At 36.7% G+C, this 57671-nt stretch carries 46 protein-coding genes and 1 pseudogene (1 of these 47 running past the window's edge); 25 read left to right on the top strand and 22 right to left on the bottom strand.

Going from position 1 to position 57671, the window contains the following annotated elements; genetic code table 11:
- Positions 1 to 85 precede the first annotated feature (85 nt).
- Together ACINWC743_RS21510 and ACINWC743_RS21515 are read right to left on the bottom strand one after the other, a co-directional pair.
- On the bottom strand, positions 86 to 1240 hold the full coding sequence (locus ACINWC743_RS21510) for a LysM peptidoglycan-binding domain-containing protein (RefSeq protein ID WP_009586973.1): 1155 nt from the start codon (positions 1238 to 1240) through the stop codon (positions 86 to 88).
- 2 nt (positions 1241 to 1242) lie between these two features.
- Positions 1243 to 4086, bottom strand: coding sequence for a type VI secretion system Vgr family protein (locus tag ACINWC743_RS21515; RefSeq protein WP_009586978.1), 2844 nt, complete (start codon positions 4084 to 4086; stop codon positions 1243 to 1245).
- 598 nt (positions 4087 to 4684) lie between these two features.
- On the opposite strand from ACINWC743_RS21515, the pseudogene ACINWC743_RS21520 reads away from it, so the two are divergent.
- Together ACINWC743_RS21520 and ACINWC743_RS21525 are read left to right on the top strand one after the other, a co-directional pair.
- A pseudogene (locus ACINWC743_RS21520) lies at positions 4685 to 5983 on the top strand (MFS transporter).
- Positions 5984 to 6082: 99 nt separating this feature from the next.
- Positions 6083 to 6418, top strand: coding sequence for a hypothetical protein (locus ACINWC743_RS21525; protein WP_009586996.1), 336 nt, complete (start codon positions 6083 to 6085; stop codon positions 6416 to 6418).
- Between the two features lie 355 nt (positions 6419 to 6773).
- On the opposite strand, the gene ACINWC743_RS21530 is transcribed toward ACINWC743_RS21525, so the two are convergent.
- Both ACINWC743_RS21530 and ACINWC743_RS21535 read right to left on the bottom strand, forming a co-directional pair.
- Positions 6774 to 8801 carry a DUF4034 domain-containing protein gene (locus ACINWC743_RS21530; protein WP_009587004.1) on the bottom strand — a complete coding sequence of 676 codons (2028 nt, stop codon included), beginning with the start codon at positions 8799 to 8801 and terminating at the stop codon, positions 6774 to 6776.
- Positions 8798 to 10783: a DUF1266 domain-containing protein gene (locus ACINWC743_RS21535; RefSeq protein ID WP_009586985.1), complete on the bottom strand. Its 1986-nt coding sequence runs from the start codon at positions 10781 to 10783 to the stop codon at positions 8798 to 8800. The genes ACINWC743_RS21530 and ACINWC743_RS21535 overlap by 4 nt, the downstream gene beginning before the upstream one ends.
- Before the next feature lie 175 nt (positions 10784 to 10958).
- On the opposite strand from ACINWC743_RS21535, the gene ACINWC743_RS21540 reads away from it, so the two are divergent.
- Positions 10959 to 11660 carry an SIR2 family NAD-dependent protein deacylase gene (locus tag ACINWC743_RS21540; protein WP_035301558.1) on the top strand — a complete coding sequence of 234 codons (702 nt, stop codon included), beginning with the start codon at positions 10959 to 10961 and terminating at the stop codon, positions 11658 to 11660.
- A 53-nt stretch (positions 11661 to 11713) separates the two neighbouring features.
- On the opposite strand, the gene ACINWC743_RS21545 is transcribed toward ACINWC743_RS21540, so the two are convergent.
- Together ACINWC743_RS21545 and aspA are read right to left on the bottom strand one after the other, a co-directional pair.
- A complete protein-coding gene (locus tag ACINWC743_RS21545; RefSeq protein WP_009587008.1) occupies positions 11714 to 12712 on the bottom strand; it encodes a DUF4349 domain-containing protein in 999 nt (332 codons plus the stop codon).
- A gap of 134 nt (positions 12713 to 12846) precedes the next feature.
- The gene (gene aspA / locus ACINWC743_RS21550; protein WP_009586990.1) at positions 12847 to 14304 is read right to left on the bottom strand and encodes an aspartate ammonia-lyase; all 1458 of its coding nucleotides are present in this window, start codon (positions 14302 to 14304) and stop codon (positions 12847 to 12849) included.
- A gap of 378 nt (positions 14305 to 14682) precedes the next feature.
- Between aspA and putP the strand changes: the two genes are divergently transcribed.
- Complete coding sequence (putP, locus tag ACINWC743_RS21555; protein WP_009587014.1) at positions 14683 to 16188, top strand: sodium/proline symporter PutP; 1506 nt, start codon at positions 14683 to 14685, stop codon at positions 16186 to 16188.
- A gap of 40 nt (positions 16189 to 16228) precedes the next feature.
- On the opposite strand, the gene ACINWC743_RS21560 is transcribed toward putP, so the two are convergent.
- Complete coding sequence (locus tag ACINWC743_RS21560) at positions 16229 to 16732, bottom strand: Lrp/AsnC ligand binding domain-containing protein (protein WP_009586999.1); 504 nt, start codon at positions 16730 to 16732, stop codon at positions 16229 to 16231.
- 120 nt (positions 16733 to 16852) lie between these two features.
- Between ACINWC743_RS21560 and putA the strand changes: the two genes are divergently transcribed.
- Complete coding sequence (putA, locus tag ACINWC743_RS21565; protein WP_009587019.1) at positions 16853 to 20605, top strand: trifunctional transcriptional regulator/proline dehydrogenase/L-glutamate gamma-semialdehyde dehydrogenase; 3753 nt, start codon at positions 16853 to 16855, stop codon at positions 20603 to 20605.
- A 441-nt stretch (positions 20606 to 21046) separates the two neighbouring features.
- On the opposite strand, the gene ACINWC743_RS21570 is transcribed toward putA, so the two are convergent.
- From ACINWC743_RS21570 to ACINWC743_RS21590, 5 genes are all read right to left on the bottom strand, one after another.
- Positions 21047 to 21643, bottom strand: a complete 597-nt coding sequence (locus ACINWC743_RS21570; protein WP_009587023.1) for a TetR/AcrR family transcriptional regulator — start codon at positions 21641 to 21643, stop codon at positions 21047 to 21049.
- Positions 21644 to 21664: 21 nt separating this feature from the next.
- A complete protein-coding gene (locus ACINWC743_RS21575; RefSeq protein WP_370469257.1) occupies positions 21665 to 21997 on the bottom strand; it encodes a DMT family transporter in 333 nt (110 codons plus the stop codon).
- A gap of 889 nt (positions 21998 to 22886) precedes the next feature.
- Entirely contained in the window at positions 22887 to 23111 is a 225-nt protein-coding gene (locus ACINWC743_RS21580) for a hypothetical protein (protein ID WP_004830522.1), read from the bottom strand.
- Between the two features lie 80 nt (positions 23112 to 23191).
- Positions 23192 to 24190 (bottom strand): alpha/beta hydrolase, encoded by a 999-nt coding sequence (locus ACINWC743_RS21585; protein ID WP_035301559.1) that lies wholly within the window; start codon positions 24188 to 24190, stop codon positions 23192 to 23194.
- Between the two features lie 124 nt (positions 24191 to 24314).
- Positions 24315 to 24530, bottom strand: coding sequence for a hypothetical protein (locus ACINWC743_RS21590; RefSeq protein WP_004830520.1), 216 nt, complete (start codon positions 24528 to 24530; stop codon positions 24315 to 24317).
- Between the two features lie 324 nt (positions 24531 to 24854).
- Between ACINWC743_RS21590 and ACINWC743_RS21595 the strand changes: the two genes are divergently transcribed.
- Positions 24855 to 25136: a hypothetical protein gene (locus tag ACINWC743_RS21595; protein WP_004830519.1), complete on the top strand. Its 282-nt coding sequence runs from the start codon at positions 24855 to 24857 to the stop codon at positions 25134 to 25136.
- A gap of 82 nt (positions 25137 to 25218) precedes the next feature.
- On the opposite strand, the gene pepN is transcribed toward ACINWC743_RS21595, so the two are convergent.
- Entirely contained in the window at positions 25219 to 27828 is a 2610-nt protein-coding gene (gene pepN / locus ACINWC743_RS21600; RefSeq protein ID WP_009587022.1) for an aminopeptidase N, read from the bottom strand.
- 476 nt (positions 27829 to 28304) lie between these two features.
- On the opposite strand from pepN, the gene ACINWC743_RS21605 reads away from it, so the two are divergent.
- The 4 genes from ACINWC743_RS21605 (at position 28305) to dsbG (ending at position 32530) form a co-directional block, all read left to right on the top strand.
- Positions 28305 to 28772 carry a hypothetical protein gene (locus tag ACINWC743_RS21605; protein WP_009586991.1) on the top strand — a complete coding sequence of 156 codons (468 nt, stop codon included), beginning with the start codon at positions 28305 to 28307 and terminating at the stop codon, positions 28770 to 28772.
- 90 nt (positions 28773 to 28862) lie between these two features.
- Entirely contained in the window at positions 28863 to 30881 is a 2019-nt protein-coding gene (dsbD, locus tag ACINWC743_RS21610; RefSeq protein ID WP_009586998.1) for a protein-disulfide reductase DsbD, read from the top strand.
- On the top strand, positions 30878 to 31714 hold the full coding sequence (locus ACINWC743_RS21615) for a TlpA disulfide reductase family protein (protein ID WP_009586997.1): 837 nt from the start codon (positions 30878 to 30880) through the stop codon (positions 31712 to 31714). The genes dsbD and ACINWC743_RS21615 overlap by 4 nt, the downstream gene beginning before the upstream one ends.
- Before the next feature lie 57 nt (positions 31715 to 31771).
- Entirely contained in the window at positions 31772 to 32530 is a 759-nt protein-coding gene (dsbG, locus tag ACINWC743_RS21620; protein WP_009587000.1) for a thiol:disulfide interchange protein DsbG, read from the top strand.
- Between the two features lie 445 nt (positions 32531 to 32975).
- On the opposite strand, the gene hpaR is transcribed toward dsbG, so the two are convergent.
- The 3 genes from hpaR to ACINWC743_RS21640 form a co-directional block, all read right to left on the bottom strand.
- Positions 32976 to 33407 carry a homoprotocatechuate degradation operon regulator HpaR gene (gene hpaR, locus ACINWC743_RS21630; protein WP_004830512.1) on the bottom strand — a complete coding sequence of 144 codons (432 nt, stop codon included), beginning with the start codon at positions 33405 to 33407 and terminating at the stop codon, positions 32976 to 32978.
- A 526-nt stretch (positions 33408 to 33933) separates the two neighbouring features.
- Positions 33934 to 34314 (bottom strand): hypothetical protein, encoded by a 381-nt coding sequence (locus tag ACINWC743_RS21635; protein WP_009586971.1) that lies wholly within the window; start codon positions 34312 to 34314, stop codon positions 33934 to 33936.
- Between the two features lie 16 nt (positions 34315 to 34330).
- Positions 34331 to 34669, bottom strand: coding sequence for a hypothetical protein (locus ACINWC743_RS21640; RefSeq protein WP_004830510.1), 339 nt, complete (start codon positions 34667 to 34669; stop codon positions 34331 to 34333).
- A gap of 166 nt (positions 34670 to 34835) precedes the next feature.
- Between ACINWC743_RS21640 and ACINWC743_RS21645 the strand changes: the two genes are divergently transcribed.
- The gene (locus ACINWC743_RS21645) at positions 34836 to 35375 is read left to right on the top strand and encodes a LexA family protein (protein ID WP_005031908.1); all 540 of its coding nucleotides are present in this window, start codon (positions 34836 to 34838) and stop codon (positions 35373 to 35375) included.
- Between the two features lie 83 nt (positions 35376 to 35458).
- The gene (locus tag ACINWC743_RS21650) at positions 35459 to 36661 is read left to right on the top strand and encodes a winged helix-turn-helix domain-containing protein (RefSeq protein WP_009587012.1); all 1203 of its coding nucleotides are present in this window, start codon (positions 35459 to 35461) and stop codon (positions 36659 to 36661) included.
- A 135-nt stretch (positions 36662 to 36796) separates the two neighbouring features.
- On the opposite strand, the gene ACINWC743_RS21655 is transcribed toward ACINWC743_RS21650, so the two are convergent.
- Positions 36797 to 36976, bottom strand: a complete 180-nt coding sequence (locus ACINWC743_RS21655; protein ID WP_174761299.1) for a hypothetical protein — start codon at positions 36974 to 36976, stop codon at positions 36797 to 36799.
- Between the two features lie 351 nt (positions 36977 to 37327).
- Here ACINWC743_RS21655 and ACINWC743_RS21660 point away from each other — a divergent pair, with 351 nt between their 5' ends.
- From ACINWC743_RS21660 to accC, 4 genes are all read left to right on the top strand, one after another.
- The gene (locus ACINWC743_RS21660) at positions 37328 to 38644 is read left to right on the top strand and encodes a Y-family DNA polymerase (protein WP_009587020.1); all 1317 of its coding nucleotides are present in this window, start codon (positions 37328 to 37330) and stop codon (positions 38642 to 38644) included.
- A gap of 235 nt (positions 38645 to 38879) precedes the next feature.
- Positions 38880 to 39335, top strand: coding sequence for a type II 3-dehydroquinate dehydratase (gene aroQ, locus ACINWC743_RS21665; RefSeq protein ID WP_004830504.1), 456 nt, complete (start codon positions 38880 to 38882; stop codon positions 39333 to 39335).
- Positions 39336 to 39352: 17 nt separating this feature from the next.
- Positions 39353 to 39772 carry an acetyl-CoA carboxylase biotin carboxyl carrier protein gene (accB, locus tag ACINWC743_RS21670; protein ID WP_004830503.1) on the top strand — a complete coding sequence of 140 codons (420 nt, stop codon included), beginning with the start codon at positions 39353 to 39355 and terminating at the stop codon, positions 39770 to 39772.
- Between the two features lie 16 nt (positions 39773 to 39788).
- The gene (gene accC, locus ACINWC743_RS21675; protein ID WP_004830502.1) at positions 39789 to 41153 is read left to right on the top strand and encodes an acetyl-CoA carboxylase biotin carboxylase subunit; all 1365 of its coding nucleotides are present in this window, start codon (positions 39789 to 39791) and stop codon (positions 41151 to 41153) included.
- Between the two features lie 135 nt (positions 41154 to 41288).
- On the opposite strand, the gene ACINWC743_RS21680 is transcribed toward accC, so the two are convergent.
- Positions 41289 to 41783: a hypothetical protein gene (locus ACINWC743_RS21680; protein WP_004830501.1), complete on the bottom strand. Its 495-nt coding sequence runs from the start codon at positions 41781 to 41783 to the stop codon at positions 41289 to 41291.
- A gap of 253 nt (positions 41784 to 42036) precedes the next feature.
- On the opposite strand from ACINWC743_RS21680, the gene ACINWC743_RS21685 reads away from it, so the two are divergent.
- From ACINWC743_RS21685 to ACINWC743_RS21705, 5 genes are all read left to right on the top strand, one after another.
- Positions 42037 to 43509, top strand: a complete 1473-nt coding sequence (locus tag ACINWC743_RS21685; protein ID WP_009586995.1) for a GGDEF domain-containing protein — start codon at positions 42037 to 42039, stop codon at positions 43507 to 43509.
- 22 nt (positions 43510 to 43531) lie between these two features.
- Positions 43532 to 45022, top strand: a complete 1491-nt coding sequence (locus ACINWC743_RS21690; RefSeq protein WP_009586972.1) for an amidase — start codon at positions 43532 to 43534, stop codon at positions 45020 to 45022.
- A 319-nt stretch (positions 45023 to 45341) separates the two neighbouring features.
- Positions 45342 to 46220, top strand: a complete 879-nt coding sequence (locus ACINWC743_RS21695; RefSeq protein WP_009587017.1) for a sulfite exporter TauE/SafE family protein — start codon at positions 45342 to 45344, stop codon at positions 46218 to 46220.
- A 142-nt stretch (positions 46221 to 46362) separates the two neighbouring features.
- Positions 46363 to 47454: a 3-deoxy-7-phosphoheptulonate synthase gene (locus tag ACINWC743_RS21700; protein ID WP_004830496.1), complete on the top strand. Its 1092-nt coding sequence runs from the start codon at positions 46363 to 46365 to the stop codon at positions 47452 to 47454.
- Positions 47455 to 47528: 74 nt separating this feature from the next.
- Positions 47529 to 48053: a protein tyrosine phosphatase family protein gene (locus tag ACINWC743_RS21705; RefSeq protein ID WP_035301565.1), complete on the top strand. Its 525-nt coding sequence runs from the start codon at positions 47529 to 47531 to the stop codon at positions 48051 to 48053.
- Between the two features lie 115 nt (positions 48054 to 48168).
- On the opposite strand, the gene ACINWC743_RS21710 is transcribed toward ACINWC743_RS21705, so the two are convergent.
- The 4 genes from ACINWC743_RS21710 to ACINWC743_RS21725 form a co-directional block, all read right to left on the bottom strand.
- Positions 48169 to 51207 carry a M66 family metalloprotease gene (locus ACINWC743_RS21710; RefSeq protein WP_009587015.1) on the bottom strand — a complete coding sequence of 1013 codons (3039 nt, stop codon included), beginning with the start codon at positions 51205 to 51207 and terminating at the stop codon, positions 48169 to 48171.
- 306 nt (positions 51208 to 51513) lie between these two features.
- Entirely contained in the window at positions 51514 to 52242 is a 729-nt protein-coding gene (locus ACINWC743_RS21715; RefSeq protein WP_009587013.1) for a histidine phosphatase family protein, read from the bottom strand.
- A gap of 104 nt (positions 52243 to 52346) precedes the next feature.
- Entirely contained in the window at positions 52347 to 53198 is an 852-nt protein-coding gene (locus ACINWC743_RS21720; protein ID WP_009587018.1) for a 3'(2'),5'-bisphosphate nucleotidase CysQ family protein, read from the bottom strand.
- A 501-nt stretch (positions 53199 to 53699) separates the two neighbouring features.
- Positions 53700 to 53957 (bottom strand): hypothetical protein, encoded by a 258-nt coding sequence (locus ACINWC743_RS21725; protein WP_009587003.1) that lies wholly within the window; start codon positions 53955 to 53957, stop codon positions 53700 to 53702.
- Positions 53958 to 54775: 818 nt separating this feature from the next.
- Here ACINWC743_RS21725 and ACINWC743_RS21730 point away from each other — a divergent pair.
- The 4 genes from ACINWC743_RS21730 to ACINWC743_RS21745 all read left to right on the top strand — a co-directional run.
- On the top strand, positions 54776 to 55471 hold the full coding sequence (locus ACINWC743_RS21730; RefSeq protein ID WP_009587002.1) for an HAD-IA family hydrolase: 696 nt from the start codon (positions 54776 to 54778) through the stop codon (positions 55469 to 55471).
- Entirely contained in the window at positions 55455 to 55895 is a 441-nt protein-coding gene (locus ACINWC743_RS21735) for an RNA-binding S4 domain-containing protein (RefSeq protein ID WP_009586986.1), read from the top strand. The genes ACINWC743_RS21730 and ACINWC743_RS21735 overlap by 17 nt, the downstream gene beginning before the upstream one ends.
- Before the next feature lie 159 nt (positions 55896 to 56054).
- Positions 56055 to 57098: a recombinase RecA gene (gene recA, locus ACINWC743_RS21740; protein WP_004830485.1), complete on the top strand. Its 1044-nt coding sequence runs from the start codon at positions 56055 to 56057 to the stop codon at positions 57096 to 57098.
- Between the two features lie 147 nt (positions 57099 to 57245).
- Positions 57246 to 57671: the 5' portion of an SDR family NAD(P)-dependent oxidoreductase gene (locus ACINWC743_RS21745; RefSeq protein ID WP_009586994.1), read on the top strand. It continues 423 nt past the right edge of the window; the window shows 426 of its 849 coding nt (coding positions 1-426); its start codon is at positions 57246 to 57248; the stop codon falls past the right edge of the window.

Raw genomic sequence — 57671 nt, forward strand, 5'->3', positions numbered from 1 at the left:
TGGATTTTAAAACGCCAAATCAAATAGCAGAGAACTTTTATCGGTTAGCTGCCTAGCATATCCCAAGTGAAAGTCTCCTGCTAATTCAGCACATATCAATTGGTCCAAGTTTCTTACTATCTTCTACAGATTGAGAATCACTAGTAAGATATGTAATTTTACCATCTCTTACAGATACTATATCTATAGCTAAACCATATTGATGATAGCTTTGCAATGGTCCTGCATTAGTCACCCCACCAGATAATTTACCTTGAGCAGCAGGACTTCTATAACCATCAGTAATAACCCACGTAATACCAAGTTGTTCGTAGGCCATATTAATTAATTTAACAACAACTGGTTGATAAACAGAGTGTAGTTCAGCTATTCGAGCTAGAGTTCTCTTATAATGCTTTTCTCCACCACATGCTTCAGGCAACAAACCATTTACATTAACGGACTCAGGCGACTCCACTGTCGCTACAGGCGTTGACTCCTTATTTTTTGACGCGTCTTGTTTTACTTTTGGCATTACAGGCTTTTTCTCTTCAGTTTTCTTCGTAGTAGCTGATTTTACTTGACGGTCATAAACTCTTAACTTTTGATTAGGGCTCAATTGATCATTACTTAGACCACTTAGTCTTTTAATTTCATCAACTGTATTTCCTGTGAGTTTGGCGATCAAAGCTAAAGTATCAGTCTGCTGAACAACAATAATCTTCGTTTTTTCTTGCTGACTTGGCTTTGCTTCTTGTGGTTTTGGTTTATTTTCTGGCGAAGACTTTAAATTTGTTTGTTTAATGGGAAGCTTTAATACTTGCCCGGGATGAATATCAGTATCACTTTTTAGACTGTTAATCCTGATTAATTCAACTATTGTGGTATTATTATCCACTGCTATTCGAGATAAATAGTCTCCTTCAGCAACAATATAGGTTGATCTTATATATGCCCCAGTAGCGACATCTTTTGCAGAAAGATTTAAACCTTTTAACAGTACTTTTGGGCTACGTACAATAAATGTAGTTTTTTCTCCAATTAACTGTATTTTTACTTTTGACTCATAATTTCCTGAAGTTATATTTCTTACTCGAATATCTATGATTGTACCTATTGGACGTTTGATCCACACTGATTCACCATTTGTAGTAGTGACAAAGTCTGATATAAGCAATGTGCCCACCCAAAGTTGATGAACTAAACCATTAATAGGTTGATCTAATGCATCTAAAAACCGAATATTTGCTAAACAATCCATAATTATATCTCTTGCTCATGTGAATCACAGTTACAGTGATACTCAAAATCATCATTTTCATTGCCATCATCAATAGATACAGTCCATGCATTATCTGTTCCTATGAGAATTTCATAGTCTTGATTTTCATCTGTATTTACACGTTGAGTACGACCATGCGCATCCAAAGTTCCTGAAATGTAGGTATTATTCTTCGTATTGATTAACTTATATTTAACTTCTGAAAATTTATTTTCATAAAATAAGTTATAAAAATCCCATTTATTCGTAAAAGATCTAATATTATTCATGATTGGGAGTAATGGAATTTCAGTTTTAACTTTAACCCCGCTTTGAAACATCTGTTGTCCAGATTTTACTTCGAACATTCGATCTGTTTCACATAAAATACCAGCACCGTTCAAAGTAATCCTTGAAGATTTGCCTGTAATCTGAACTTCTTTCGAGCTATTGATTTCAACACGGTTTTCTGTCGAAGATATTGTGATCCCAAGTTTGGCAAATATATCTAGAGCATTTGCCTGCGCATGAATATTAAATTTTCCCTGTGCTGCGATAATGTTGATGCCATTCATCACTGAAAATAAACTTATTTTATTCTTGGCATGCACGATCCAGTTCTTTTGCGTACTAAAGTTAATGCTGTCACCAGCAATTTGATTGATTTGGGCATCCGCAGATAAATGGATATTTTCAGGTGTGCTTAAAGCAATTCCATCTTGAGAACTGAGTAAAAGCACCGCTTGATTAAATTTGGCAATTTCTTGTTGGAGCTGTTGAGCAAATATTTTAAGTTGCTCAACTGATTCTATTTCATCGGTCTTTTGCTTCTTGGCGATATCACTGAGTACTTTACTTTTGTTTTGACTGCCTTCAAGTTGTTTCTTGGCAGGCGTTGCATCAAGATGATCGCCTTTGGCTTGGTCTTGAGTATAAGTGCTTAGCAATAAGCCTTTCCCTGCACGTACTGCGCCCCATTGGTCCGTTCTTAATTCAAAACCTTCTCCGCGCCCTTCACTGGTCTCGGTTTCTTTTGGATGGCTTAAATTCCCAAGATTCAGTTGGCTTGTCGCATGACTGCTGTGTAACTGAGTACTGATCTGGTTGGTGGTATCGTCAAAGCGCAGTTGATTAAACCCATCAGATTTATATTCCTTAGTTTTGATCCCTGAAAGTTTTTTAGTATCAGGGAGCTTTCCTTGGTCATCAAACTTGGTCGGATAGCGATACCCTTCATGAATTCGTCCCACTACAAAGGGTCTATCAATGTCACCATCACTGAACGAGATCATGACGATCTCTCCGACCCTCGGTAAGAATCGTACCCCATAGCCTTCTCCTGCCCACGGCGTTAATACATCCACCCAAGCCGAGTCAGTATCATTATCGTTCGCACCTGCACCACCATCATGTTGGTGATCTTCGTGACGGGTAAACAAGAAATTTACCTTAATCTGACCTCGTTCATTGACATAGATTTCCTCCCCACGCGGTCCGACTACTCTCGCTCGCATTGGATATGTAGTAGGTCGATGTTTCAGCGGATTATATTCAGGGACAACGGCTATATTGCGTCGTTGTAACAGCAACTGATTGGCTTGGCGTTGTTCGCTGTTGTTTGTGGTGATATGGGTGAGTTGCCATTGGCTTTGTTTCAATAACATTTCAAATTTATGAGACAAATCTTTCGGTAAATTATTTTGGTGATAAAAGGTTTTGGATATAATCAGAAATTGCCGATCGGCAACATCCTTTAGATCTAGGTTTGGATGTTGGTTAAGCTCAAAGTAATAGCCAACCTGCGCATCTCTTACTGTCGATATAGCGATAAATTGTTTAGTTTGTAACGCGTAGTAATCGCTGAGGTTTTGGTTAAAGCGCTCAACCTGATTGTTACCCGATGGCGTTACTCCTTCTTCTCCATTCAAGTCTTGGGTCCATGCAGGGCTAAACTGCCATACTTGTTCTAAACCTAAACTGGCATTGTCATAGTTTTCACTCTGCTGATACTTACTTAAAACATTGCCTGCGCCTTCTTCTATATCTAACATATCAGCTTGCCATCGTTGAATATGTACAGACGTCGGTTGAAGTGAACGTAAACCTGTCAATGCTGTGATGGTGTCTTGCTGTTCGACAGCCGAACTTCGATGAAAACGGATAATGCGACGTTCTAAACTTTTATATTGAGTATTGTCATCAATTAAACGAAGCTTTTGAGGTTGGATTTGTTCATTAAAATAAGACACTTTAAGCTGTGTCTCATCAATTAAACTGGTCACGCCTTCCGATGCTAGAAGCCTTTGAATAAGATCTATATCTCGTTCATTATTCTGCATAATGAAGGGTCGAATATCATAGTCTTTGGTTAGACCACTTTTATCCAAAGTCAAACTTGAAGCAAACAGTGGAGATCTTTCTCGCCATTCATTAAATATGACTTCTACTGCCTGTAAAGCAGACATATTCATAAATACTCGCGAGTTTCTTCGATACTTCCAAAGCGCAGTTGGGTCTTCTACAGAAAGGCGATAAATTGTCAACGCACCATCTGAGGAACCCAGCTCAGCTTTAGTCACAATTCCAGAAATTCGATTGAACTCAGATCGATCATTGACCATATCAACGGCTACACGACACCCAATAAAGCTTTTTAAGGCGATGTTGTTTCGTGTAGATAAACAAATAAGTTGTAAATTCGAGCCATCATTGATGGTATGTGTCCCATCGATACGTTGCAAGAATACATCGGCAGCCAAATTGGGATTGCTAAATTGAATATGTAAAGCCCGTTTTTGAGCAGAAAGTCCCATTTTTTCCAAAACAAAATTAATATTATTAAACATGATCTATTGTGTATTTTTTCTAAATTCACCATCACCATATAATAAAATATCATGATTTGTCTACCACAAAGTATTTTTCACATGAAAGCTAATTAATTGATTTACTGATAATTTTCACAGTATTTTATAAATTACAGGACATATTATGAAATTAAATTTATTCCATGATTGCCTATCAATTCTGTGAGTTATTATATAATTTATAGTTATTTTTATATAAACATGACAAATAAAAACTCAATTCACCATTCCCGTTAAAATTCTCATTTTATTCGATCAGTTTAAATATGTTTTTAACCAAGGAAATTTAAAAATTATAAAACTTGTAAGTACACTAAACATGTCTGATTATTAGTGTTATATATTTATTTTTATAACATGCTATTAATCTATAAATTCTCATATTACGCAAATAAAAACAATAGCATTCATGCATAATTTTATAGATTGACATGTAGTAAGCTGTGTATTTTTTGTTCCAATGTCGCTTTTCATTCATGATTTAAATCTAAAATCATCAAAAGAATTTGGAATTTAAAAAGTCTAATTTTCTCATTTTTAAACATAAATTATTGCAGCACAAAAATAAGGATGTTTTATGACTGAAACACATACCTACGCGCCTCACGAAAAACGTAATCGTGTCATGGCTATTGTCGGCGCTGCATCTGGTAACTTAGTGGAATGGTTTGACTTTTATATTTATGCCGCTTTTGCCACCTATTTTACCCATGCATTAACTGCACCCGATATGAATGACTCCACCAAAGCAATTTATGTGTGGGGTGTTTTTGCTGCCAGCTTTTTTATGCGCCCAATCGGCAGTTGGTTATTTGGATGGATTGGCGATACTTTTGGGCGTAAAAAGTCGATGATCATTTCCATTAGTTTAATGGCGGTCAGCTCATTTTTATTTGCAGCACTTCCAACCTATGAACAAGTCGGTATGGCTGCCCCATTTTTATTGTTAGCGGTCAGACTGTTGCAAGGGCTTTCAGTAGGTGGTGAATATGGGACAGTAGCCACTTATATGAGTGAGGTGGCTTTAAAAGGTCAACGTGGTTTTTACTCATCATTCCAGTATGTAACACTGTCTGGCGGACAGCTCTTGGCGAGTCTACTTGGCGTGATCATGTTGGCACTGATGTCAAAAGAACAGCTTATGGATGGTGGATGGCGTATTCCATTTATCATTGGTGGTGTGGTTGCGATTCTTTCGTTCTTTGCTCGTCGTCATTTGAAAGAAACACTTTCTGAAGATGATGGACGTAAAGAAGGTTCAGGAAGTCTAAAAGAGTTACTGACCAAGAATTGGAGCACCTTTTTACTGGTGGTTGGTTATACTTCGGCAGGCTCTTTGTGTTTTTATATCATCACGGTATATTCAAAAACCTATATCACCAGTTTAGGGTTCGCTGATAAAACAGTGGGTTATATGATGACCATTGCATTGTTTATCTTTATGTGCGCTCAACCATTGTTTGGAATGCTGGCAGACCGAATTGGTCGTCGATCGTCCATGATGCTGTTTAGTATCAGTTGTGCAATCTTTATTTATCCAGTCATGGTAATCGCTATGCCATATTTTAGTGGTTCAGCATTTATTGTGACCGCATTGTTGGTGTTCTTAATGATGTTACTGAGCTTTTATACGTCCATTAGTGGACTGGTAAAAGCTGAGATGTTCCCACCGCATATTCGCGCATTAGGCGTTGGTTTTGCTTATGCTGTCTGAAACGCAATTTTTGGCGGTTCAGCTCCCGCTGTCGCGCTTAAATTAAAAGATTTAGGACATGAAAACACGTTCTTCGTTTATGTGATTGTCATGCTGATAATTTGTTTATTCTGTAGTATGCAACTACCGAAACAACCCAAATATTTACATCACGATCACTAATCTCCTGCAATGATTTAAGGTCTGTTTATACAGACCTTAAAATTTTTCATGTAAAATATAGCATTAAATCATAAGACTATAGAATATCCTGAGGAAATAATGAAAAAACTCTCACTTATCTTGGTATCTTTCGCGATTAGTCTGAGTGCCTATGCCAAAACACAAAACTATATTTTGGTGGGTGGTGGTGGTGTAGATGACCTTTCATTAATGTTGAAAAATGTACAAGGTAAGACGATTCATGCCTACTGCGATCAGAAATGTGGCAAATGGTTTGATCTAGATGAAGAAATAGATGGACAAACACTTAAAAAGCAATACTTTGAAAAAAAAGTTCAAGCAGACATTAAATTAGAGAAAAATGCAGGACGTGTTGCAGGTCCAAGTGACGATGAATCATTTTATTTCATCAAACATATTAAATTATTAAAATAATCCCCTTCTACACTTCGCAATAACACCAGCGAATCTTGAATCTAGCTTTGTTTAAAAAATCAAAGTTTAGATATGGATGTCGCCATGTTGAGCCGAGCTATATAAGCAAAGATAAAGCGCTGCTTTGTTTGCAGCGCAAGAATGCGATTCAACAAAAAATTTACTTAGCAAAGTAAAGTATTGCCTACACAAAACAATTTAAACTTTGGATTCAAAGTGCGGCTACAAGCTTTATATGATCAAACGATAGATTTATCGTATTGATTTTATTGATCTAGAAATTATATTTAATGTCTATTTTTCAAAAGATTGACTATATAAATTTCTGATCAAAACCTTGACCATGAAACGCCATTTAAAACAATACGTCCTGTCGACCCGGCATATCTTCAACGGGGATTTTGTCGACTGTAAACTGATATTTTAAAATCTTTTTCATCGAATCTGTTTCAACCACAGCAATTGCATCAAGCACATCATCGTTTTCAGGTTCTTGTAAACGTGCTGCCTCACACCATTTAACTGCCATCGTATAGTCAAAGTAGTGCGGACGATTGGCTTGATCTGCGTAAAGCCTTGCTAATGCACTCATTGCCTTGATATGCCGATTCCAACCATGCGAAACCAATTGCGGAATAATAATATCACCCAGCTCAGGGTAATAACTGTAGTGATATAAGCGATCCGCATATAGGTCTATGATGTCATCTTCAAGTTCTTGATACTCATAAGTACCATCTGTGCGTGATTTTTCAAGTCCTATTCGTGCTTGTTCAAAATAATCCAAACTTTGTTTTAATAATGGAAATGGGTTGCTTTCATCATCTTTAATACCCCGATTAAGGTAATTTACCCCCATATTATACATGGCAATATAATGCCCTTGTTCAGCAGCTTTGTTTGAATACTTCTTAGCTATATCTACATCATATAAACTCGAATCTTCTCTTGAATGAATATAACCACTGGTAAAACTTGGGTTGACATAACCAAGCTCTGATGCGGCGTGTAACATATCAATCACATCAGGATAGCTTTCAAGTTCATCAAAACTTTTATAAACACGATAGAAGCAACAGTATTCACCTTCAGGAAAAGCTTTAGGTTTTTCTAAACTTTTAGCGAACTCAAACCAAGACTGAGCCACCAATGGATTTTTTTCTACACCAGACCAACCATGCTGAGTAAGTAATCCATAAAGAACCGCTGCGCTGGCTAGGGTTTTACGATTGGAAATAGCAATATGACCTAAAAAATCATGATCTTTTGCATATTTAAACCAATAATAAATAGCACGTTGCAAATCATATTCATCAAATACATCATACCCAATCGTATGCAAATAACAATCTAGAATTTTTGCATCAGACTCATTCAACAAAGTATAAAAATACGCCAAACGCAAATAAATCTTAGCGCGATTTTTTTCACTCAAAGGACGTTTTAATAAGTCTAAAGCGATTTGAATATGTTTTTTAATCTCGCCCGTTTGATCATCGGAATAGCTGTCCTCTACAGAGTCGTACCACATCACAAAGTGAAGTTCATTTTTTTCAATTTCAGTAAAATGATCACACCAATCAGATTGTATAAACTCGATGATTGCCTGATAGTTATAGCCCCAACGTGGCAATAAATACCAGCAATAGTCAATTGCAGCAACAAGACCATACTGAGACTGATCAAGAAAAACTTTCAACCAAAATGCCGCTTCATTTTGCGGTAAATCCAATTCAGATTTTAAATCCAGATACGGTTTAAGCATGTCTGGAATTTGTTGAGGCAATGTCAAAGCTAAATCTGTTGATAATCCACTTAACTTGGCAATTTTCTGTAATTTGGGCTTAATGACATGTTTTAAATTTTGTGGTTGCTTTTGTTTAAATAGCCACTTATCAAACCATTTTGGTTCATCCAGCTTTGCTGCTGCATTGAGTAAGTGAATCACAACAGTCCAAGCATTTGGAGAAAAAGCAATTGCCTGCATTGCAGTTGTATAAATCTGCTTTTGTGCTTCACGAGCACAATCCCACATATCTTCTGAAACTTGATTTGCCCAAGTTCCCCCGCGATATTCAGAAGCCCAAAATGCCCAATAACGTACCTTGATCACATAAGGAAAAAAACTCTCAGGGTATGCTTTTGACCACTCTTCAAGGTGCTGAAGTGCCTGAGGTCCTTGATTTAAAAACATCTCAGAAAACATTTGATAAGGGTAAGCAAACCAATCACTTTCCCATTGAAAAGCGCTTTTCTCAGTACGGCTATTCCATAGTTGGGTAAAAAATTGCTCTAAGGCTTCATATTGTCTATTTTCGAGTAGACCCAGTGGATATTGCCCTTCTTTTCTTAAAGTTTCATGGACATACTCAGCTTTAATCATGATGAAGCTCTCATACTATAATCTGGGGATGTTCGAGCGGAATCAAACATAATGGGCTGGATTTTTAAGTCTGCAAGTTCTGGTAAAAGTGTTAAATTCCAGTCCAAAGATTTCCAATTGCATGAACGTTTTTCAAGGTATTGCTGGATTTCATGGCGTGCAGATTTATCATAATTGTTATAGTCCGAATGGCGCACAATCAAGTCAATTTCACGACCTTGTGCATAATATTGCCCCATTTCCTGCCAGCTTGTACAACACTCTTGGATAATTTGAGCCGAAGCCAAAATGTATTGCCAAGCTTCATCTTCACCGACATATTCAAATTGATGTAATAAGCGCATCATGATAATTTTTTGGATGTGGGCATAGACCAAAACATCACGATAATAAGGTCGAACCTCTTGATTCAAATCATACCAACCATATAAATCGCCGACATAAAAATACTCTTTTAAAAAAAATTCAATTTTTTGCAAACGTTCAATTTGACTATTCTGTTCTAGTTTCAAAAGTTGGTCTAAATGTGTTCTAAATTTTGCTTCATGATTTTTAAAATCATCAAGCATTAATGTATCCACATCATCACAAGAAATTTTATTGCGTACATAAATCAAATCACCTGTTGCCAAAGCCCATTTTTTTCTTTGATCTGCATTACTTTTTAAAAATGGCATTGCAGGGATTGCAAAAACAAACATTAAAATTTTAAATATCCAGCCAATCCAAGGAATTTGACTGAGCATACCTAACACTAAAAAAATGAGATAAAAAGGCAATAAGATCAAATGTAAAATAAGTGGAAGTGTTTTTTTCTTTTCAAATTTTAGTGGAATATTTAGTTTTCTTTGATCAAAATCTGTTTGATTAAATTGCATGACTTGTTGTATTAAAATATTTTGCGGGTTTTGAATGTATTCCTCTTTATTTGTTGCCAACATCATCCATTGTAAAACTGAGCTTTGTTGTGTACATAGATCCATTAAATCTGGATTTTGCATCACAATTCCTTCAACAACCAATGGATCGCTTAATTCATAAAAGTAAAAATATGGCAGTTGTTCAATGTGCAGTAAGCTATTTTTCTGTTGCTCAACTGAATCATCAATTTGCTGTGAGTCTAAAAGTTCAGGACGATATATAATTCCAAGATTCGAACAATCTGAATTGTGATTATTTTTTGGTTGAATATGATTTAAAAATAATAAAACATCATCGACATATTTTTTAACTGGAACTTGGTTTTGTTTCCCCTTAATTTGCTCAATGCACCACGCTTCACCATCCCATTCCAAACTAATGGTGACATGTGGCTTATTAGAAGCATCTCTTAGGCTAAAATAACGAAATAGACCATATTCTTTCTGTGTCACATAATGCTCACCATAGCCATCTTTAAGTTCAGTCAGGTTAGCGAACTGTCCTAGGCAATGTTGCATATAACGTGATTCAAAAGCCATCTCTTTACGCAACAACATTCCTGTGGCGGTAATTTCAATAAAACGTCCCGTATCTAACGCTAAAACCTCGCTAATCGCGTGTTCAGAACTGTCCCATTGCCCTTTTTCCAAACGCTTTTTCATTGCTTCATGATCTTTATGCCAAGCGTCTAATACTTGGTCATAAGTCATTTTCATGAATTTGCCTTTTAGATTTGTTTTGAGTCTGGAATTAAAAAATTCTAACAGTGGTTTTTCTAGCGCCAAAATCTGTTCATGCAAAGGGTCAATGTACAGCATGTGGCTATCTGGTTGTTGTTCGAGTTTTTTCAAAAACCATGCAGGAATCGGCTGAGGTAACTGGCAGATTTTCCAAGCAGCAACTGAGTTGACATGAAAGACAGGATTAAAATGTTTAATCACATATTCAAAGAATTTTTTTTCAAACCATTGGGTAATTTCTGGGTCATCTTTACGGCGTTGGCTACGTTCTACTATTGTTTTTTTAACTTCAGGTGCATTGACAATATCTCGTGTTTCCATGCTATTCCATTTAACGTATTTCTACTATATTACAGTCTGATTTTTATAAAAATATTCCAAATATCGAAATATTTAATGTGAATAGTTTATAACAAAATACTCCTTAGGAAATAGAATTCCCTAAAATTTAAATGTATTTATGTTAGTATTTTAAAAATTTTCAAATGCTTATATGATGAAAAAAATTGTGATTTTCTCAGGCGCAGGAATGAGTGCGGAAAGTGGTATTGATACTTTTCGTGATCGTGGTGGATTATGGGAAAACTACAATATCCAAGAAGTCGCTACCCCTGAAGCATGGCAACGTAATCCTGAATTGGTTCAGCGTTTCTATAATGAACGTCGTAAAAACATACTTGAAGCCAAGCCCAATCTCGCCCACAGGATCATTGCTGAGCTTGAACAATACTTTGAGGTACATGTCATTACTCAAAATATAGATGACCTTCATGAACGTGCAGGAAGTCAACAGGTGATCCATCTGCATGGCAACATTCGACTCGCCAAAAGCTCAAAACCACATGCGGAATACAGCAATGAATTTTACCCCATTCAAGGTTGGAAGTTGGATTTAGAAAAAGATCAATGCCCTGAAGGCTATCCACTCCGCCCACACGTCGTTTGGTTTGGTGAAGCTGTGCCTGCTTATGAACAGGCAATCCAGACTGTTCAAGATACAGATATCTTTATTGTAATTGGTTCAGCCTTGGCTGTTTATCCTGTCGCAGGTTTGATTTATGAAATTCCACAATATTGTGAAGCATATTATATTGACCCTCAAGCCAGCCATTCGCGTGTACCAGTACAATATGAATGTCTAAAAATGAACGCAACGGATGGTATGCAGCAACTTTTTGAAAAATTTACAAATCATTAAAAAACCAGTGTAATTACACTGGTTTTAAAGACTTCATCATACACTTTGATGAATCATTTATTTTCATCATTTGGGTGAGCCTGCTCTTTCTTCTCATCCTTAATTGGCTTAGTTGCTAATGAATCATTGAATAACTTATTCAATAAAGGCTTCGTCATTCGATAAATAATACATCCAACCATGATCAGTAAATAAAGTGGCCAAATGGTCACTAAAATAACCAACAAGTCCAAAATAAATTGCCAACCGTATTGAATACCTTCCCAAGCGCGTTTCCAAAAACCATCACCATTTAAACGTGCTACTGCATCTACATCGACATCTAAACTTTCACGAACCATTGCTGGTTGTTTAATGGTGATACTAATGGTGCTGAAACGAACACGGTCTTGCACTTCAAGTTGTGTTAAACGAGAGATTTCATTCAGTTGAGACTGTTTAGTATCACTTGGTACAGTCTGAGTTTGTGCCATTTTTTCTTCCAATAGCTTTAACTCAAAACGTTTTGCGGAATACTGTTGCTGGTTCAAAAAGTACATTAAAGGCAACAATTGATTTACATACACAGCAGCTTTGTCACTAGGCACTCGTACAATAATTTCTGCATGCGGATCAACTTTTTCAAAAACCCGGATTTTACCATCACCAATTTTTTGCGTTTGTTTATCTAACACATCAAAGCTGATATTTTTCTGCTCAATAAAACCACCTGCCTGAAAAGTAAGCTTATCGATTTCTAAAGCAGTTTTTACCACATCCTTAGCCGTAAAATTAACTTGTGCTTCTCGCACCATACGACGTGCTTTTTCTGCTTGACTGACATCGGTACTTAAAATGGTTTCAGGCTTTTGTTCAGTTACAGGTGTGGTATCAACAGTATTTTCAGCAGCTTGTTCATTACTTTTTTCAGAAGCATCCGCGACTTGTTCAGCATCTTGCGCAACCACTTGTGAATCTTGTGCAGATGCACTTTCAGCAGCTTCTTCTGTTTTTTTTGCACATCCAGAAATTAGAACAAGACTAAGCGCGAGGATTAAATGTTTATTATTCATAAATTATTGACTTTAGTTAATGATTTTTAAGTTTTTGAGATTATAAAGACATTTTCCGATTTTTACCATGCATAAAAATACAGCATCGAAATGCTGTATTAAGAACTGATCTATTTTATTTATTTGATGCTTGTTTAACCTGTATGCCCTATTTCATCATAAGACTGCACTGCAATTTCAGAAATCATATTTTCAAATGAGAAAATTTCATCTAACTGTTGTTGTGTTAATAAGCCTTGTTCTAATACGACCTCTTGAATGGTTTTATTTTCAGCTATGCACTGTTTCCCGATTTCATCACATTTTGCATGCCCTAAAATAGGATCAAGTAGAGTAATGATGCCCACACTACGCATTACAGCGTCATAGCAAGTTTTTTCATTGGCAATAATGCCCTGAATACATTTCTCATCCAAGGTTTGAATCCCATGAATCAATAACTCAATGGATTCATTCATCGAGAGCGCAATCACAGGCTCCATTACATTCAACTGTAATTGCCCTGCTTCAGCAGCAAAAGTAATCGCCAAATCATTGCCAATTACTTTAAAAGCAATTTGATTGACCACTTCAGGAATAACAGGATTAACTTTTGCAGGCATGATTGATGAACCTGCTTGCAATTCGGGTAAGCGTATTTCCCATAATCCTGTACGTGGTCCAGAACTCAGCAAGCGTAGATCATTACAAATTTTAGAAAGTTTGACAGCCAAACGCTTCAATGCACTGGAAAGAATGATAAAAACACCACAATCACTGGTCGCTTCGACATAATCTTCAGCGCCAATCAACTTTAGACCTGTTAAAGCGGTTAAATTATGATTTACTTGTGCTGCATAACCATGCGGTGTATTTACACCTGTCCCTATCGCAGTCGCACCTAAATTAATTTCCAATAAAAGTTCTCGTGTTTTTTTAATTAAACGTACATCTTCTTTTAATAGGGTGGCAAAGGCATGAAATTCTTGACCCAATGTCATCGGCACGGCATCTTGTAATTGAGTTCGCCCCATTTTCAGTACAAATTGAAATTCTGATGCTTTTAAAATGAGCGAACTGATCAAATTGTTCATTTTTTCAAATAACAGATCGAATGAATAATATGTCGCTAGACGTAACGCTGTCGGATAAACATCGTTGGTGGATTGTGATTTGTTGACATGATCATTGGGATGAATAATATCATATCGACCTTTTGCATAACCAATTGACTCTAAAGCAATATTTGCAATCACTTCATTGGTATTCATGTTGATCGATGTACCCGCACCGCCTTGGTAAACATCCGATGGAAATGAATCTTTCCAGTCTTGAGGATTTTCAATTAACTTATCACAGGCTTGTTGAATGGCTAAACTCATCTCTTCCGATATTTTATTAAATTGAAAGTTGGTTTGTGCCGAAGCTTTTTTAACTTGGGCTAATGCGCGGATAAAAAAGCTTTGTTCACCGACAGTATGTTTAGAAATATTAAAATTTTCTAAAGCTCTAACGGTATGGATGCCGTAGTAACTATTTATAGGTACTTCTTTGCTTCCCAACAAATCTTTTTCTATTCTTGTAATTTCTGCAGCAAGTTGGACTGTTTCCATGGGATATTCTCGTTATTTATGCACTATAGCCGTGCATTTCCTATCATATTCTCTCTATAAAAATTTTGTATTAGCAAAATATGTCATTTCTATCCGCAATTTTTCGATATGATATAGGTATTGTTGCTCATGTAACTTTATGTAACAACATTCACTTATACTTCTTCAATTTGAAAAAGCACGGCGTTTTATTTAAATTTGCTTTATAAATGCTGATTTCGCTTTTGTATCTAAATGTACAATTGGATACAAAAAGCTTGCATAATCACCTTATAAAAATTACAGCGATATTTTTTATTTATGTGAAAGAATCCGCTCGTGAAACTCATGTGAAAAAAATAAAACTTGGAGATTTGCTCCACAAGGAATGAATTAGATATGGACTCAATCAACCCCACAGTTGTGACCTTTATTTTCTATATTATTGCAATGGTCTGTATCGGCTTATATGCCTATAGAAAGACCACTGATTTCTCAGACTATATCTTGGGTGGTCGAAGTTTAGGTAGTTTTGTCACCGCGCTTTCGGCAGGTGCATCTGATATGAGTGGTTGGTTGCTCATGGGGCTGCCAGGCGCAATCTATCTCACGGGTTTATCTGAGTCATGGATTGCAATCGGCTTAATCATCGGTGCATGGTTAAACTGGTATTTGGTCGCAGGTCGTTTACGTGTTCACACTGAGGTACAGAATAATGCCCTGACATTGCCAGATTATTTCACCAGTCGTTTCGGCGATAAGAAAAAAGTCTTACGCATTATTTCTGCATTGGTCATTTTGATTTTCTTTGGTATTTATTGCGCGTCAGGCATGGTCGCAGGTGCACGTTTGTTTGAAAGTATTTTTGCAATGAACTATACCACCGCACTTTGGGTCAGCGCGATTGCAACCATCAGTTATGTCTGCATCGGTGGATTCCTTGCTATCTCTTGGACAGATACTTTTCAAGCAGGTCTAATGATTTTCGCCTTGTTGTTGGCACCAATCATGACTTTCTTGGCTGTAGGTGATTTACAACATGTGACGCAATTAATTGAAACTGCTCGTCCACATGCTGCAAATATGTTCCAAGGGGTAAGTTTTATTGCCATCATTTCATCAATGGCTTGGGGCTTAGGCTATTTCGGTCAACCGCATATTCTGGTCCGCTTCATGGCTGCTGATTCAGTCAAATCAATCCCAAATGCACGCCGTATCGGTATGGCATGGATGATTCTTTGTTTAGCTGGTGCCGTGGCAGTAGGTTATGTCGGTATTGCTTATTTTCAAGCACATCCAGATATACCTTCAGCAGCAATTGTGGCAAAAAATCCTGAAACGGTATTTATGGAACTCACCAAAATATTATTCAACCCGTGGATTGCAGGTGTTGTTTTGGCGGCAATTCTTGCTGCTGTGATGAGTACCCTAAGCTGCCAACTTTTGGTCTGTTCAAGTACATTAACCGAAGATTTATATAAGTCTTTTATTCGTAAAAAAGCGTCACAAACTGAATTGGTTTGGGTCGGTCGTTTGATGGTGCTTGCGATTTCTGTGCTTGCCATTATTTTAGCCTTTAACCCAGAAAGTAAAGTACTTGGTTTAGTTGCTTATGCGTGGGCAGGTTTTGGCGCGGCATTTGGACCATTGATTTTACTTTCAGTGTTCTGGAAACGCATGACTTTAAATGGTGCTTTGGTCGGAATCATTGTCGGTGCTGTGACTGTAATTGTTTGGAAAAACACCATGGCAGCGACTGGGCTTTATGAAATCATTCCTGGTTTTATCTTCTCTCTGATCAGTATCATTGTGGTAAGTTTATTGGGTAAAGCGCCTGAAAAAGAAGTCACTGATCGTTTTGATGATGCTGAACAAATATATGACCGTGAAATGAAAAATTTATAAGCGTAGATCATGAAACGATAAAGGGGCTGATGCCCCTTTATTATTTTTTCGCTTTTACTTTGGATTTAAAATTAAGATGTAATTGTGAACTATCTTTAATTACTTCCATGACTGGGTAGCTTCGTGTTTCCTTGACACCAGGCAACTGCCACAATACTTGTCCCGAAATATGCAGAAAAGCTTCCATGTTGGCACAGCGAATTTTCACCAAAAAATCAAAGCCTCCACTAATCATATGACAAGCCATAATTTCAGGATATTGAACCACAGCCTCTGAAAAGGCATCCAAGACATTCGGGGTCGTTTTGTCTAATAAAATCTCAACAAATACCACAAAATTTGCTCCCAGCATCTTGGGGTTAAGCTTTGCCTCATAACCAAGAATATACCCTTCTGCTGTGAGTTTCTGTACACGGGCTAAGGCTGCTGTAGGAGACAAATTAACTTCTTCAGCGAGTTTAATATTGGAAATTTTTCCATCTTTTTGCAAAATTTCTAAAATCCGAATATCTATACGATCCAGTGTTAAATATGCACTTTCCATAGAATAATTCTCTAAATATTCTTAAAATTATAGTGAGTTATTCACCAAATATTCTGCAATCATAAATTATATAAACCACACAGCTCAACAAAAATATTTGCGAGTCACAGGACGTTGACAATGAATATGAATTCACCCCAAATTTTAGACCCTAAACTCGCACCAAGTTTAGATTACATCACTGAATTCAAAGAAAAAACAGACTTTGAAGATGCAATCAATTCAGCATGGCGACGTGCTGAACCAGAGTGTGTTGAAAATCTAATTGAACACAGTCAATTGTCTGAAGAAATGAGTCAAAAGATCTATGACACCGCATTTAATTTGGCGCATAGTCTAAGAGATCGTAAAAGCTCATCAGGTAAAGCTGGTATTGTACAAGGCTTACTTCAAGAGTTTTCTTTATCGTCTCAAGAAGGAATCGCCTTGATGTGTCTGGCTGAGGCATTGCTGCGTATTCCTGATAGTGCCACACGAGATTTATTAATTCGCGATAAAATTAATCAAGGCAACTGGAAAGATCACTTAGGGCAAAGTAATCTGATGTTTGTCAATGCCGCAGCTTGGGGATTAATGCTGACAGGCAAATTAATGGAAACACCAAAACAGTCTAGCCTTTCAGGCGTACTTACCTCTCTTCTGGCACGTACAGGTAAAGGTATTATCCGTAAGGCTGTTGATGTTGCCATGCGTATGATGGGTGAACAGTTTGTAACTGGAGAAACCATTGAAGAAGCATTGGATAATGCCAAAGTACTTGAAGATAAAGGCTTTCGTTATTCTTACGATATGTTGGGTGAAGCTGCACTCACTGAACATGACGCGGATCGCTATTTTGATGATTATACTCAAGCAATTCATGCGATTGGTAAAGCGTCGGAAGGCAAGGATGTCTATGCAGGTCCTGGTATTTCCATCAAACTTTCTGCACTACATCCACGTTATCAACGCTCGCAAACTGAACGTGTTCATCACGAACTTTATCCACGTATTTTAAATTTAGCGCTTTTGGCAAAAAATTATGATATTGGTTTAAATATTGATGCAGAAGAAGCAGATCGTTTAGAACTTTCTTTGGAATTGCTCGAACGTTTATGTTTTGAGCCACAACTTGCTGATTGGAAAGGTATCGGCTTTGTAATACAAGCCTATCAGAAACGCTGTTTCTATGTGGTTGATTATATAATAGACCTTGCTCAACGTAGTCATAAACGCTTAATGATCCGTTTGGTTAAAGGTGCTTATTGGGACAGTGAGATCAAAAAAGCACAAATTGATGGTTTTTCTGACTATCCAGTCTTTACCCGTAAAGTTCATACCGATTTATCTTATATTGCTTGTGCAAAAAAATTACTTGCAGCACCAGAGCAAATTTACCCTCAATTTGCGACGCACAATGCGCAAACGCTTGCCACGATTTATCAACTGGCAGATCCACAAAAATATTATCTGGGTCAATATGAATTCCAATGCTTACATGGCATGGGCGAACCTTTATACGAACAAGTAGTGGGAGATATTTCGGCGAAGAAATTAGGTATTCCTTGCCGTATTTACGCACCTGTCGGCAATCATGAAACCTTGTTGGCTTATCTTGTACGTCGTCTTTTGGAAAATGGCGCCAATACTTCTTTTGTCAATCGTATTGCGGACAAAAATATTCCCATTGAAGATTTGATTGAAAATCCAGCTCAGGAAATTATTGAAACTGCGCAAAAAGAGCATCAAATTGGTTTAAAACATCCTGCAATTCCACTACCGCATCAGTTATATCAGGGAATTCGTCAAAACTCACAAGGTTTTGATCTTGCCGATGACAGCCAATTAAAAGCTCTAAATCAAACCGTTCAACATTTTTTAAAGTATCAATGGAACAGTTATAGTTTAATTGATCAGTCTAATGTATCGGATTTTGATGCAGCAAATTCACAAAAAATTCTCAACCCATCAGATCATACCGATATTGTCGGTCATGTCATTGAAGCGGAATCTGCACAGGTAGATTTAGCATTGGACAATGCACATCGTGCGTTTGAAGCATGGAAAAATACCTCGAAGGATTTTCGTGCCAACTTACTACTGAAAGCGGCTGACCTAATGGAAGCACGTCTGCAAGAGCTTATGGTATTACTCTGCCGCGAAAGTGGCAAAACCTACAGTAATGCCATTGCTGAAGTACGTGAAGCTGTTGATTTCCTGCGTTACTATGCCGCACAGATGCAAAGTATAGATCAACATCTTACGCCGCTTGGGACAATTTTATGTATCAGCCCATGGAACTTCCCTCTTGCTATTTTTACTGGACAAATCTCGGCAGCCTTAGTTGCAGGCAATACGGTGATTGCCAAACCTGCAGAACAAACCCCTTTGATCGCAGCACAAGCAATTCAAATCCTTTGGGAAGCAGGTATTCCACGATCTATCGTGCAGCTACTTCCTGGACGCGGAGAAACAGTCGGTGCAAAACTCAGTCAAGATGAACGTATTCAAGGTATTATGTTCACGGGTTCCACGGAAGTGGCTAAAATTTTGCAAAAAACAGTTGCACAACGTTTGAGTCCAACAGGTCAACCCATTCCACTGATTGCTGAAACAGGTGGTCAAAATGCCATGATCGTGGATTCATCAGCATTGACTGAACAAGTCGTGATTGATGCAGTTAACTCAGCTTTTGATAGTGCGGGTCAACGTTGTTCGGCACTGCGAGTATTGTGTGTACAGGAAGACAATGCAGCAACTTTAATCAAAATGTTGAAAGGCGCCATGCAGCAATTAAATATCGGTCAACCGATTTTACTCAAGACTGATATTGGACCTGTAATTGACCTTGAAGCACAGCAAAATATTGCCAACCATATTGAAATGATGCGTAACAAAGGTCATAAAATTTATCAATTGGCTTATGACACACCAAGTTCAGACTTAAATTTAGGGACTTTTATTGTTCCGACTCTGATTGAGCTACCAAATCTTGATGATTTAAAACGTGAAGTCTTTGGTCCAGTATTGCATGTGATTACCTACAAATACGGAGAGTTAAAACAACTTTTGGCTCAAATTAATGCCAAAGGCTATGGTTTGACCATGGGTCTACATACCCGTATTGATGAAACGATTCAAACCACCATTGAACATGCTGAAGTGGGTAATTTATATATCAATCGAAACATTGTGGGGGCTGTTGTTGGGGTTCAACCGTTTGGCGGTGAAGGACTTTCAGGTACAGGTCCTAAAGCTGGTGGTCCTATTTACTTATATAAACTCATGCAACAAGCAGAGTTAGCTGCTGTTGCCTTTGGTACAGTTAAAAATATTTCTGAGCAGTTGAATTTGACACCTTCCGAAGTGCAACAGCAATTCCTGCTATGGGCAAAGCAACAATATCCGCAAATTAAACTGCACGCATATACTTCACCTCTGGCTTTATACGCACTGCCTGGACCAACGGGAGAATCAAATCAATATCATATTGTTGCGCGTCATCGCATTGCCGTGATTGCCGAACACGAAAATGCGTTATTGAATCAATTTAATGCTGTAATGACTTTAAATAGTCAAGTGGGCATTTTAGCGACAAATGCTTTAGCATTAAAAATGATTCAATCCATGCCAAAGAACTTACAGCAACAATTTTTTATGATCAATGACTTATCCAATGATGAATTCGATGCAGTACTCCATCAAGGTTCTACACAAAATTTGAAAGCCTTACAAACCACAATTGCACAACGTCAAGGTGCTATTGTTGGCGTCACACATCATGATGCCAACGATAAGATTCCACTTGCAGCTTTACTCATTGAGCGAGCCATCAGTATTAATACTGCTGCGGCTGGTGGGAATGCAAGTTTGATGACCCTAGACCAAGCTTAAACTAAGCGTAAGTTTAAATGAGTTGTATCATTTTCCATACCAAGTCAAAGTCATTTGACTTGGTTTTTTCAGCTGAAACCTTGCGATTAAACGTAAATTTTTTTCAAAATAAAATTGCACCACCTATAGGCAAATTGCCTGATTATCCATCTAAGTGATTTGATTACAATCATTCATAGCCAATGAACTTTATGCTTATACACAAATTATTAACAGCTTAGAGATCCATTTATTTTTACATTTTTGGATCATCGAGAGTCTGTTTATCGTGAGCCGACAAGAATGTCACCATGTTATGCGGGGCATCACCTACGCAGATCTATTTCGACATTTCATAAAAAGCGTGGCAATAAATACTTTATGCCATTCAGCAACAAATTCATCGTATTGATTTTATTGGTCAAAAAAATAATATTTTAACTTCATCAACTTACAAATATTTTATTTCACATGAACTTTCCGCTCATCTTCCAAATAAGTTCTAGCTAACAATTCTTTTTTTACTTCCATATAATCATCTTGTTTTTTTGGCACTAAACTTTCAATAAACCAAAGCCCGTCTGCTGCATAGCGTAAGATTTTCAATTCAATTGAATGGTCTGTATCAGCATGTTGTAATAATCTTTGTGCCAACCAACAATCCCACTTATCGCTAAAGGATTTATCTGTCATTACTGTCATGCTTAAAGCACTCCACAACGTATCTACACCAAATTCTGAACTTAAAGTGACATCAATATAAGCACGCGTAAATCGACCATATTGAATAGCATCCTTTTTCATCACCACACTGATTCGTTCGTCAAGTTGTTGAATTAAAGCTTCAAGCATTGCTTCAATAAGGATCTGTTTGTTGGCAAAATGATGAAACACACCACCTTTTGTAATACCAGACCGAGTTGCAACCGCCTGAATTGAAATCCCATTTACACCTCTTTCTGCCGCCAAATACATCGCATTTTCGATAATACTTTTTTTAACGCGCTCAGGATCTTTTTTACGCTGATAAGGATTTGTTATAGTTTTACCAATATTCACACTATCCTACCCACTGCTCGCTTAGTGCCCTGCAGAAGTTGAAAACAAGTTAATCACCAATACACCTGAAATAATTAACCCAATACCGATAATTGCAGCAATATCCAAACTCTGTTTGAAAATAAAATAACCGACCAAAGCGGTAAGAATGATTCCAACACCTGCCCATATTGCATAAGCAATACCTAAAGGTATGGTTTTAATCACTTGTGAAAGTAAATAAAAGGAAATGACGTAAAACAGGACCACCAATAAGCTTGGGGCAAGTTTGGTAAAACCTTGGGATTTGACCAAAAAAGTAGAACCTGTAACTTCTGCAATAATTGCAATCGCCAACAAAATATAAGCAAACAGGATTGAGTTCATCTTTTGAACCAAAAAAGATACCGAATGGTTGGTATGCTATATAATTTTAATGAAAAGTTCAAATATCAAGCCATGAAAAAATGTTGAAGTTTTGTGCTATGCTATTTCTCTATCTCTTTGTTTAATTATATTTTTTATAAAAAAAGGTGGAATATCCATTTTTTCCACCTTTTCTTTTTTCACTTTTTCAACTTAGATCGGATTGATAAAATAAAAAAATGAAATGATAAAGATCAAAACCGTTATCGCTAAAATTAGATAAGTATTTAAGGTATTGAAACTTTTTATAAAATTAAGAATTTCCATTTTTCTTCGTCACAAAATAAAACACTTTGTTATTCTAATATATTTTGTCACAATTTGTAAGATCATTAAGTATGATTAAAACTCAAAATACATATTTTCTTCATATTTCTGTGAACTTGCACAATTTTTATTTGAGAAATAAAGGTTTAAGTCATCTTTTTCGAATGATAAACTTCATCATATAATTGTTTTTATTCAATAATCATTACTTATTTTCATTTTATTCTATACTGATTAAAATTTTTATACAAAAAGTGGATATTATGCAGATATTTTAACTTTAATTAGTAATACTTAATAGCAAATAGCTCAACCACTTTACCCTTTGGTAAAAAATTAAATAAATTAAATACTTAATCATATTATATATTTCAACAATATATCTTGGAGGGGTTTATTGACTAATACGATAAGCAATTTTTCATAATGATCTGTGATGATAAAATCACAACAATGATTTTAATCGTATAAAAATTAAGATATTGCTGCTTAAATCTATTATTTTGAACTATAAATGAGTTTTTTTCATGAATATTACACTCTTCCCTGAGTGATCGATCTCTAAAACCGTTTATTTGACTTCGAAGTGATGCTTTTCAGTGACTAATTTAATTTTTATATCTTTGTAGTAACGAATCATTGGATCATTCACATCTTTTTTCAGTGCATCAGCAAATTTATCTTCATTCATCAACTTCGCATAAGTCTTATATCCAATCTTTAAAGTTTCCGCTTGCTTTCCGGACTGTTGAAATTCTTCAATACGCTTATTAATCTGCTTAACACTAATTTCCATCTTTAATTCCCCGCGAACGCTTTAATTTTTTATAACACTGTTTTATGACAGTTCCATTTAAAAAGGGAATTTTTTTAAGTTTATTTCTGTAAATGAGTATTATTCTTCAAAAAATCTAAGGTTTTTACAAAAGTCTGTTGGCTGGCTTGTTTTCCTAAAAAGAATTGATATTCATGAACTAACCATTCTTTTGATTCAGGATAAAACACAGCTTTTACAGGAATTTTCTTTTCTTGCAACGCATTCACAAATGGGATGGACTGTGTTTCTGTCAAGAAATCTTTATTGCCACCACTGATAAAAACAGGTGGATAATGGGCTGTCAAATAATGAATTGGTGATAATGCCTTTAAATAGTCAGCATTATTTTTTTGATTTCCGGTATACGCTTCAACAAGCGTATTGACACCCCATTCGATCAATTTAATTTCTTCTGGTGCTGTATCCACAAACGCATTCATGTCATAAATTCCACAATGCAAAATTAAACCCTTTACTTGGGATGGTTGAATGAGTGGGGTAAATGAAGACTGCTTTGCATAATCAAAATTTGTGAGTAAGGCTGCATAATGGCTGACTAAGTTCGCACCTGCAGAATCCCCTGCTAAAAATAATTGGTTTGCATCAATTGCATATTGTTTGGCATTTAGCTGAATAAATTGTAAGGCTTGATTAATTTGATTGAGTTGAGTGGGATAAATGGCTTCAGGTGCAAACTGATACTCTACTGACACCACATTATAGCCTTGAGCTGCGAGTAATTTAAAATAACCTCTTGCGTTGTCTTTAGCACCAGAGATCCAACCACCACCATGAATCCAAACAATGGTTGGTCGTGGTGTTGACTGTTTAATGTTCTCAGGCTGATAGAGATCAAAATTTAATCTTGGCGTTGTTTGATAAGCAATATTATGATGTACAACTACCTGTTCAGGTGCATGTTTATCCATCAACAATTGTTGAAAATGTGTTGATGTATCAAATACTCGCGCGATGACTTTGCTACTTTTCTGTACATTTTGACAAGCAGAAAGTGTGAATAAAGATATTGCACAGATAAGAATATTAAATCTAAGCATATTAAACTCAAAACGATCACTCACCATAGCGTTGATGAGTTTAAATATATTGATGGCAATATAACCTAGATTTAAACACTTTTCTTGCTGTTTTAATACATGTCGAAATCAACAAAACTTACTGTTAAATTTTAGCAATTTGTTGATGCAAACTTTGCAAAAACAAGTCTGCCTCTGCTTTGCTTTGACATTTTTTATGATACGTTCCATTCGCCTTTTGACTATGGGGTGTATATTTAATATCAATAGAAAAATCTTGTGTAATCATATTCTTCGAAACATGCACTGCAATAATATGTAGAGAGTTTAGATAAAAACCATCTTCTATTTTAACCAACATTTTACCGCCTCAAATTTTCATACAATCATAAAAAAGGTGAAAAAGCTCATAATGTGATGAGCCGACTATTTAAATAAATTAAAGTTAAGTGTATCTCAGTTTAGCTAGATTTTAAAATTTTGATTCTGTTTTTATGTAACATAATTTAGACAAGGATTAATCAGATTTAAAACATAAAAGTAACTTTCAATAAAACTGCTCTAAATTGTCCGACATTTTTTCAGCCATCCTCGGTGATTGGTGCTAGATTGAATAAATCGTGATATTTATCACATTACATAATAAAAGTTATTTGTTTTGATCTCTTTTATGGAGGTTGTGAATATGAATTATTTAATTATTTTGAATTCTTCTCATCAACATCATTTTGAGGAAGTTCATAAACTGATCTGTGACTATGATGCTTCGATTCGAGTTAACCCTTCAACTTGGCTCATACATACCCATTATGATGCAACAATCATTCGTCAACACTTAACCAGCATTATCAGTATCCATGATTCGCTTTTAGTATTTAAAATAGATCAAGAACACTCTTTTACCAATGATTTGGACTTAAATGATTGGCTAGAGGATATTCATAATGAGAGTGCCATTAGTCTTTAGTGATGAATGACCAATGTAGTTCTTCATTTAAGCTAAGCTATCCCCCTGAGATCAAAGGGATAGCAATATTTTTAATGGTAAATTAAACACTCAACATACTGTTTAGTGTCTCACTGACATTTTTTGATTTCACTTGAGATTTTAACGCCTCTAGTGATGTTTTCACTTCACTGCGTTGTGGTTCAGCCAAAGTGTACCAGCGTGTCAATACTTGTAATAAACGGGAACCGACGATTGGGTTTTTCTCATCTAAGTATTTCGCCAACTCAACAAAATGTTGAACACCAAAACTCCATGTATTTACAGGATTTGCATTTAAACCACCACTCACTGAACGTATACGGTTTGGTGTACCCAAATCATAGTCTACATGTGAAGTTAAATACTTGATTGTTTCAGCAGTTGCTTTTGGATGCGCAGCTTGAATCATAAACCATTGATCCAATGACAAATCCTCGTCTTTAAAACGTGTATAAAAGTCTTGTAAAGCTGCTTTGGCTTGAGGTGCATCATTCCAAACTAAAACTTTCAATGCACCCAAACGCTCCGACATATTCATTGAGTTTTCATATTGAGCATAAGCCAAATCAAAAACTTCACGATCGCCTTGTCGTGCCATTAAACTCAACATAATATTTTTCAAAGCACGGACACCCATTGCTTGTGAAAATTCATGTTGTGAATCGGGATCAAGTGACAAATAAGTGTCTTTGGCAAAACGACCCAATACTTTCGCCAATTGATTTAAAAGTGCTTCACGCGCTTCATTGACAATCAATGGATTATAATCTTGATCAATGCGACTTCCTAAGTAACCTTCTGTAGGTACATCAAACAAACGAGATGCCAATAACGGATCTTTTTCAATTACATTCGGCAAAGTTTGTTGTATTGCGTCTACATAAATTTGGGCATCGTGACCATTGAGCAAAATACGTTCAAGTAAAGTTTGTGTTGCTTGCCATTGATTAAAACCATTGGTTTCGTATTGCAGTAAGAATGCCAGCTCTGCATCTGAATAATTAAATTCAAGATTTACTGGTGCAGAGAAATTACGCAACAAAGAAGCAATTGGCTTTTCAGTTATTCCTGTAAACTCAATGCTCGCTTCTGCTTGATCAAACAAATACACACCATCTTTCACATTATTTTCAAATAGAGCATCTGATTTCAGGGTATATTGCGCTCCTGTCTGCGCATTAAATAATGCCAAAGCAACAGGAATAGGCACCGCTTTTAAATTTGGATATTTAGCGTGGGATTTTAAACTTTGTTTAAAACTTAAACGGTAAGTTTGAGCAACTGCATCATACTCACCTTTGGCTTCAAGTTTTGGTGTTCCTGGTTGATTATACCAAATGAGGAATGCTGATAAATCTACCCCTGAACCTGCTGTCAATGCAGCAACCCAATCTTCAACTGTCACCGCTTGCCCGTCATGACGACGGAAGTACTCATCTGTACCTTTGCGGAATTTTTCTTTACCCAATAAGGTGGACATCATACGATTGATTTCAGCACCTTTCTCATACACTGTTGCTGTGTAAAAATTGTTGATCTCTACAAAATGATCTGGGCGTGGTGGATGAGACAATGGACCCGCATCTTCTGGAAATTGATGCGCTTTTAGAACAGCAACATCATCAATTCGTTGTACCGCAGCAGATTGAAGATCTTCAGAGAAAGACTGATCACGGAAAACCGTTAAACCTTCTTTGAGACACAATTGGAACCAATCACGACAAGTAATACGGTTACCTGTCCAGTTATGGAAATATTCATGCGCAATCACAGATTGCACACGCATAATCGCTGCATCTGTCGTATATTCTTCATCCGCAAGCACACATGACGTATTGAAAATATTCAGACCTTTATTCTCCATTGCCCCCATATTGAATTGACTGGTGGCAACAATCATATAATTGTCTAAATCATAAGCTCGACCATAATGTTCCTCATCCCAACGCATAGAATGCTTGAGTGCTTCCATTGCAATATGGCATTTTGGAATGTCCTTCTCTTCTGCATAGATTTCTAAAGCAACATCCCGACCTTCTGAAGTCGTATAACGATCTTTTAATACTGCGAGATCACCGATCACACAAGCAAATAAGTAAGCGGGTTTTTTAGTAGGATCTTGCCAAATTGTATAATGACGATCTTCACCAGTTTCACCTGCTTCAATCAAATTACCATTTGCCAAAAGTACTGGATATTTTTTGTCAGCCTCTACACGTGTGGTAAAAACAGACAATACATCTGGACGGTCTGGATAGAAGGTAATTTTTCGGAATCCCTCTGGCTCATTTTGGGTCACAAATAAATCAGTACCAGCGAGATACAGTCCTTCTAGCTGTGTATTGGTTTCAGGATGAATAATGACAACCGTTTCAACAATTGCCTGTTCTGGCGCATTGCTGATAACGAGTTGTTCTGAATCCAACTTATACTCACTTTCTGTAAGTGGCTTACCATTAATTTTAATTGATTTTAATTCTAAATCACGCCCTAGCAAGACTAAATCGCCGACTGCTTGGCGTTTCATTACTAATTTTGAAATTACATCAGTATGGTCATCATAAACTTGAATATCCAGATGAATAGAATCTACAACATAGGATGGTTTCTGATAATCTTTTAAGTATATGGTTTGATCTGCTTCAACGATGGGGTTTGCCGCAATATTCATATGATGTCCTAATCCTATTGTTGAGTTTAGACGTAGTGTTGTGAATTTGATCATGCTTCAAATTTCACAATTTGTCTGTATTGTTTATTCATTTATATATGGGTGTAGTTGAAATTAATTTCAATCGTTTCAAAGCAAATGAATGCAAAAAACGTGCGAGATGCCCTTTATTTATACAAAAATAGCATTCTCGAATCGCATTGTTCGCTAGGCACATTTAGAAATGATTTCTATAAGGGAAAACTAAATACTTATTTTAGATCAAGCGAAGAAGTCTCATGTCTGAGCATATCGATCGGTGCACCCAATACAGTGAATTCGATTGAACCCAATCAGCGTTTTTAGTTTTTGAGTTAAAATCACGATTCGATAGTAGATATAAAAATTGGATAATAGACATATACACTTGTTATCAGAAGCTATAACCCAGTTTTGACAAGAACCCTGTTTAGACAAGAGCAATCGCTGGAAAATTAATGAACAATGTGCAATATCAAGATATAGGAAAAAATATTAAAATGCTTAGGCTATTTATGATCACTTTATATCTCTTGAATATATCTGCATCTGCACAAGCGACAGCATCATACTTTTGCTTTAAAACAGAGCATCAGAAAAATATTTTGCTGGTTTCTGCTGAGGAGTTTCCTGAGATCAAAACGATTCAATATTATCCATATTTAAAAAAGATTAATTTGAAGTTTTCTCATTATGATGCAATAGATACAGCAACAGGCAGACCAAGCGAATTTCACTATTTTTATAAACAAGTCATCAATAATCAATTGTTGGGAACTTATGAAGTGATTTATCAAGGTGCGATGTTCTATACAATCAACTATACCGCTAAAAATGATCGTCGCCCAACAAGATTTGAGAGAATTGATCATCTAGATCCAAACACACAGCAAAGCTTAAATCGACAAGGTATTGATTGCTTTTAAACGATATTTTTACAAAGAAACACGCAGAATAATGCTTTCTTAATCTGAAATTATGGATAATGGCTTTAAACGAAACAAAGATATGTCATTATGAAGTTGCGAACATTGTTCAGTGTGTGCTGTTTTACTTGGTTAGGACTTAGCACGTTTACCCATGCAAATCCTGAATTTTTAGCTCCAGATCAAGCTTTTCAATTTTCAGCAGAATCACTTTCAGAAAACAAAGCCCAATTGAATTGGACGATTGCACCTCATTATTATCTCTATCATGATCAATTCAAGGTCACTGTAAATAATAAAGCAGTACCATTTAGCTTACCAAAAGGACATATCAAAGATGATCCAACCTTTGGTAAAACTGAAGTTCACTATGAAAGTGTAAGCACCACTATTCAGGTTAAACCCAATACTCAATATGTAGTAATGTACCAAGGTTGCTCCGCTGATGGTTTATGTTATCCACTACAAAGAAAAAATATTGCTACAGATGCAGATGGCTTATTGCCTCAAAACAATACTGCATCTAAAAACATGCTGAGCAGCCGTACAAATAATTCCTTGTTGAGCCAATCTGAAACCGCTCCATCTCTAGATAAAAATATTAAAAATGATTCAGATCCTGCAAAAATCCCAACATCGAATGCAGATAATGCACAAAAAAATTCAACTATAGCAACAACAACGAATGTACAAAAAAGTATTAATCAAGATCAATCCACTGAGGCTAGTGTAGATCCTAACCAAGTACTGAGTTCAAGTGCTGTCATTACAAATAAATCTAATTCTTCACCCCTAAATGCCAACCCCTCAACAAATGACCATACAACGTCATTACAGTGGAATGATGATCAATCATTTTTTAAACTTTTATCAAAAGATTCATTGTTTTTGAATTTATTGGTGTTTTTTGGTCTAGGAATTTTGCTAGCTTTTTTACCCTGCTCACTGCCTCTCATTCCGATTCTTTCAGGCATCATTATTCAACGGGCTAAAGGCTATAAAGCGGTAGTAATTGCCCTCGCCTTTGTGGTGAGTATGGCGGTCATTTACGCCATTATGGGAATTGTAGTTGCTGAGATCGGTTATAGTTTTCAACGCTGGTTCCAAAGCCCTTGGATTGTTTCATTATTTGCTGTGTTATTTGTCATATTGGCATTGAATTTATTTGGTTTATATCAGCTCAATTTACCGCAATTTATAACCAATAAACTCAGCAATCTACAAAACAATCAAAAAGCGGGCACAATTTTAGGTGCTGTGGTAATGGGTGCTTTATCCGCGCTGATTGTAGGTCCTTGCATGAGTGCTCCGCTGGCAGGTGCATTATTATTTGTTTCACAAACTCAAAATGCTGCTTTAGGTGGTCTCTATCTATTTATTCTAGGTCTAGGTATAGGCGTACCTTTATTTATTGCCAGTGTATTCGGTTCTAAATTATTACCAAAACCAGGAAAATGGATGGATCGAATCAAAGTCAGCTTTGGCTTTGTGATGCTCATGGTTGCGTTGTACTTTATTCGTCCAATGCTGCCTTTTACGGTTTATGCTGCAATTTTCGCTCTATTGTGTATCGCGCTAGCAATCTACTTATTTATTGCCTTGCGAGATAGTGAAAAAGTTGTCAATAAAGCCATACTTGCAGTGATCGCCGTACTGAGTGTTTTTGCGGGACTTTGGAACATTCAACAAGGTTATGCTGCTTATCAAATTCAACATAGTCAATCCGAACATTTGGTCTGGAAAAAAGTCACCACCGCTGAACAACTTGAAAGTGCTTTGGTTCAAGCAAAACAGCAAAATAAACCGATTATTATTGATGTTTATGCAGATTGGTGTGTGGCATGCCAACCTATTGAAAAAGAGGTTTTCCCACGTGTCGACGTACAGGATGCATTAAAGAATTTCACACTGATTCAGTTAGATTTAACCGAATATAATGCCTCACAGGACATTATTTTAAAACAACGCGAAATATTAGGTCCACCAACGATGTTGTTCTTGAATCATCATGCTGAGGAAATTCGTGAATTGCGCTTCACTGGAACTTTCTCAGCACAACAATTGCTCAAACAAACAGCACAAGTGCAAGAAATCTTGAAAGCACAATGACCATGATAACCCTACAAGCCATTCATCTCGGTCCATTCATGCTACCTTGGACGCTGACGATCTTGATGGTCGCCATCTTAGTCAGCGTCATCGTAGGAAAGTTGACTTATCGTTACTTTGAGCTAGAAACTTCACAGTGGTCAACTTTTAAAGATTCGATTTGGACTGGGATTTGGCTTGGTGTGTTATGTGCACGTATAGGCTTTGTATTATTGAATTTAGAGGTTTACTTAGACCATCCTATTGAAATCATCAATATTCAAGACAAAGGATTTAATCTTTATTTAGGCGTTATTGCAGCTTTCCTCTGGATCATATGGAAAAATCGCTTGCTGAAAAAAAGCTTTATCCTATTGCTACTCACAATATTTAGTTTATTGAGTGTTTCAGCTCATTACACCTATCGACAAATACAACTGCAATATCAACAATTTCCTGACGTTCAACTACTGAATTTACAACAGCAACCTATCAAACTCACAAAATATTTAGGAAAACCGACTGTGATTAATCTATGGGCTAGTTGGTGTCCACCATGTAGACGTGAAATGCCCGTATTAAGTGAAGCACAGAAAAAATATCCCAATGTGAAATTAATCTTTATTAATCAAAACGAAGATGCGGTAACTGTGCAAAACTATCTGCAACAACACTCACTGCAACTAGATGAAGTTTTATTGGATACAAATGGTTCAACTGCTCAAAAAATGGGAATGTTTGGTTTACCCAGCACTTTATTTTTCGATGCACAAGGCAAATTAATCGATACACATATGGGAGAAATTACCCATGCTGCCTTACATCAAAAAATTCAAAACTTAGTTTCGGATTAAATGATATCAACATCACTAATTTTGTCATGATGAGTTTTCAACATAAGGAGTTTCTTAATGATAGATTTAAAAACACTCGGTATTTACTCATTGAGTTTGGTCTTAAGTGGCTCACTTTTTGCCGCAGATGCTGATTTTCTCAAAAATAAACTTGAAAAAGAAGGTTATAACTTCGTTAAAAAGATTGATGCCCCTGAAGGTATGGAAGGTTGGACAGGCTATAAAGACGAATATCCATCTACCTTATTTATAGCCAAAGATCAAAAACACTATATCGTGGGCGATCTTTTTGATGCATCTGGAAAAAATTTAACTGAACAAGCGATTAATACGCATGTTAAAAGTGCAGTCCTCGATGAGATTTGGAAAAGCTTAGAAAAATCTACTTGGATTCAAGATGGTGATACAAACGCTAAAAAAATTGTCTATGTGTTTAATGATCCTAACTGCCCCTACTGTCATACCTTTTGGCAACAAGCACGTCCATTTGTTGCATCTGGAAAAGTACAATTACGTCATATTATGGTTGGTGTGATTCGCCCAAGTAGTAAAGGACAAGCAGCAACGATTTTAAATAGTGCAAATCCTGCTGAAATTTTTAAACAGTACAATCTAAGTAATGGTAAAAACAAATTGGTTGAAATGAAAAATCTACCAAAAGCGCTATCTGAAAAATTGGATGCCAATACTAAACTGATGGATAAGTACGGTTTTTATGCCACACCAGCAATGGTTTGGAAAGATGCCTCAGGTGAAATCCAGAGCCAACAAGGCGCACCTAAAGATATTCAGAAATTATTCAATGAGTCCTTATAGAGGCTGTTAACAATTTGTCTATATTTGCGACCAGATATTTTTTAGGCGATAGTAGCCTCGAAGTACGACATTTAGTCATTCTAAATGATGAGAAATACTGTTTTGCAAGGAAATGACCAAGCAGCAAAAAACGCGAGTCTTTCACTGCAACTTACGCAGCAAACAAAGCATTACCTTATTCTTGCTCTGGGTTATGGACACCCCTTACCAATCACTCACTTTGATCTTGCTGGCATGACATGGATGTTCTGCTTATATCATTGTTGGGCATTGCTTAAAATTTTCAGCGCATGATCTAAAGCTTATTAAGAACTTAAACTGTGTAATATATTCAACATAGCATGCTACATTACACTTTTATATTATATCCAAATGAATGCCTTCAACCGAATATACTTTAAGTTCTTTAATCCAAACAACTGATTTTAAAATAATTTTATAGCTTTCAATTGGATTTTATTTTTGATAAATCATGCAACAACTCCATTAATTGTTGGATCTTTTCAGCACCATATTGTTCTTTAATATTTTTATAGGACTCTTCCATTTTTAAAGCTTGGCTTTCAAAATAATTTCGACCTGCTTGGGTAAGTTTGATTAAGCTCACTCGTTGGTCATGTAAATCCTTACTTTTGATAATTAAATTCTGCTCAGCCATACGATTGACGATGCCTGTTAAACTTGGTCTTAAAATACAGGTTAGTTCTGCCAAGTGGTTGTTCTCAAGCTCATCGTATTGATAGAGCGTACAAATCACACGCCATTGTTGCTCAGTTAAGCCCATCTCATTTAAAGCAGGGCGAAAATAGGTTTTGGTGGCTTCACGCGCCTGTACCAATGCTAAAGTTAGCGAAGGTGATAATCGAATTGTTTTCATAGAAATCCTTTCATGAAACTCATGCTAATGGATAGGTAAATCGAGTTTTCATTCAATAGATCCAAATTGGTTTACTGTAATGATTTAAGTTAACTTTCTTTTTGTTACATCTAAATTTATATCAGATGTGAAATAAAATAAAAAATTAATTTTAATTAACAATAAAGTTTACTTTTTTTCATTCATCGCTTGAGTCTGGCATTTTTAATGGGCGGAATTACACAATATTGCTTTATTTTATTGAATACTTTACAGCCATAAATAAACTACTTTTCATCTTTATCAGATCGATTTACTTCGAATATTAGTTTTATTTTCCCCATAAAAAAACTCGCAATAAAGCGAGTTTAGGATACATCAATCGCGAAATTGACGATTAAAACAAGATGAATCAAAGACCAGGGAAAATCAACTATCATCATGTTTTAATGCCTTTATTATTCATGATTTCTAAAAAATTTCCTTGTCATTTTCAGCCAATTAAATGTCATTTCCTGACAAAATAAAATTTAAAGGATATTTTTGTTTATTTTTCAACCAAACAAAATTTTTCCAGTGCCACTCCTGAAATTTGCATGCTCTGCTTTTGTCGGTCCAAGAAATCATTGGCAATCATTAACATCATGTTTGCTGTATCCAATTGCAAATTTTCTTGAGAAATTTGTGCAATCCCTTGATATGCTTCTAAACGAGAACAAAAAGCTTTTCTCTGTTGATCCGCGTCTTGGTTTCCCATTATTTCATCATCTAGAATCTGTTTGGTTGCATTGACTTGAGCAATATAATTTTGAATACGCTGGTTATATTCATCTTGTGTAAGTTTTTGCGTCTGGTCTTTAGCAAAAACTGATGTCATTAATCCAATACCCGTCATCACCAATAACTGCAAAATAAACTTATGCTTCATAAGCACGCCTTTTCATTTATATGACATCAGCTTTCCAAACATCCTCATAATCATCTGCATCAATCATAAAACGAAAGCCTTGCTCCAAAGCTAAATAAGGGATTGCATCTGGAAAAACGTCTTCTAATTCTTTTACACTAATGACATCAAAGAAGTCCTCACCTTCTTCTAACTCTCCCCCATAAATAAACCACGAAACATTTTCAGCATCGGGTTGTTTACGTAAACCCACAATCGGTTCTTTATTTAAAGTGTGTTTGGCAATTGCAACCAGATCTGTTTCATTGACTTTGATATAACGTGAATCAAACTCTTCACAGACCAATTTTTGTTCTTCTACAAAATCTTGCAACATATCTATTCTCAAACAACCTGATTTTGTGAGATTGTAAGCTGACAGTTTGACAATCACAACTAAATTCACATGCTGTTCAAACGATAGACAGCATTGCAAAAAATAAATAATTTGCTAAACTTGATTTTGTAACATATTCAAATTGGATCATTCGAGGTCAAACATAATGCAGCAATATTCACAGACAAAGTCTGGACTCGTTGACCTCAAAGCATATCCGAGATCTCGAACCACTCAACAGGACATGATCATCAAAGATGAAATATCCGCTCAAAACTTATATTTTTTTCACCCACATCTTAAAATAGAAATCCCCTATCCGCTTGAAACTGTTGCTGCAGGTTTTCCCTCTCCAGCACAGGACTATACTGAAAAGAAAATTGATCTAAATGAACACTTGATTCATAACCCTATTGCAACGTTTATTTTAAAAGTTAATTCTTTATCGATGAAAAATGCGGGAATTGAAATTGGTGATGAAATTCTGATTGATCGTAGTCTAGATGCTGAACATGGTGATGTAGTATTGGCATTAATCAATAATGAATTTACCGTTAAACGATTTATGCATAAAAAATTATCCACGGGCGCATATGACATTTGGCTTAAAGCGGAAAATCCAGATTTCCCCGATATTCATCCGCATAGTGAAGAGCAGATTATGATTTGGGGCGTTGTGACCTGTATTTTGAAAAAACTCAAATAAACTGCAAAATTGATTTTGCTACCTAATTAAATTAAAGCTACCCCTTCCTTATCTAGGATTGATTTGCATGGAAATTAAATGATATGACTGAATTATTGAGACGTTTAGCACTTTCACATCAAGGTTTAATTTCTCAACCTGCATTTGGTTTAGGCTTATCTGGAACACTTCAAACAATTCAACATCTAGGTTATGTGCAAATTGACACGATTTCAGTCGTCGAACGTGCTCACCATCATATCTTATGGAGTCGAGTTCCAGACTATCAGCCCAATCATCTAAATCAACTGGTACAACAACAACATATTTTTGAATATTGGTTCCATGCAGCATCTTATTTACCGATTCAAGATTATCGCTATGCGCTTCCTCATATGACATCAGTACGAAATGGCGAACATCGCTACTTTAATCGGGGTGATCAACATTTGATGAAAGAAATTTTAGCAAAGACTCGCGCTGAAGGTAGCATTCGTTTACGTCATATCGAGCAAGGCAATCGACTAAACTCAGGGGGATGGTCGAACTCCAGTTCAGCACGTCGTTCAATCGATCAATTGTTTATGCAAGGCGATTTGATGATATGCGAACGAAATGGGATGGAAAAGGTCTATAACCTGACTGAGCGTTGTCTCCCTAGCCAGCTCAACTTAACCATGCCGACGCTAGAAGAATATGCACGCTATTTATTTAATACTACGCTGAGAGCGCACGGTATATTTACCTGGAAACAATTACTGCATCTTAAAGTCGGCAGTCAAATTCGCGAAGCAATGCGTAAAATAGTCAAGGAACAACTGGATGCAGGCGTGATCATCCCCTTATCTCAGTTAGGTGATACCGATAAAGAAAGTTCAAATATTTATATTAAAACAGATGCTTTAGAACGCAAACATCAGATTGAATTAAAAGTTAAAATTCTGTCCCCTTTTGACAATCTTATCATACACCGAGAACGTCTAAATACACTGTTTCACTTTGATTATCGTTTAGAATGTTATGTAACCCCAACTAAGCGACAATTTGGATATTTTTGTTTACCTATTTTATATGCTGATCAAATGGTGGGGCGTATCGACTGTAAAGCACATCGAACCAAAAAGGAATTTGAAGTATTGAATCTGCATTTAGAAGATCATTGCTTTAAAAATAAACATATAGATCATGATCACTTTCTCAATGCACTCAATGATGAACTACTTAATTTTGCGCAATTTAATCAATGCCCTAACTTAATAAACCACCCTAGTCAGCTTTTTAATCGTGCTCTACAACAATATTCATAAGGTGAAAGATCAGCTCAAATCTGTATTTAAGTCGAATTAGAAAACCTACTCATCTACTACCAAACACAAGTACAGCGCCTCAATCCTTAATTGAGGCGCTGTACTTTTATTTATTCCGTAAATTAAGTCTGAATGCTACTTTTGCTGAGCTTTATTCTGACTTTGTTGATTATGTTGAGCCTGTTGATTTGATTGCTGATTTTGCTGCTTCTGTTGGTCCTGCTGACTTTGTTGCTTTTGCTGTTGATTAGATTGGTTAGGTTGACGTTGTGGGTCATTCTGCTGATTTTGTTGCTGGTTGTGTTGATTAGCCATTTTCATATCCATCCTTTTTTACATGTTGGGATATGCCGTACAAATCGACGACAACTGTTAATTTAACGCGCTTATCATTAGAAACAAGCGTATAGATGTTTCATTTTTCGACATCGTAACGCCCTATATGAGATTCATGTTGTAAAAGAATAACTTCGAGGTTGAAGCTTTTTACGTGGATTACTTAAACCACGATGAAGCACAACAATCCTTACAAAGCGCTTTCTTGATCTACTGAATAGCAAAATTTTTATGCTGTGAAATTCAAGCTATCCACACCTATTTAAATTTGAATTTATTTTAAACATCTTTTAATATTTCACTTGAATTTGTAACTTTTTCAAAATCATCATGAGTGAACAAATTTTTGCTTTAATCGACATCAACAATTGTTATGTCAGTTGTGAGCGGATATTCAATCCAAGCTTAAACAATAAACCTGTCGTTGTATTAAGTAATAATGATGGCTGTGTTGTTTCACGCAGTAATGAAGCCAAAGCATTAAATATAGATATGGCTGTTCCTTGGCATGAAGTTGAAAAAGCAGCGAAAAAAGCAGGTGTTATCGCCTATTCAAGCAACTATGCTTTATATGGCGATTTCTCAGAACGTTTTTTTAAAACACTTAAGACCTTTTTTAAAGAGGATGATCTAGAACCCTACTCAATAGATGAATGCTTTATTAATTTAAGCTCTTATCGAGACTTATTTGACTTAGAAGAATATTGCCGCAGATTGGTGAAAACTATTCAAAAATGGTTAGGTTTACCGTGTTGTATTGGCATTGGTTATAGTAAGACGCAAGCCAAGCTTGCCAATAGTTTTGCAAAAAAACGGCATGGATTTGAGAATGTTTGCGATTTGACTGGCTTAGATTTATGTAGCTTTGAAGCTTTGCTTCTCGAAACCAATGTAGCTGAGGTGTGGAGCATTGGACGTAAAACCAGCAAACGGTTACAAGCATATAATATTTATAATTGCTATGACTTAACTTTTGCCAATGAACACTACCTAGCACGAGAGTTCTCAGTGGTCATTGCACGTACTATTCGTGAGCTAAAAGGTCAATCCTGCATTGCTTTGGACGATCCTGAAATGCCCTCTAAACGGATTCTTTCTTCTCGAAGTTTTGCTTCAGCATTAACCAATGTTGAAATCATCAAACAGGCGATTATTTTTCATGTTAATCGAGCACATCAACGCCTTACTCGACAGCAACAACTCTGTGCAGTTGTGCATGTCTCTTTGTATGAAAAAATTCCTCAGGCACCTTATAAAAAAGCCCAAAGTAGTGTTTCAGGCTTGTCATATGCAACAGATGATTTGATGACTTTAACTAAGGCAGCATTGCAGCAAATAGATGTTTTATTTAAAGAAAATATCAAGTATGTGAAAGTCGCAGTGATGCTTTCTGCCCTTCATCACAAAAGCCAACACATCAATGACTTATGGCATCCCGTAGACTTTATTCAGCAACGTGATCAACTCATGGATACGCTGTCCAATATGAAGCAACGCTTTGGTCCTGATTGTATTCAAGTGGGTTACCATTCCAGTAGTGAAACATGGAAAATGCGTCAACAAAACCGCTCTCCAAGTTATACGACACGCTGGAGTGATATCTTATGTATTGATGATAGTCATATGGCTGTTACACAAATCAAATGAATAGTTTTGGTCACTCAGTTTAGAATGGAATCACTTTAAAACAATGCATGAAAATGTCATATTTTAACATTGCCATTTAACGACAAAATTTACATTATATATGCCGTACAAGGCACAGCATTTCCGCGACGATTCAAAGAAAATATAAAGTATTTGTGGAAAAACATGCCATAATATGCAAACTTTGCAGACATCTTGCAAAGATTTTTGCAACTTTTGAATTGGAGCAGTCTCAATGAGTTCGACCATTTTGGTCATTCACGGACCAAACTTAAACTTGCTAGGAAAGCGCGAACCAGAGGTCTATGGTCACCTCACATTGGATGACATTAACCAACAACTCCTAACGCAAGCTCAGCAAGCCAATATTACTTTAGATACTTTTCAAAGCAATTGGGAAGGTGCAGTGGTGGATCGTATTCATCAAGCACAACAAGACGGCGTCAAAATTATTATTATTAATCCTGCCGCACTTACACATACTTCCGTTGCTGTACGTGATGCCCTTTTAGGTGTCGCCATCCCTTTTATTGAAGTACATCTTTCTAATGTTCATGCACGTGAAGCATTTAGACATCATTCTTATTTATCAGATAAAGCCGTTGGCGTAATTTGTGGTCTTGGTGCTAAAGGCTATTCTTTTGCACTTGATTACGCTATCGACAAAATTCAATCTTCAACTCAATCATAATTTAGGAATACGAACCCATGGATATTCGCAAAATTAAAAAGCTCATCGATTTGATGATCGAATCTGATCTTCAAGCAATTGAAGTGAAAGAAGGCGATCAATCGATTGCTTTAACTCGTCGTAATCCTGTGGTTGCTGCTGGTGTAGCACCTGTTGCACTCCCAGCTGCTGAAGCACCAGTAGTTAAAGCTGCCTCTCGTGGTGCTGTAGAAACCTCACCTATGGTCGGCGTGTTCTATTCTGCACCAAGTCCTGGCGAAGCTCCATTTGTCAATGTTGGTCAAACTGTTTCTGCGGGTGAGACTTTAGGTATCATCGAAGCAATGAAAATTATGAACCCAATTGAAGCAACTCAAAGTGGTGTAGTTGAAGAAATTCTTGTAAAAAATGGTGATGTAATCCAGTTCGGTCAACCTTTATTCCGCTACCGCGCGTAATACCTCGGGGGTTGATATGTTGCAAAAAGTTTTAATTGCAAACCGAGGTGAGATTGCGCTACGCATCACTCGCGCTTGCAAAACTTTAGGGATTAAAACAGTCGGAATCTATTCTGATGCTGACAAAGATTTAATGCATTTACGTTTTTGTGATGAAGCCGTATGTATTGGTCCGGGTGCAAGTAGTGAAAGTTACTTAAATATTCCTGCCATTATTACAGCTGCAGAAATTACTGGTGCAGATGCAATCCATCCCGGTTATGGTTTTTTATCTGAAAATGCTGAATTTGCTGAAATTGTAGAAAGTTCAGGTTTTATCTTTATTGGTCCACGTCCTGAACACATTCGCCTAATGGGCAATAAAGTTTCAGCGATTACGGCGATGCGTAAAGCAGGTGTACCAACAGTTCCAGGTTCTGCACATGCAGTGACGCCAAACAATGCTTTGGCTGAAGCAAAAGAAATTGGCTTTCCATTGATCGTCAAAGCTGCTTCAGGTGGTGGTGGTCGTGGTATGCGTATTGTTGAACGTGTAGACACCCTACTCGAATCTGTTCAAGCTGCACAGCGTGATGCAGAAATGTGGTTTGGCGACGATACCGTTTATATGGAACGTTTCCTACAAAAACCTCGTCATGTTGAAGTTCAGGTTTTGGCAGATGGTAATGGTCAAGCAATTCATTTATATGACCGTGATTGTTCGTTACAACGTCGACATCAAAAAGTCCTTGAAGAAGCACCTGCACCTGGTTTACCAGAAGAAGCACGCGCCCATATTTTAGAAGCATGTGTAAATGCTTGTAAATTAATGCAATACCGTGGTGCTGGTACCTTTGAATTCTTATTTGAAGATGGCGAATTCTTCTTCATTGAAATGAATACACGTGTTCAAGTTGAGCATCCTGTGACTGAACAAGTCACAGGTGTAGATATTATTGAACAGCAATTGCGTATTGCAGCTGGTCTAGGTCTTAATCTTCAACAAGAAGATATTAAGATCGAAGGTCATGCCATTGAATGTCGTATCAATGCCGAAGATCCATCTACCTTCTTACCTTCACCGGGTAAAATTGAATCATTCTATGCACCAGGTGGCGCAGGGATTCGTTTAGATTCTCATATCTATCAAGGTTATAGCATCCCACCATATTATGATTCGATGATTGCAAAATTGATTTCTTATGGTAAAGATCGTGATACCGCGATTGCCCGAATGAAACAAGCTTTAGATGAAATGATTTTAACTGGGATTAAAACCAATATTCCATTACATAAAGATTTGATTCTTGAAGATAAGAACTTCTGTGCGCAAGCGATGGATATTCATTACCTTGAAAAACATTTATTAAAGCAACTTCAAGGTCATGAAAATGATGCTTAACTGATCTTTGCTTAACAAAAAACCTCTGTAAATCAGAGGTTTTTTAATATCAATAAAATCGATTTATTATTTAACTCAGTGACCTATCGGCACAACATCTTTAAGCCATGGCACTGTTCAAATTATATCTCAAGCCTAAGGCAAGACTTTGCGCAAAGTGGCAAAACATTGATCCCCTTTATCTGACGCACAAAAACTCATGGTATTTTTATTAATCCACTTTACATAATACTGCGACACATCCCCAGTTTGGTCTTCTTTACGCCCGGAACAATCGGTTTCGTTATTTTCATAGCGAATTTGCATAATCAATGCAGGAGGTTTTTCTAAAGTATTATCAGGCGAGGGTTGATAATCAAAAAGTCCTACTGACCACTCTTTGGCACTGTTGACAACAACTTCATTGGAACCTCGGAAATTATAATATTCGATGCATTTTTTATTTTCAGGAATTTCCATTCCCCATAAACCTAAAATTTCAGGTCGAGTACTGATTCGAATGGTGCTGGTTGTATTTGTCGCCATTACATTGTTGGTCGTTGTTGCTTGAGCGCGTGGAGGTGCCTCATCAGCTTTAGTGTAAGAAGAAAAGCTAAGCAGTAAAGAAATTATAAGTGCTGTTTTTTTCATACCCAATCTTGTATGCCAAATTTTATCTTGTATAAACTATCATACATTTATAATAAAACATGTAAAATTAACCATATAAGAACAATCTTTATCCAAGCTCAACTGCAGAATAAATTTCTAAAATGCTGGATTAAAGGCGATTAAAACTATTGATTTATCGATATACATAGATATGATTATCATTACTACCTTAAAGACAAAGCCACGTGACTTGGTGTTGGAATTAAGCATTCTTCTAAAATAGGTTAGTCATTTGCCACGAGCGATACTGTATTTAAGTCAAACGTTTAAGGACAATATTTCTGCATTTTTTCTGATTGCAGTGATCATATTTGCCTGTGCTTTGGCTGGAATATTGGGTAGACCACTCTCCTTTCTTGCTATTTTCTGGCCAGCAAATGCCGTCTTACTTGGACTCTTTTTAAGATTTACCACGCTCAAAAATATTGGTGGGTGGCTAGGTGCATTTTCAGGTTTTATGCTTGCAGACCTGATCACTGGAAATAGTTTTTTAGTGACCTTATTTTTAACCTTAGCCAATCTATCGCACGCTTTGGTAACATTATTACTTATTCATTTCTTTAAATTAGACTATAAACAATATAATAAAGGTTTAACATTTTTATATCTTTTTGGCATCAGTGCATTTGGTGGTTGTCTCGCTGCAGCTACAGTTGCTTGCTTAACGGTTCCTCACCTGCCCAATACCTTTATGTCTATCGATCGAATCTGGATTGACTTTGGGATGTGGTGGACTGGAGAAATCCTTAATGTCATTGCATTTTTACCAATCGTCTTAGCGATTCCAAACCGCACTACATTACAAAGTTATTTCCATGAATTTAAGCAACAACCCGTTCAAGTCCAACTTTTTTTACCTTTTTTAGGTGTAGTTTTCTCAGTAACACTTACCCACTTTTTTATCGGTCCGGGTGCAATCATGTTCCCAATTGCGGCATTGATATGGGCTGCACTCAGTTATAATCTATTCTTTGTCTCAATTATCAATTGTGGGGTATGTATGCTTTTATATAATGCATTGACCTCATACTATATTACCCAATCACCAAATGCCTATCTAGAAACAACGCTTTCCGTTCGAATAGGTTTGTTTATGCTGGCATTAGGACCGTTGACGCTAACCATTATCAGTCGTAACCGACAAAAGTTATATCATCAGATTTTATATCTCGCCAATCATGATGGTTTAACAACTACGTTAAATCGACGTTATTTTTATGAGGAAAGTGAACGTACAATCGCCAAAAATACTGAAAAAACAGCGCATAGTGTGACGATATTACTGCTGGATCTAGATCATTTTAAAAAAATTAATGATCAATACGGACATTTGATTGGGGATTATGTTTTACAAACATTTTCCCAACAAGTAAAAGCACAGCTACGTGCCCATGACTTGTTTGGTCGTTTAGGGGGAGAGGAATTTGCAATTTTACTGAAAGATTTAAGCTTAGATCAAAGTATCGCAATTGCTCAAAGAATCTGTAATATGACCTTCGATACCCCTATTTATTTAGATGATCAACGTACACTTCAGATCAGTGTAAGTATAGGTTTGAGTTACCAAACATTACCGCACTGTATTCCCTTTCAACAGCTCATCAAACGTGCAGACGCAGCACTGTATTTGGCGAAAGAAAAAGGAAGAAACCAACTTTGTTTAGAAACAGATATTCAACAAGATCAAAAAATATTTGCCCAATAACCTTAAATTGCGAGGGAATGCAATGAAATATTCAGAATATATTCAATATGATGGCATCGGTTTAGCACAACTGGTACAAAGCAGACAAATACAAGCACATGAATTACTTGAAATCGCCATTCAACGTGCTGAACAGGTCAATCCTAAAATCAATGCCATCGTGATTCCGATGTATGAACAGGCAATGAAAAATGCCAATAACCACCATTCAGGTCATTTTTCTGGCGTTCCTTTTTTATTAAAAGATCTCCACCAAGAGTTCGCAGGAGTGGCAACATCTTTCGGTTCAAAATCTTTTAAAAATGCCCAATATATTGCCAAAGAAAACGCTGAAATCGTTACTCGCTGGATTAAATCAGGTGTCGTAACTTTTGGTTTAACCAACTCTCCTGAATTTGGCATTAAAGGCATCACTGAACCTGAAGCATGGGGAAGCTGTAAAAACCCATGGAATCTCAAATATAACAGTGGTGGTTCATCAGGGGGTGCAGCCTCAAGTGTTACTGCTGGAATTGTACCTATTGCAGGGGCAAGTGATGGTGGAGGCTCAATCCGTATTCCCGCATCATATTGTGGGTTGTTTGGATTAAAGCCAAGTCGAGGACGTACGCCTTGGGGACCTAAAATTAGTGAAGCCATGCATGGTGCAGCAATGCAGCATATATTGTGTAAATCCGTAAGAGACAGCGCAGCAATGCTGGATGCAACACAAGGTTCAGATCACAGTGCACTTTTTAATATTCAACGTCCAACAGAAAACTATTTAGAGATCATTCAAAAAGCCCCAAAAAAATTACGTATTGGTTTTTCAGTCACGTCACCCATTGGTACTCAAGTATCACAAGATGCCGTCAATGCCATTCAAAACACTGTAAAGTTGCTACAATCCTTAGGGCATATCGTTGAAGAAGCTTCACCGCAGATTGATGGAATGGCTTTGGCTAAAGATTTTATTACCACTTGGTTCAGCCAATGTGCTTATACTGTAAAACAAGTTAAACAGCAGTTTGGTGCAAAAGATCAAGATTTTGAATTAGATACTTTAGCCATTGCTGCATTTGGTGCTAAAGCATCTGCATTGGATTACATCAACAACCTGAATAACTGGGGAACTTATGTAACTCAAATGAATCAATTTTTTAGCCAATATGATTTACTCCTTATCCCCTCCACTGCATCTGTTGCACCAAAAAATGGTGAAGTCAAAACACCTGCTTGGCAAATTCCTATTTTAAAAGCGTTACTGAAAGTTGACCAAGCACACTTACTGGCTAAAGGAAAACTGGTTGAACAATTGATTAAAAATAATTTACAGTGGGTACCCTTTACACAACTGGCAAATATTACGGGCTTGCCTGCCATGTCTGTACCCTTGTATTGGAACAAAGATCATTTACCCTTAGGCTCTCAATTTATTGCCCCATTTGGACATGAAGATACGCTATTACAATTGGCGGCACAGCTAGAACAAGCACAACCCTGGGCAGCACGTTACCAATCCATCAAGGTATAAATTAACCCATTGTAAATATTCATATAAATTTCAACAATTTATATGAATATTTACGTATTTTTTAATAACTATAAAAGTTTAATTAAACCTTTAAATCCCCAAATCAAAACTAAACGCCGCGACAAAGAATAAGTGATCAAGCAGCTGATTGATTGTTTATAAAATGCCTCCACCACCTAGCCAAACATTTAAAAAATTCAGTATTTTTAACAATAGAGGCTTTAGCATTTTTTTGCATAAGTAAATCAACAATCAAGACAACCACTTATACAAAAAAGTCATAAGATATGCCTGTTTTTTGATATCTGGCAAATAAGTCATGTTTGGTCCTGTTGAGTTTATTTTGGCTGGCATTTTAGTCGGTTTCTGTGTAGGTATTACGGGTGTCGGTGGTGGATCACTGATGACACCTATTTTGATTAGTTTATTTCGAATTGAACCACACATCGCCATCGGAACGGACCTCCTCTATGCTGCGATTTCAAAGTTCTGCGGTTCACTTGTACATGCAAAAAAACTCAATATTGTTTGGCCTATCGTACTTTGGCTCGCTTTAGGGAGTGTTCCAGCATCATTTGTGACCCATTGGGTTTTAGAAAACTATTTGAGCGGTTCAACCCATTACAAAGCCATCTTAACCATGGTTTTAGGATTTATGCTGACGCTAACAGGTCTATCCATTATGTTCCGTGCCAGAATTGAAAAGTTTTTTGCCAAATTTCGTGAAGATCAACACGACTTTCAAGAGGTAAATAATTTTAACATTCAAGGTAAGCGTGTATACGTCGTGCTCATGGGCATTGTACTGGGTGTATTCGTGACGCTCTCCTCTGTAGGTGCTGGCGCTTTTGGTGTCATGGCACTCATTCTGATGTTTCCGAACTTACCGATGATTCGTATCATTGGTTCAGATGTGGTACATGCCGTTTTACTCACCTCTGTGGCAGGTTTTGCACACATGACTTCAGGCAACGTAGATTTTCAATTACTCGGATGGCTACTGGTTGGGTCTATTCCTGCGATTATTGTTGGCACATTAATCAGCTCGAAAATGCCTGAAAAGATGATCCGTAAAGTACTTGGAATCACCCTATTTGCTCTAGGTATTAACTTTATCTTAAATCCAGTTAAATCCAAACCTGTTGAAAAACCACAGGCAGCCATGGTTACTCAAACTGTTCAACAACAGCAGGTTTAAATTTAATCTGTAATTGATAACTTATCATTATGAATGGGTTGTGAAGTTTTAATGATTTATTTATAACAAAACTTGAACCAATTCATGTTATATTCTGACCACTAAAAATACTTTCTGTATGTTCTAATACCCAGTGACGGCAATGAATACATTAAATTCAAATCCAATTATTCAATCAGATATTGATGACGTGAATGTCCAAAGCATTCAAACGCTTGTAACTCCAGCTGAACTTAAAGCTGAACTCCCATTAAATGAAAATGCTTACCAAACTGTACTTCATGGTCGGGAAACAGTCCGTAATATTTTAGATGGTAAAGATAAACGTCTATTTGTTGTGATTGGTCCTTGCTCGATTCATGACCCTGTTGCAGCACATGATTATGCAGATCGTTTAAAAGTTTTAAGCGAAAAAGTAAAAGATACGCTCTACATCATCATGCGTGTTTATTTTGAAAAACCTCGTACAACTGTAGGTTGGAAAGGTTTGATCAATGATCCTGACATGAATGATTCTTTTAATATCGAAAAAGGTTTACGTTTAGGACGTAAATTACTGCTTGAGTTAAATGACAAAGGTTTAGCTTGTGCGACTGAAGCGTTGGATCCAAACTCACCTCAGTATTATCAAGATTTAATTTCATGGTCTGCCATTGGCGCACGTACCACAGAAAGCCAAACCCATCGTGAAATGTCATCTGGTTTGTCATCACCTGTCGGTTTTAAAAATGGTACCGATGGTGGCTTAACTGTTGCAACCAACGCAATGCAATCTGTGAAGCATGGTCATAGCTTTTTAGGTCTGAATAACGAAGGTCAAGTTTCAGTGATTCGTACCAGTGGCAACCCGTATGCGCATGTTGTATTACGTGGCGGCAATGGTAAGCCGAACTATGATGCAGGCTCAGTTGCAGAAGCAGAAAACGCACTAGCAAAAGCTAAAGTCAGTACGAAAATTATGATTGATACCAGTCATGCAAACTCAAATAAAGACCCATATTTGCAACCATTGGTATTGAAAAATATCACAGAACAAATTCTTGATGGGAATAAATCGATTGTTGGCATCATGGTTGAAAGTCATATCAAAGGTGGTCGTCAAGATATTCCAGAAAATCTAAGCGATTTGGAATATGGTAAATCAGTGACTGATGGCTGTATTGACTGGGAAACTACAGAAAAAGCATTGCTTGAAATGGATGCAGCCTTAAAAGATATTTTACCAAAGCGTTAATTAGTATAAAAACGCCATCTACATAGATGGCGTTTTTGTTTATGATGTTATTAAAATTTTTCTGTAAGAATGCTATGAACGAACTTGAACAAGAACTCTGTCAAATCGCAAACTTTCAGTTTGTCCATGAACATTTACTGACTTCAGGTCAACCGACGGCTGAACAACTGAAGCAAATTAAAGAATACGGCGTAGATACAATCATCAATCTGGCATTTACAGATGCGTCGGTACATTTAGAACATGAAGATAAAATCTGTGCTGAGTTAGGCTTAAACTATATCCAAATTCCCATTCATTGGGATCGACCTGCAGATGACCAATGTTTATTTGCTCTAGATTTGATTGCACATTTAGTGCAGGAAAAAATAGTGTGGGTACATTGTGCCAAGAACATGCGTGTCAGTAGCCTAATGTATTTATATCGTCAGTATTTTATGGATATGGATATGCCAACAGCACAAGAGTTGTTGCATCAAGTGTGGGAACCCAATGAGACATGGACAGGGTTAATGCATGCAGTCAGTCTACAACTTCAAGGACGTAAAGCAACTGAAGATTTACAACACTCATTAATGCATGCAGACCAATTTTCTTAAAAATATAACCCCCTTAATATCTTTGATCGATTTCAATATAAAAGCATCCAGTATGATAAAAAAATAAGCGCCATTAGGCGCTTATTTTATAGCGATCTAAACAATCTAATTCTGCTTAATGAATCAATAATTGTTTGATCAATGGTAAGTTTGCTGAACTTGTCGCAGCCAAAATCAAACTATTATTGGAGCGTAAACTTGTCCATTTTTGATTCCCACCTGTCCCGCAGTTATAACTAATCAAACGGGCACGATTGTTATTTAAATAACCATATTCTAAATCAAAACATTTTGAACCTTGTTCAATGCGTTGTAATGTAGAATTAATCATCCATGCCTGCGCTGAACTCTCATTATTACATGATGCAAGATTGATCACACCAGCCTGACTTGCTAAACATTGATCCATATATTTCTTACTATGGATTTTACCCATCGCATCATAAATCCATTGTTCAGAGTCATCACCTGTACAAGCACTCTTACCACTGATGTAGGCATTTAGCTTGCCATCAGACAGTGTTTCTACCTTCAAACAGTTGGTTCCATTTTTTAGACTAGAAACTTCATTTAAATTAAAATCATTATTCAATTCCAATTTAGCCACAAATCGGTTAAATGCCTCAATTGCTTCAGCATTACCACTTTCCAAATCAACTCGATAAGCATTGATCCAACGATTTAAACGATAAAGTTTTATTTGCTGTTGGGTGTAACGTACCATTTCAAGCTGTGCATTTGGAGAAAGTTCAGTTTTAAATAGACGATAAGAGTCAAATAATAAACGTGAATTTGCATCAAGTTTAACCACAGCTTTACCTTGATTATTGAGTAAAGCTTGTTCAAGCTGCGGCATTTCAATTTTTCTTAAAGCAGAATATTCTGCTTCCTTACCAATGGTCACAAAAGGCGTCATAGCTTCAATTGCAACAGGAATACTGATGCTAGAGAGCTTAACTGCCTGTTGACCCGTTTTTTGGCAATAAAGATCCACATTTTGAGGTGCATCACTTTGTGCAAGATTGACATGGAACTTATTGGCATTGCTTCCAGCATTTACCCGTTGTGGTGCAAGTGCAATATGTTCAACTTTACTGGCATATTGTACATTCAACCAGCAACTTGCAGCAGTGCTAGAGGTATTGACTTGTGGCAAATTGAATACATTGCCCCAGTTACCACGTGCAGCAGGATAAACAATACCCACCTGATTTACAGGGTCATATCCCCCTAAAATTGTATAAACTGGCACACTAAATAGACGCGGCTTTAAGAAATTTCCATCTGCACTGTTGTACCAAACATTGCCTGAGTTTGGCGTTTTGGGTTGAGCATCTACCATTTCTCGTGTGTTTGCATTCCACTTTTTATAACCTGTGATTGAGTTTGCATCCCAAATATACTTATCAAATGCAGGCTGAATTTTCAACCAAGTACTATAACCTGTGTAGTGGGTATATTTAGAAATCGAGCTGGCACTTGCGCCACCACTCATTGCATCCCAGCCATAAGCATATAAATTTTGGAAGTTAGGCACCCCATTACTCCCATCTCCTAAATTAGTACTGCCCCAATTTAAGTTGCCGCGCATCTTATTACGAAATGCAATATAGCCCCAGCCACTATCCGCATGATGTGCAGACCAGAAATAATTGGTTGGGCTACCACTGGTTTCAACAGAACCTGGATAATGTCCTAATCCATAATGATGTCCAATTTCATGACTGAATTCATTTCCTATAGAATCAATCAATGTCAAAATCCCATTACCACCACTCAAGCCATGATTTGACTCACCATTGGCATATTTACCTCTGGCATGATGAATCACAACACTTTGTGTCAGCTGTGGTTGTTCCTGACTTTGCATTGAGGAACTGGTCACCCCCCAATTGGCTAAATTTATACCGACACTAAATGTAGATTTCGCAGTATTCTCACGCATATCACCATCATAAACGCCCCCATTGGTCGCGCTCGCTGAATCATAAATCACGCCACTCGCAACCATCACACGATTGAGTTTCATTTCCTCATATTTACTGACAATCATTTTTGCCGCCGGGATGGTTTGTAAATAATCAGTACCCGCTTTTTCTGGTTCCAAAAGCATATAGTGCCCATTGGATTTTGGTGCATCGGTCAATAAACCTAAGCGAATACTTTGAACCACAAGCTCTCCGGGCGCTGCAAAGTCAATATCGCTTCCGCCAAGCGCACCACTACGATTATTGACTGGATCGATGACGCGAATAGTAAGTCCTGGACGAACTTCATCCCACTTCAAAGCAAGCGACCATGCTTGCTTTGAGTACATGACACGTGCTCGATCGTCCTGATTGGATTGATCTGAAGCTGCAAGGCGTGATGGTTCTTTTAAATTAACTGTACGAATCAGTTGATTACCTTGATAAATTTCAGCTTGTAATTGGTTGAGTTCCCCCATCGCAACCAAAGGCGTTACCAATAACAAAGCATCTTTTTCAGTGGTCAAACGTGGCATTTTATCCTGTTCATTATTTTTAGGATTGACCGCATGACTTTGAACAAACTGTACCATTGCAGCGAAATTACCCGTTAAATCATTACGCAGTAATCGATTTTCGCCTTGTCCATTAAAATCATAGAATCCCAATATCTTATTCGAGATTTTATTTTTAACAGGTTCAGGATATTTGTCGACAGTAGGTGGTGTAGTACCCGTATTGCCCTCAGAGCCATTGTTTGAACCGCCCGAACCATTCTCAGGTGGTGTTCCTGTAGAACCATTGTTGGAGCCACCCGAACCATTCTCTGGTGGTGTTTCTGTAGATCCATTGTTAGAGCCATCCGAACCACTATTTGGTGGAGTTTCTGTAGATCCATTATTCGAACCGCCCGAACCATTCTCTGGAGGTGTTTCTATAGATCCATTGTTGGAGCCATCTGAACCACTATTTGGTGGAGTTTCTGTAGAGCCATTATTTGAACCGCCCGAACCATTATCTGGTATTTCTGGTGTACCATCTCCAGGCAGTTCATTTGTACCATCTCCTGGATTTTGTGGCAGATTTGATGGCTGATCATTTACAGAATGGCTTTCCCCTCCACCCCCACATGCAATCAACATTGCTGAAAGCGTACAAATTGTTAAATATTTAAACCTTAAGTGCATCACAGATCTTCCCCAATATTTATAACGACTTATCTCTATCCATGCTTTTTGAGACAAAATTGAAATATTATTTAATTTCAATAACTTAAATATAACACACCAATTTAAATTTCATCATTTTTTTATCATTAACCGACGAAAAACCTATCACAACAGCAAAATACGATTGTGCTTGTCATCTAGAGTAGTGATTAATCTGAATAGAATACAATTAAGTTTATAATTTTAGTCATCGTTATATTGGCTTTACTACAAGCTTAATCAACGATCAAGTAAGGCAATAATAATCAACCATTTTTTATCATATTATTGTTGAAAGTCACGTATCAATAATTCACCTCTTTCGCCACGCCAAATCCATTTTAAATGGCTATCCACAAAGCGCTCTCCCTCAAACCAAACAAACAACCCTTCCATCATTTCAGGCCAATCACTTTGATCAATTTGAGTACGTTTCGAAATCACAGCAATAATTGCAGCAAGAATCGTATCATGGCTTACGGCTAAACTAATACCATTGCTTACTGTTGGATGTGTTTCATAAATCAATTCAAGCACATCAACTACCCCACGAATTGGATGCTTCATTCCGGGCAAGGCATTATTCACAAAGCTATTGATAAAACCGAGCGCACCCTGCTTGCGAAAGTATGGCGCAGCTTGCTTAATATCCAGCACAAAACTTCCAGGCTCAACCAATAAGCCTTTTTCGACAATTTCAATATGATGGGTATTGGGTTGGGGGGAGACACCATCTGCACCTTGAATCATCAAAGCAGCAGTATCTACACAACGTTGAATTGGACTAGAAATACAATGCTGAATGACACGATCGGTATGATCTATTAAATATGAACCCCAAGCATGTGCTAAGTCACGCCCCTGAGTTGTTAGTTGTAAATCATAGCCAGCCAATCCCTGTCCATTAACAACTTCACGAATTGAATGACGCGTAAATAAAGTCACAGGGGTCTGCGCATCTGGCAATAAATCTATTGCTTTCAGCATGCTTTTCGGCAATAAATCTAACGCCATATCAACTCAAAACTCTTTTTATACAGCTTTACTATAACATAAGTCACAAAGTGTTAAATCATCTGTAAAATAGATATCTATATTATCTAAAAAGCTAAATTATATTAAAAGCTAACATTACCAAGTGCATCCAAGGCAATTTGTTTGGTTTCCTCATTCCGAAATGCAATAAAACCTTCATTTAATACAGTATTTCGTTGATTATAAGTAAAGGGTACTGCCGCTAAGCTGACCAATCCACCACCTATACTTTCGAGCAAACCTTGCCCTGCACTCGTATCCCACTCGGAGGTTGGGTGGAAGCGTGGATAAATATCAATTTCACCTTCCAGCATCATACAAAATTTATAGGCACTGCCCGCCTCTCGTTTAATGACAGGTGACTCTTGTTCGATATAATCAATATATTGCTGATATTTGGGATTCTTACTGCTGTGGCTTAAACCAATTTGGATTGCATCTTCTTCAACTTCTTTAAACTTGCAGTAGCGCTCCCATGTTCCCTGAGTAAATGAATACTTATATGGAAGTTCTGTTAAATAACCCAAATACATAACTTGTTCAGTTGGTACAGCAATAATAGAGAATATGGTTTGATGATTATGAATCAGGCTTAAATTGATGGTGAATTCATCACGTTCATGAATAAATTCTTTGGTTCCATCTAAAGGGTCTAGCATCCAACACACCGCCCAAGCATGACGTTCTGAATAATCACTTTCTTCAGACAACACAGGAATTTCGGGCGTAACTTGTGCCAATTGTTCAATTAAATAAGCATTAACTTTTAAATCAGCTTGGGTTACTGGAGACTGATCATCCTTTTGGTCAATATTAAATGCTCGCCCAGCACAATAGTTTTGGTATTCCTCAAGTAAAATTTGACTTGCTTTGGCCAAAACAGGAACCAATTTTGAAATTTGGTCATCTTGTGGTGCTTGAGTAGTGATAAACATTGATCTGACCTGTAGGATGTCTGATTTTTGTGCTTAAGCCTATCATTTTTTTATGTTGAGTGCATGAAAACAATAGCTTTTAAACAATTAATTGTACTTTAAATAGATGATATGCTTTTGAATATCATCATAGACTTTTAGGTATTTATTCAATTGACTAGACTAAGCTGTCTCTAAAAACTTGAAAAATTATATTCTTACCAAACCAATGATCTTTCAAAATAGATTGATAAAAACACAATAAGCTTCTTTCATAAGTCGTTTTTAATACTATAAATCAACATTAAAGCCCCTTCACCTTAACCTTCTCCCGAAGGGAGAAGGTACTTTCAATCCCCCATATGATTCGGACCACATGATCATTTTTTTGACTCATAAAATCGATCTAATATATTGTTTTATATATAATTTAACAGAGGAACACCGTTCTTAATTATATTTGAATTCACCAGCAATAAGTGACTATATACTTCATTCATGAAAGAAAGGTCCTTGAGCGCCTCATAACTCATCCCCAATTAATTCTATTTCAGCCTTAATGAAGTATTCACGCAAATAATCATTCATCAAAGTAGAAGCTTCAGATTCGCTCAATTCATCTACGATCCAAAAAATGTATACATTTTTTTTGATGTGAATTATTTTTCTATTATATTTTACTATTCTCTGTAATTTATTATCTTTAACTTTAAAAGATTTATCATGGGAATCTCCCAATAACTTGCATCCATTCCACGGTCCACCAATACAGATGTTCATTTTAATCCATTTTAGCTAAAAAATTGTCTAAATTAAAAATGGTCTACATAACAAAATAACATGCACCATCACACAAAAAACTCCAGTAAAGGAGATAGAAAACACATTCGCAGTCTCTAAGAAGGATTTTCTATCCAAAATACTTTTATCACATTGGCAGAATATGACTATTTCAATTTTTTTCTTTTAAATCAATATTTAAAATTAGTTTATCTAAATAAACTATTTAACTGATATTCTAATTTCAAAGACAAAAATATCCTGTGATGAAGCAAGTTTGTATATTAAATTTAAAAATTTGTGTGAATTTATCTTAAATAATAGAGTAGATAGTTGATCAATGTTCATTTTTCAACACATTTCTGTGTTTACATTGAAATTCAAGTCTTAATCGAAGCTTATGTCCAAATATCTAAACCTTAGACTTCTCCATTAAAAAGACAGCAATATTGAAAGGCTATTTTCTCTTTGACGACATATGCAGAGACACCAATAAGCGATCACGAACAATGATGATTTCAATTCTATCTCTATCATCTCTATCATCTCTATCATCTCTATGTCTGTTTTTCCATTGTTAGATTTTAACCAATGTTTAGTGAATCCCATGATTTAAGAATTCAAATCTCTTATACTTGGTTGTCATGAGATTTGTTTTTAAATATATGCACACATATGTACATAATTTTTCTTCAAGCATACATAACTTTATAAGGCTTTAAAAATTTTTAATCCTGAATTATAGAGTTAAAAAATTTAGTATTTTTACATATTATGATGAGCTTTGATGTACTTTAAAAATCTTAGGAGTTTCTTGAATGCAAAAACCCATCATCTTTTTTGACATGGATGGTACGCTCCTCGATTTGGCTTTTGACGATCTCATCTGGAACACCAAACTCCCTGAGCGTCACGCACAAACACATCAATGTAGTTTAGAGCAGAGCCATAACACCCTGAATACATTTTATCAGCAACATAATCACACACTGTGTTGGTATTCTTCAAAATACTGGTCTGAGAAAGTAGGCGTAGATGTTTTAAAATTACAATATGAATATAAAGACAAAATTGCAACTCGACCAGGTTGCTTTGAACTACTGGAACAATTAAAAGCACAAGGTTATCGTTGCTGGCTACTTACCAATGCAGATTGCGCAGGATTACAGCTTAAACTTGAAAATATCGACCTAAGCCCTTATTTTGAAGTGATGATCAGTAGTGAAGAAATTGGATATTCCAAAGAGTTTGTCGAATTTTGGGAAATTCTTCAGCAGAAGTATCCTTTTGATCCTCAAAATGCTTGTTTGGTTGATGATACTACTCCTGTGCTTAAAGGTGCTGAAAAATTTGGTATACAACATTTGATTACGATTACTCAACCATCAAGTGGCCGTGCAGCACGTCATGTCCTTGAGTTGGAATACCCTGCAATTCATCATTTAACTGAGCTTTTACCATTACTCACCAAGTTAAACTTAGAAAATAAGGATGTCGATGTCAAAACAGCTTGAGAAACAACAACTTGAAACAATGCGTGTAGACAAGTGGCTTTGGGCTGCACGTTTCTTTAAAACACGCTCGATTGCCAAAGATGCAATTGAAGGCGGCAAAGTTCATCACAATAATGAGCGTGTCAAAGTTTCTAAAGAAATTCGTGTGGGCATGGAATTAACCATACAGCAAGGATTTGATCGAAAAACAGTGGTGATCAAAGCATTGTCTGCAATTCGTGGCGGTGCGCCTATTGCACAACAACTATATGAAGAAACAGAAGTCAGTGTGGCACGTAGAGAGTTGATTTCAACCCAAAGAAAATTGCATAATCTAGCGCGACCTGATCATCGACCGAGTAAAAAAGATCGACGACAAATAAGCAAATTTAAGCAAGAAAATGATCAGCAATTTGACCAATCTTGGTCCTATGATGATGACTGAATTCGTTTAAGTTAAGTGCGACAAAATATGTCGTACTACTGTTTTTAAAGATAGAACCATTTTTAATTTTCTGTCACTATTACTCCTGTGGACGAAAGATCAAATTTAATGACATCCACTTAAGATATTAGTGATATTACATCGTTTGAGGTTTACGAGATGGATGATAACAAAAGCAAGGCACTGAACGCGGCACTTAGCCAAATTGAAAAACAATTTGGTAAAAATACAGTCATGCGTTTAGGGGATAATACTGTACAAGCTGTTGAAGCTGTTTCTACTGGCTCTTTAACACTTGATATTGCACTAGGAATCGGGGGCTTACCAAAAGGACGTATTGTTGAAATTTATGGTCCTGAATCTTCTGGTAAAACCACAATGACTTTACAGGCAATCGCACAATGCCAAAAAGCGGGTGGAACTTGTGCCTTTATTGATGCCGAACACGCTTTAGATCCACAATATGCCCGTAAACTTGGGGTTGATATTGACAATCTTTTAGTTTCACAGCCAGATAATGGTGAACAGGCACTTGAAATTGCCGATATGCTTGTTCGCTCAGGTGCGATTGATCTGATCGTTGTCGACTCTGTAGCTGCATTGACTCCTAAAGCTGAAATTGAAGGCGAAATGGGTGACTCTCACATGGGTTTACAAGCACGTTTGATGAGCCAAGCATTGCGTAAAATCACTGGTAATGCAAAGCGTTCAAACTGTATGGTAATTTTCATTAACCAAATCCGTATGAAAATTGGTGTTATGTTTGGTAGCCCTGAGACCACAACTGGTGGTAATGCATTGAAGTTCTATGCTTCAGTACGTTTAGATATTCGTCGCATTGGTCAAGTCAAAGAAGGCGATGAGATCGTTGGTTCTGAAACCAAAGTGAAAGTTGTTAAAAATAAAATGGCTCCTCCTTTCCGTGAAGCGATTTTCCAAATCATGTATGGTAAAGGTGTTAATCACTTGGGTGAGTTGGTTGATCTTGCAGTTGCTCAAGAACTGGTTCAAAAAGCAGGTGCATGGTATTCCTACCAAGGCGATAAAATCGGTCAAGGTAAAAACAATGTCATTCGCCATTTAGAAGAAAATCCACAACTGGCGCAAGATCTTGATCGAATGATTCGTGAAAAGCTCTTAACTACAGCAAATGCTGCACCTGTTGAAGAGAAAGAAGAAGAACCTGACTTTTTAGATGTTTAATCTGATCTATCATTTCTTTATTTTTCCTAAGCGCCTTTCGAGGCGCTTTTTTATACAAATTATTGAATTGAAATTGATTGTGATTTCTAATAAATTTCAGTTATAACTGATTTAAAATGTTATTCAACATCAAATACATTTATTCTTATGCAGACAAATATTACAAGATTGGCTGAGTTTTTATTTTTTCAAGGTCCAAGAATTACTCAAGCAAAAATAGATCAACATTTTAAAAATAAGACGATTCTCATTACAGGTGCTAGTTTTGGAGTTGGTGAAGCATGTGCGAAACGTTTAGCACATACTGAATGTACTCTGATTTTAGTTGCGCGAAGTACTGATAAACTTTTACAGCTAAAAAATGAATTAGAACGTGGTCACTGCCATGTTGAAATGGTCAGTGTAGATTTATATGAACTGGAAGCAGCTGAAAATATATTTCAAAGTCTGCAAAATAAAAATTTACACGTTGATATTCTGATTCATAATGCAGGTAAATCCATTCAACGCTCGATCTGGGAGAGTTTAGATCGACCTCAAGATATTGATCGCTGTATTGCAATTAATTACATC

Source organism: Acinetobacter sp. WC-743 (assembly GCF_000335555.1).
Taxonomy (GTDB): domain Bacteria; phylum Pseudomonadota; class Gammaproteobacteria; order Pseudomonadales; family Moraxellaceae; genus Acinetobacter; species Acinetobacter bereziniae.

Coding starts and splice junctions, on each gene's coding strand:
- ACINWC743_RS21510 (WP_009586973.1), bottom strand. CDS start 1,240: ATGGATTGTTTAGCAAATATTCGGTTTTTAGATGCATTAGATCAACCT.
- ACINWC743_RS21515 (WP_009586978.1), bottom strand. CDS start 4,086: ATGTTTAATAATATTAATTTTGTTTTGGAAAAAATGGGACTTTCTGCT.
- ACINWC743_RS21525 (WP_009586996.1), top strand. CDS start 6,083: ATGAAAAAACTCTCACTTATCTTGGTATCTTTCGCGATTAGTCTGAGT.
- ACINWC743_RS21530 (WP_009587004.1), bottom strand. CDS start 8,801: ATGATTAAAGCTGAGTATGTCCATGAAACTTTAAGAAAAGAAGGGCAA.
- ACINWC743_RS21535 (WP_009586985.1), bottom strand. CDS start 10,783: ATGGAAACACGAGATATTGTCAATGCACCTGAAGTTAAAAAAACAATA.
- ACINWC743_RS21540 (WP_035301558.1), top strand. CDS start 10,959: ATGAAAAAAATTGTGATTTTCTCAGGCGCAGGAATGAGTGCGGAAAGT.
- ACINWC743_RS21545 (WP_009587008.1), bottom strand. CDS start 12,712: ATGAATAATAAACATTTAATCCTCGCGCTTAGTCTTGTTCTAATTTCT.
- aspA (WP_009586990.1), bottom strand. CDS start 14,304: ATGGAAACAGTCCAACTTGCTGCAGAAATTACAAGAATAGAAAAAGAT.
- putP (WP_009587014.1), top strand. CDS start 14,683: ATGGACTCAATCAACCCCACAGTTGTGACCTTTATTTTCTATATTATT.
- ACINWC743_RS21560 (WP_009586999.1), bottom strand. CDS start 16,732: ATGGAAAGTGCATATTTAACACTGGATCGTATAGATATTCGGATTTTA.
- putA (WP_009587019.1), top strand. CDS start 16,853: ATGAATATGAATTCACCCCAAATTTTAGACCCTAAACTCGCACCAAGT.
- ACINWC743_RS21580 (WP_004830522.1), bottom strand. CDS start 23,111: ATGGAAATTAGTGTTAAGCAGATTAATAAGCGTATTGAAGAATTTCAA.
- ACINWC743_RS21585 (WP_035301559.1), bottom strand. CDS start 24,190: ATGCTTAGATTTAATATTCTTATCTGTGCAATATCTTTATTCACACTT.
- ACINWC743_RS21590 (WP_004830520.1), bottom strand. CDS start 24,530: ATGTTGGTTAAAATAGAAGATGGTTTTTATCTAAACTCTCTACATATT.
- ACINWC743_RS21595 (WP_004830519.1), top strand. CDS start 24,855: ATGAATTATTTAATTATTTTGAATTCTTCTCATCAACATCATTTTGAG.
- pepN (WP_009587022.1), bottom strand. CDS start 27,828: ATGAATATTGCGGCAAACCCCATCGTTGAAGCAGATCAAACCATATAC.
- ACINWC743_RS21605 (WP_009586991.1), top strand. CDS start 28,305: ATGAACAATGTGCAATATCAAGATATAGGAAAAAATATTAAAATGCTT.
- dsbD (WP_009586998.1), top strand. CDS start 28,863: ATGAAGTTGCGAACATTGTTCAGTGTGTGCTGTTTTACTTGGTTAGGA.
- ACINWC743_RS21615 (WP_009586997.1), top strand. CDS start 30,878: ATGACCATGATAACCCTACAAGCCATTCATCTCGGTCCATTCATGCTA.
- dsbG (WP_009587000.1), top strand. CDS start 31,772: ATGATAGATTTAAAAACACTCGGTATTTACTCATTGAGTTTGGTCTTA.
- hpaR (WP_004830512.1), bottom strand. CDS start 33,407: ATGAAAACAATTCGATTATCACCTTCGCTAACTTTAGCATTGGTACAG.
- ACINWC743_RS21635 (WP_009586971.1), bottom strand. CDS start 34,314: ATGAAGCATAAGTTTATTTTGCAGTTATTGGTGATGACGGGTATTGGA.
- ACINWC743_RS21640 (WP_004830510.1), bottom strand. CDS start 34,669: ATGTTGCAAGATTTTGTAGAAGAACAAAAATTGGTCTGTGAAGAGTTT.
- ACINWC743_RS21645 (WP_005031908.1), top strand. CDS start 34,836: ATGCAGCAATATTCACAGACAAAGTCTGGACTCGTTGACCTCAAAGCA.
- ACINWC743_RS21650 (WP_009587012.1), top strand. CDS start 35,459: ATGACTGAATTATTGAGACGTTTAGCACTTTCACATCAAGGTTTAATT.
- ACINWC743_RS21655 (WP_174761299.1), bottom strand. CDS start 36,976: ATGGCTAATCAACACAACCAGCAACAAAATCAGCAGAATGACCCACAA.
- ACINWC743_RS21660 (WP_009587020.1), top strand. CDS start 37,328: ATGAGTGAACAAATTTTTGCTTTAATCGACATCAACAATTGTTATGTC.
- aroQ (WP_004830504.1), top strand. CDS start 38,880: ATGAGTTCGACCATTTTGGTCATTCACGGACCAAACTTAAACTTGCTA.
- accB (WP_004830503.1), top strand. CDS start 39,353: ATGGATATTCGCAAAATTAAAAAGCTCATCGATTTGATGATCGAATCT.
- accC (WP_004830502.1), top strand. CDS start 39,789: ATGTTGCAAAAAGTTTTAATTGCAAACCGAGGTGAGATTGCGCTACGC.
- ACINWC743_RS21680 (WP_004830501.1), bottom strand. CDS start 41,783: ATGAAAAAAACAGCACTTATAATTTCTTTACTGCTTAGCTTTTCTTCT.
- ACINWC743_RS21690 (WP_009586972.1), top strand. CDS start 43,532: ATGAAATATTCAGAATATATTCAATATGATGGCATCGGTTTAGCACAA.
- ACINWC743_RS21695 (WP_009587017.1), top strand. CDS start 45,342: ATGTTTGGTCCTGTTGAGTTTATTTTGGCTGGCATTTTAGTCGGTTTC.
- ACINWC743_RS21700 (WP_004830496.1), top strand. CDS start 46,363: ATGAATACATTAAATTCAAATCCAATTATTCAATCAGATATTGATGAC.
- ACINWC743_RS21705 (WP_035301565.1), top strand. CDS start 47,529: ATGAACGAACTTGAACAAGAACTCTGTCAAATCGCAAACTTTCAGTTT.
- ACINWC743_RS21710 (WP_009587015.1), bottom strand. CDS start 51,207: ATGCACTTAAGGTTTAAATATTTAACAATTTGTACGCTTTCAGCAATG.
- ACINWC743_RS21715 (WP_009587013.1), bottom strand. CDS start 52,242: ATGGCGTTAGATTTATTGCCGAAAAGCATGCTGAAAGCAATAGATTTA.
- ACINWC743_RS21720 (WP_009587018.1), bottom strand. CDS start 53,198: ATGTTTATCACTACTCAAGCACCACAAGATGACCAAATTTCAAAATTG.
- ACINWC743_RS21725 (WP_009587003.1), bottom strand. CDS start 53,957: ATGAACATCTGTATTGGTGGACCGTGGAATGGATGCAAGTTATTGGGA.
- ACINWC743_RS21730 (WP_009587002.1), top strand. CDS start 54,776: ATGCAAAAACCCATCATCTTTTTTGACATGGATGGTACGCTCCTCGAT.
- ACINWC743_RS21735 (WP_009586986.1), top strand. CDS start 55,455: ATGTCAAAACAGCTTGAGAAACAACAACTTGAAACAATGCGTGTAGAC.
- recA (WP_004830485.1), top strand. CDS start 56,055: ATGGATGATAACAAAAGCAAGGCACTGAACGCGGCACTTAGCCAAATT.